Annotated in this window: 56 protein-coding genes, 1 tRNA gene, 4 pseudogenes and 1 riboswitch (2 of these 62 only partly in view); of the genes and pseudogenes, 44 read left to right on the top strand and 17 right to left on the bottom strand. The window is 40.0% G+C overall.

The genetic code is table 11. The annotated features are described in order from the left end of the window. From GNP35_RS13925 to GNP35_RS13905, 5 genes and pseudogenes are all read left to right on the top strand, one after another. Positions 1-703, top strand: the 3' portion of a protein-coding gene (locus GNP35_RS13925; protein ID WP_155696792.1) for a threonine/serine exporter family protein. It extends 530 nt beyond the left edge of the window; the window shows 703 of its 1233 coding nt (coding positions 531-1233); its start codon lies beyond the left edge, outside the window; the stop codon is at positions 701-703. Between the two features lie 339 nt (positions 704-1042). Further along, positions 1043-2119, top strand: a complete 1077-nt coding sequence (gene coxB, locus GNP35_RS13920) for a cytochrome c oxidase subunit II (RefSeq protein ID WP_462139328.1) — start codon at positions 1043-1045, stop codon at positions 2117-2119. A gap of 10 nt (positions 2120-2129) precedes the next feature. Beyond that, a complete protein-coding gene (ctaD, locus tag GNP35_RS13915; RefSeq protein ID WP_155696790.1) occupies positions 2130-3725 on the top strand; it encodes a cytochrome c oxidase subunit I in 1596 nt (531 codons plus the stop codon). Positions 3726-3743: 18 nt separating this feature from the next. Continuing rightward, a pseudogene (locus GNP35_RS13910) lies at positions 3744-4321 on the top strand (cytochrome c oxidase assembly protein). Positions 4322-4345: 24 nt separating this feature from the next. Beyond that, complete coding sequence (locus GNP35_RS13905) at positions 4346-5227, top strand: cytochrome c oxidase subunit 3 (RefSeq protein ID WP_155696788.1); 882 nt, start codon at positions 4346-4348, stop codon at positions 5225-5227. Positions 5228-5234: 7 nt separating this feature from the next. Here the strand turns inward: GNP35_RS13905 and GNP35_RS13900 are convergent, their stop codons facing one another. Further along, the gene (locus tag GNP35_RS13900) at positions 5235-5459 is read right to left on the bottom strand and encodes a DUF2909 family protein (RefSeq protein WP_155696786.1); all 225 of its coding nucleotides are present in this window, start codon (positions 5457-5459) and stop codon (positions 5235-5237) included. 56 nt (positions 5460-5515) lie between these two features. On the opposite strand from GNP35_RS13900, the gene GNP35_RS13895 reads away from it, so the two are divergent. The 13 genes and pseudogenes from GNP35_RS13895 to GNP35_RS13835 all read left to right on the top strand — a co-directional run bounded on the left by GNP35_RS13895 (position 5516) and on the right by GNP35_RS13835 (position 17874). Beyond that, on the top strand, positions 5516-6340 hold the full coding sequence (locus GNP35_RS13895) for an SURF1 family protein (protein ID WP_155696784.1): 825 nt from the start codon (positions 5516-5518) through the stop codon (positions 6338-6340). Then, positions 6330-6833: a transmembrane cytochrome oxidase associated protein gene (locus tag GNP35_RS13890; protein WP_155696782.1), complete on the top strand. Its 504-nt coding sequence runs from the start codon at positions 6330-6332 to the stop codon at positions 6831-6833. Before GNP35_RS13895 ends, GNP35_RS13890 begins: the two co-directional genes overlap by 11 nt. Before the next feature lie 40 nt (positions 6834-6873). Further along, positions 6874-7956, top strand: coding sequence for a COX15/CtaA family protein (locus GNP35_RS13885; protein ID WP_155696780.1), 1083 nt, complete (start codon positions 6874-6876; stop codon positions 7954-7956). Between the two features lie 2 nt (positions 7957-7958). Continuing rightward, positions 7959-8870 carry a heme o synthase gene (gene cyoE / locus GNP35_RS13880; protein ID WP_155696778.1) on the top strand — a complete coding sequence of 304 codons (912 nt, stop codon included), beginning with the start codon at positions 7959-7961 and terminating at the stop codon, positions 8868-8870. A 3-nt stretch (positions 8871-8873) separates the two neighbouring features. Next, the gene (locus GNP35_RS13875) at positions 8874-9503 is read left to right on the top strand and encodes an SCO family protein (RefSeq protein ID WP_155696776.1); all 630 of its coding nucleotides are present in this window, start codon (positions 8874-8876) and stop codon (positions 9501-9503) included. An 88-nt stretch (positions 9504-9591) separates the two neighbouring features. Further along, the gene (locus tag GNP35_RS13870) at positions 9592-9855 is read left to right on the top strand and encodes an STAS domain-containing protein (protein WP_155696775.1); all 264 of its coding nucleotides are present in this window, start codon (positions 9592-9594) and stop codon (positions 9853-9855) included. A 29-nt stretch (positions 9856-9884) separates the two neighbouring features. Next, the gene (locus tag GNP35_RS13865; protein ID WP_155696773.1) at positions 9885-10247 is read left to right on the top strand and encodes a response regulator; all 363 of its coding nucleotides are present in this window, start codon (positions 9885-9887) and stop codon (positions 10245-10247) included. Positions 10248-10274: 27 nt separating this feature from the next. Continuing rightward, positions 10275-12503: a chemotaxis protein CheA gene (locus GNP35_RS13860; RefSeq protein WP_155696772.1), complete on the top strand. Its 2229-nt coding sequence runs from the start codon at positions 10275-10277 to the stop codon at positions 12501-12503. Between the two features lies 1 nt (position 12504). Beyond that, positions 12505-12984, top strand: coding sequence for a chemotaxis protein CheW (locus GNP35_RS13855; RefSeq protein WP_155696770.1), 480 nt, complete (start codon positions 12505-12507; stop codon positions 12982-12984). A 16-nt stretch (positions 12985-13000) separates the two neighbouring features. After that, a complete protein-coding gene (locus tag GNP35_RS13850) occupies positions 13001-15310 on the top strand; it encodes a methyl-accepting chemotaxis protein (protein ID WP_155696768.1) in 2310 nt (769 codons plus the stop codon). A gap of 68 nt (positions 15311-15378) precedes the next feature. Further along, positions 15379-16181 (top strand): annotated as a pseudogene (locus tag GNP35_RS13845) (CheR family methyltransferase). Continuing rightward, the gene (gene cheD / locus GNP35_RS13840; protein ID WP_155696766.1) at positions 16178-16816 is read left to right on the top strand and encodes a chemoreceptor glutamine deamidase CheD; all 639 of its coding nucleotides are present in this window, start codon (positions 16178-16180) and stop codon (positions 16814-16816) included. The pseudogene GNP35_RS13845 and the gene cheD overlap by 4 nt, the downstream one beginning before the upstream one ends. An 11-nt stretch (positions 16817-16827) precedes the next feature. After that, the gene (locus GNP35_RS13835) at positions 16828-17874 is read left to right on the top strand and encodes a protein-glutamate methylesterase/protein-glutamine glutaminase (protein ID WP_155696765.1); all 1047 of its coding nucleotides are present in this window, start codon (positions 16828-16830) and stop codon (positions 17872-17874) included. 44 nt (positions 17875-17918) lie between these two features. Here GNP35_RS13835 and GNP35_RS13830 read toward each other — a convergent pair whose 3' ends face one another. Continuing rightward, complete coding sequence (locus GNP35_RS13830; protein WP_155696763.1) at positions 17919-19007, bottom strand: polysaccharide deacetylase family protein; 1089 nt, start codon at positions 19005-19007, stop codon at positions 17919-17921. Between the two features lie 75 nt (positions 19008-19082). Here GNP35_RS13830 and GNP35_RS16130 point away from each other — a divergent pair, with 75 nt between their 5' ends. The 5 genes from GNP35_RS16130 to GNP35_RS13810 are packed head-to-tail and all read left to right on the top strand — an operon-like array spanning position 19083 to position 20387. After that, positions 19083-19373, top strand: coding sequence for an MATE family efflux transporter (locus GNP35_RS16130; protein WP_196492532.1), 291 nt, complete (start codon positions 19083-19085; stop codon positions 19371-19373). Positions 19374-19399: 26 nt separating this feature from the next. Then, on the top strand, positions 19400-19651 hold the full coding sequence (locus GNP35_RS16595) for an MATE family efflux transporter (protein WP_155696760.1): 252 nt from the start codon (positions 19400-19402) through the stop codon (positions 19649-19651). Then, positions 19570-19899, top strand: coding sequence for an MATE family efflux transporter (locus GNP35_RS15330; RefSeq protein ID WP_196492550.1), 330 nt, complete (start codon positions 19570-19572; stop codon positions 19897-19899). Before GNP35_RS16595 ends, GNP35_RS15330 begins: the two co-directional genes overlap by 82 nt. Further along, positions 19857-20123: an MATE family efflux transporter gene (locus GNP35_RS13815; RefSeq protein ID WP_155696758.1), complete on the top strand. Its 267-nt coding sequence runs from the start codon at positions 19857-19859 to the stop codon at positions 20121-20123. The genes GNP35_RS15330 and GNP35_RS13815 overlap by 43 nt, the downstream gene beginning before the upstream one ends. Before the next feature lie 45 nt (positions 20124-20168). Further along, positions 20169-20387 (top strand): hypothetical protein, encoded by a 219-nt coding sequence (locus tag GNP35_RS13810; RefSeq protein WP_155696756.1) that lies wholly within the window; start codon positions 20169-20171, stop codon positions 20385-20387. A 30-nt stretch (positions 20388-20417) separates the two neighbouring features. Here GNP35_RS13810 and GNP35_RS13805 read toward each other — a convergent pair whose 3' ends face one another. Next, on the bottom strand, positions 20418-20666 hold the full coding sequence (locus tag GNP35_RS13805) for a hypothetical protein (protein WP_155696755.1): 249 nt from the start codon (positions 20664-20666) through the stop codon (positions 20418-20420). A 14-nt stretch (positions 20667-20680) separates the two neighbouring features. Beyond that, positions 20681-21211, bottom strand: coding sequence for a NifU family protein (locus tag GNP35_RS13800; RefSeq protein ID WP_414153700.1), 531 nt, complete (start codon positions 21209-21211; stop codon positions 20681-20683). Positions 21212-21475: 264 nt separating this feature from the next. Between GNP35_RS13800 and GNP35_RS16415 the strand changes: the two genes are divergently transcribed. The 3 genes from GNP35_RS16415 (at position 21476) to GNP35_RS16410 (ending at position 24086) form a co-directional block, all read left to right on the top strand. After that, positions 21476-21799 (top strand): hypothetical protein, encoded by a 324-nt coding sequence (locus GNP35_RS16415; RefSeq protein ID WP_330997825.1) that lies wholly within the window; start codon positions 21476-21478, stop codon positions 21797-21799. Continuing rightward, positions 21754-23556, top strand: a complete 1803-nt coding sequence (locus tag GNP35_RS13795; RefSeq protein WP_330997824.1) for a M14 family metallopeptidase — start codon at positions 21754-21756, stop codon at positions 23554-23556. Before GNP35_RS16415 ends, GNP35_RS13795 begins: the two co-directional genes overlap by 46 nt. A gap of 68 nt (positions 23557-23624) precedes the next feature. Further along, positions 23625-24086 (top strand): hypothetical protein, encoded by a 462-nt coding sequence (locus GNP35_RS16410; protein WP_330997823.1) that lies wholly within the window; start codon positions 23625-23627, stop codon positions 24084-24086. On the opposite strand, the gene GNP35_RS13790 is transcribed toward GNP35_RS16410, so the two are convergent. Next, positions 24083-24601, bottom strand: a complete 519-nt coding sequence (locus GNP35_RS13790) for a ComF family protein (protein WP_196492531.1) — start codon at positions 24599-24601, stop codon at positions 24083-24085. The two genes, GNP35_RS16410 and GNP35_RS13790, sit on opposite strands and share 4 nt — an antisense overlap. Positions 24602-24838: 237 nt before the next feature. On the opposite strand from GNP35_RS13790, the gene bioH reads away from it, so the two are divergent. From bioH to GNP35_RS13775, 3 genes are all read left to right on the top strand, one after another. Next, the gene (gene bioH / locus GNP35_RS13785) at positions 24839-25576 is read left to right on the top strand and encodes a pimeloyl-ACP methyl ester esterase BioH (protein ID WP_155696751.1); all 738 of its coding nucleotides are present in this window, start codon (positions 24839-24841) and stop codon (positions 25574-25576) included. Between the two features lie 107 nt (positions 25577-25683). Continuing rightward, a complete protein-coding gene (locus GNP35_RS13780; RefSeq protein ID WP_155696750.1) occupies positions 25684-25965 on the top strand; it encodes a flagellar basal body rod C-terminal domain-containing protein in 282 nt (93 codons plus the stop codon). Positions 25966-26110: 145 nt separating this feature from the next. Beyond that, complete coding sequence (locus GNP35_RS13775) at positions 26111-27100, top strand: putative metalloprotease CJM1_0395 family protein (protein WP_155696748.1); 990 nt, start codon at positions 26111-26113, stop codon at positions 27098-27100. Positions 27101-27113: 13 nt separating this feature from the next. Here GNP35_RS13775 and GNP35_RS13770 read toward each other — a convergent pair whose 3' ends face one another. The 4 genes from GNP35_RS13770 to ccoG all read right to left on the bottom strand — a co-directional run bounded on the left by GNP35_RS13770 (position 27114) and on the right by ccoG (position 31029). Further along, entirely contained in the window at positions 27114-27899 is a 786-nt protein-coding gene (locus GNP35_RS13770) for a M48 family metallopeptidase (protein WP_155696746.1), read from the bottom strand. A 9-nt stretch (positions 27900-27908) separates the two neighbouring features. Next, complete coding sequence (locus tag GNP35_RS13765) at positions 27909-28550, bottom strand: thiol:disulfide interchange protein DsbA/DsbL (RefSeq protein ID WP_155696745.1); 642 nt, start codon at positions 28548-28550, stop codon at positions 27909-27911. Positions 28551-28621: 71 nt separating this feature from the next. Further along, positions 28622-29611 (bottom strand): serine/threonine protein kinase, encoded by a 990-nt coding sequence (locus GNP35_RS13760; RefSeq protein ID WP_155696744.1) that lies wholly within the window; start codon positions 29609-29611, stop codon positions 28622-28624. Beyond that, positions 29611-31029, bottom strand: coding sequence for a cytochrome c oxidase accessory protein CcoG (ccoG, locus tag GNP35_RS13755; RefSeq protein ID WP_155696742.1), 1419 nt, complete (start codon positions 31027-31029; stop codon positions 29611-29613). The genes GNP35_RS13760 and ccoG overlap by 1 nt, the downstream gene beginning before the upstream one ends. 153 nt (positions 31030-31182) lie before the next feature. On the opposite strand from ccoG, the gene GNP35_RS13750 reads away from it, so the two are divergent. Beyond that, entirely contained in the window at positions 31183-31554 is a 372-nt protein-coding gene (locus GNP35_RS13750) for a hypothetical protein (protein WP_155696740.1), read from the top strand. Here GNP35_RS13750 and GNP35_RS13745 read toward each other — a convergent pair whose 3' ends face one another. Continuing rightward, positions 31555-32046 (bottom strand): DUF3299 domain-containing protein, encoded by a 492-nt coding sequence (locus GNP35_RS13745; RefSeq protein WP_155696739.1) that lies wholly within the window; start codon positions 32044-32046, stop codon positions 31555-31557. A gap of 133 nt (positions 32047-32179) precedes the next feature. Here GNP35_RS13745 and GNP35_RS13740 point away from each other — a divergent pair, with 133 nt between their 5' ends. The 5 genes from GNP35_RS13740 to GNP35_RS13720 all read left to right on the top strand — a co-directional run bounded on the left by GNP35_RS13740 (position 32180) and on the right by GNP35_RS13720 (position 36741). Continuing rightward, the gene (locus GNP35_RS13740) at positions 32180-32644 is read left to right on the top strand and encodes a GNAT family N-acetyltransferase (RefSeq protein ID WP_155696737.1); all 465 of its coding nucleotides are present in this window, start codon (positions 32180-32182) and stop codon (positions 32642-32644) included. Between the two features lie 41 nt (positions 32645-32685). Continuing rightward, positions 32686-32794, top strand: a riboswitch (TPP riboswitch). 52 nt (positions 32795-32846) lie between these two features. Continuing rightward, positions 32847-34976: a TonB-dependent receptor gene (locus GNP35_RS13735; protein ID WP_155696735.1), complete on the top strand. Its 2130-nt coding sequence runs from the start codon at positions 32847-32849 to the stop codon at positions 34974-34976. 11 nt (positions 34977-34987) lie between these two features. After that, positions 34988-35254, top strand: coding sequence for a YkoF family thiamine/hydroxymethylpyrimidine-binding protein (locus tag GNP35_RS13730; protein ID WP_155696733.1), 267 nt, complete (start codon positions 34988-34990; stop codon positions 35252-35254). A 19-nt stretch (positions 35255-35273) separates the two neighbouring features. Further along, positions 35274-35903, top strand: a complete 630-nt coding sequence (pnuC, locus tag GNP35_RS13725) for a nicotinamide riboside transporter PnuC (protein ID WP_155696731.1) — start codon at positions 35274-35276, stop codon at positions 35901-35903. Beyond that, the gene (locus GNP35_RS13720; RefSeq protein ID WP_196492529.1) at positions 35896-36741 is read left to right on the top strand and encodes an aminoglycoside phosphotransferase family protein; all 846 of its coding nucleotides are present in this window, start codon (positions 35896-35898) and stop codon (positions 36739-36741) included. Before pnuC ends, GNP35_RS13720 begins: the two co-directional genes overlap by 8 nt. 7 nt (positions 36742-36748) lie before the next feature. On the opposite strand, the gene GNP35_RS13715 is transcribed toward GNP35_RS13720, so the two are convergent. Beyond that, positions 36749-36931 carry a helix-turn-helix domain-containing protein gene (locus GNP35_RS13715; RefSeq protein ID WP_155696728.1) on the bottom strand — a complete coding sequence of 61 codons (183 nt, stop codon included), beginning with the start codon at positions 36929-36931 and terminating at the stop codon, positions 36749-36751. Between the two features lie 372 nt (positions 36932-37303). Between GNP35_RS13715 and GNP35_RS13710 the strand changes: the two genes are divergently transcribed. From GNP35_RS13710 to GNP35_RS16120, 4 genes are all read left to right on the top strand, one after another. Next, positions 37304-37378, top strand: a tRNA-Arg gene (locus GNP35_RS13710). A 136-nt stretch (positions 37379-37514) separates the two neighbouring features. Continuing rightward, positions 37515-40652 carry a DUF3427 domain-containing protein gene (locus GNP35_RS13705; protein WP_155696726.1) on the top strand — a complete coding sequence of 1046 codons (3138 nt, stop codon included), beginning with the start codon at positions 37515-37517 and terminating at the stop codon, positions 40650-40652. A 33-nt stretch (positions 40653-40685) separates the two neighbouring features. Next, entirely contained in the window at positions 40686-41435 is a 750-nt protein-coding gene (locus GNP35_RS16125; RefSeq protein WP_155696724.1) for a PepSY domain-containing protein, read from the top strand. Next, positions 41425-42150, top strand: coding sequence for a PepSY domain-containing protein (locus GNP35_RS16120; protein WP_155696722.1), 726 nt, complete (start codon positions 41425-41427; stop codon positions 42148-42150). The genes GNP35_RS16125 and GNP35_RS16120 overlap by 11 nt, the downstream gene beginning before the upstream one ends. A 106-nt stretch (positions 42151-42256) precedes the next feature. On the opposite strand, the gene GNP35_RS13690 is transcribed toward GNP35_RS16120, so the two are convergent. Together GNP35_RS13690 and GNP35_RS13685 are read right to left on the bottom strand one after the other, a co-directional pair. Continuing rightward, positions 42257-45178, bottom strand: a complete 2922-nt coding sequence (locus GNP35_RS13690; protein WP_155696721.1) for a TonB-dependent receptor — start codon at positions 45176-45178, stop codon at positions 42257-42259. Positions 45179-45523: 345 nt separating this feature from the next. Further along, the gene (locus GNP35_RS13685) at positions 45524-46006 is read right to left on the bottom strand and encodes a LabA-like NYN domain-containing protein (protein WP_155696719.1); all 483 of its coding nucleotides are present in this window, start codon (positions 46004-46006) and stop codon (positions 45524-45526) included. Positions 46007-46178: 172 nt separating this feature from the next. On the opposite strand from GNP35_RS13685, the gene GNP35_RS13680 reads away from it, so the two are divergent. Further along, positions 46179-48134: an alpha/beta hydrolase family protein gene (locus GNP35_RS13680; protein WP_155696717.1), complete on the top strand. Its 1956-nt coding sequence runs from the start codon at positions 46179-46181 to the stop codon at positions 48132-48134. Positions 48135-48227: 93 nt separating this feature from the next. Further along, positions 48228-49208, top strand: coding sequence for an NAD-dependent epimerase/dehydratase family protein (locus tag GNP35_RS13675; protein ID WP_155696715.1), 981 nt, complete (start codon positions 48228-48230; stop codon positions 49206-49208). 90 nt (positions 49209-49298) lie between these two features. Here the strand turns inward: GNP35_RS13675 and GNP35_RS13670 are convergent. Continuing rightward, positions 49299-50817: pseudogene (locus GNP35_RS13670) on the bottom strand (YifB family Mg chelatase-like AAA ATPase). A 306-nt stretch (positions 50818-51123) separates the two neighbouring features. Here GNP35_RS13670 and GNP35_RS13665 point away from each other — a divergent pair. Further along, positions 51124-53362 (top strand): annotated as a pseudogene (locus tag GNP35_RS13665) (acyl-CoA dehydrogenase). Positions 53363-53654: 292 nt separating this feature from the next. On the opposite strand, the gene GNP35_RS13660 reads toward GNP35_RS13665, so the two are convergent. Continuing rightward, complete coding sequence (locus GNP35_RS13660) at positions 53655-55298, bottom strand: M28 family metallopeptidase (RefSeq protein WP_155696713.1); 1644 nt, start codon at positions 55296-55298, stop codon at positions 53655-53657. Between the two features lie 141 nt (positions 55299-55439). Here GNP35_RS13660 and GNP35_RS13655 point away from each other — a divergent pair, with 141 nt between their 5' ends. Beyond that, positions 55440-55946: a TlpA family protein disulfide reductase gene (locus GNP35_RS13655; protein WP_155696711.1), complete on the top strand. Its 507-nt coding sequence runs from the start codon at positions 55440-55442 to the stop codon at positions 55944-55946. Positions 55947-56063: 117 nt separating this feature from the next. On the opposite strand, the gene hslO is transcribed toward GNP35_RS13655, so the two are convergent. Next, positions 56064-56951 (bottom strand): Hsp33 family molecular chaperone HslO, encoded by an 888-nt coding sequence (gene hslO / locus GNP35_RS13650; RefSeq protein ID WP_155696710.1) that lies wholly within the window; start codon positions 56949-56951, stop codon positions 56064-56066. A 7-nt stretch (positions 56952-56958) separates the two neighbouring features. After that, positions 56959-57354: a ribosome-associated heat shock protein Hsp15 gene (gene hslR, locus GNP35_RS13645; RefSeq protein ID WP_155696709.1), complete on the bottom strand. Its 396-nt coding sequence runs from the start codon at positions 57352-57354 to the stop codon at positions 56959-56961. A 191-nt stretch (positions 57355-57545) separates the two neighbouring features. Here hslR and gspC point away from each other — a divergent pair, with 191 nt between their 5' ends. Further along, positions 57546-57671, top strand: the 5' end (the start) of a protein-coding gene (gene gspC / locus GNP35_RS13640; RefSeq protein WP_155696707.1) for a type II secretion system protein GspC. 900 nt of this gene lie beyond the right edge of the window; 126 of the gene's 1026 nt are visible here — the first part of the coding sequence; the start codon lies at positions 57546-57548; its stop codon lies beyond the right edge, outside the window.

Raw genomic sequence — 57671 nt, 5'->3', positions numbered from 1 at the left:
GGCAATGATGTCGGCTATGGGGGCTTGTGCAATCGCAGCCTATGTTGACCCTGGAATTAACATCCATTTAGCTATTTTGTCATCCATTATCGTTTTAATACCTGGTTTAGCGTTAACGATTGGCTTGCAAGAATTGTCTGCGCGCCACTTAGTATCAGGCACGGCCAAAATAATGGACGCTGTGATGATGCTGTTCAAACTGTACTTTGGAGCATTTGTTGGCGTTGAGCTTGGACAGGAAATGTTTGGCAAAGTTGAGTTTGTAGCTCAAGAATTGTTGCCATGGTGGACGGCTTGGTTGGCGATATTTATTCTAGGCTGGGCGCTTATTATTGCTTTCAGAACTAGGCGTCGACATATGGTTTGGTCATTACTGATTGGTTTTGTTGCTTACGGCACAAGCCACTACGGTTCAATACACTACGATGTTGGTATTGGCGCCTTTATTGGTGCCTTTATGGTTGGCATTTACGGGAATCTATTTACACGTTTAGCTAATGCACCAGCTGTAATTGTTACTATGCAAGGTTTGATTGTATTAGTACCAGGCAGTAAAACCTTTATTAGCTTAAATTCATATATTGTGGGTGAAGGTTTTGCTTCAGCAGAAACCGCAGGTCAACAATCTCTAATAATACTTATGTCCTTGGTAGCAGGACTTATTTTTGCCAACTCTGCGCTCCCTCCTAAGAAAAGTTTATAACCTTTCAAACCGTCAATTGATTAATTATTGTTCAATTGACGGTCATTCACCGATTAAAATTTGCACTCCTTGGTTAAAAGATATACGTTAATTTTGTTGAATAAAAATTAAACTAAATCAACGTCAAACTGCATGAAGCAGCTTTGGACTATAAAAATAATAATTTAAAAGCATACGGGGAGCACTGTCTAAGGCCGCACATTGGTTGTGCGTTAGGTCTTGGCTGGTACTGAGGTGGGTTGTACAGAATCCCTTACTGTTTTTCATTATGGAGGATTCTGTGTGACTGCTAAGCAATTAAGTTGGTTAGTCCCAACTGCCGTATTTGCTAATTCCGCAATGGCCGATGACATGCGTCTTAACCTTACTAAAGGGGTGACAGACATAAGTTCAAGTGTTTATGACTTGCACATGATCATTTTCTACATCTGTTGTGTGATAGCTATATTAGTTTTTGGAGTGATGTTCTATTCAATGCTCCATCATCGCAAATCAAAAGGCGTAACGCCGGCTAATTTCCATGAAAGCACCAAAGTTGAAATAATTTGGACCGCGGTTCCCTTCATTATTCTTATCGGTATGGCATTTCCAGCCACAAAAACCCTGATAGAAATGGAAGACACCAGTGATGCTGACCTCACCGTTCAAGTGACGGGTTCACAATGGAAGTGGCATTATAAATACTTTGATCATGACTTAGAGTATTACAGCCTCCTTGCTACCGCCCCTCAACAAATTGCGAACGAACGCGAAAAATCAGAAAATTATCTATTAGAAGTGGATCGCCCTTTGGTTATCCCTGTGGGTAAAAAAGTGCGCTTCTTAATTACCTCAGATGATGTAATTCATTCGTGGTGGGTACCGGAGTTTGCCGTTAAGAAAGACGCAAACCCAGGCTTTATAAATGAGTCTTGGACCCGTGTAAACGAGCCAGGTATTTATCGAGGTCAATGTGCTGAGCTATGTGGTAAAGATCATGGCTTTATGCCAATCGTGGTTATTGCCAAAGAGCAAGGTGACTTTGATGCGTGGATGAAACAAGAAGTTGAAATGGCACGTATCGCCAAAGAAGAAGAGCAAAAATTACTTGCCATGAACATGTCTTATGATGAGTTAATGAAAGTAGGTGAAAAGGCATACATAGCTAATTGTGCTGCTTGCCACCAAGTATCCGGTGAAGGAATTCCTGGTGTATTCCCAGCGTTAAAAGGCAGCAAAATTGCCATTGAAGATCTAGGCGCTCATATTGATATTGTTGTTAATGGTAAACCGGGTTCTGCAATGCAAGGTTACGGCAAGCAACTTGGCTTAAAAGACCTAGCAGCAATTGTAACTTACGAGCGTAATGCTTGGGGTAACAATACCGGTGACGCAGTGCAAGCTGCTCAAATTAACGCTTACTTAACAAGTCAATAGGAGGCATGTCATGAGTTCTATAGAAAATAGTGCAACCGATCATCACGACGATCATGAACACCATGGTGCCCCTAAAGGCATTATGCGTTGGATACTAACAACAAACCACAAAGACATTGGTAGCCTTTACCTGTTGTTTTCACTACTAATGTTTTTTATTGGTGGCGCAATGGCTATGGTTATCAGAGCTGAGCTCTTTCAACCAGGCTTACAAATAGTAGAACCAAACTTCTTTAACCAAATGACCACGGTTCATGGTTTGATTATGGTTTTTGGTGCGGTAATGCCAGCCTTTGTTGGTTTGGCAAACTGGATGGTTCCAATGATGATTGGTGCGCCAGATATGGCGTTACCAAGAATGAATAACTGGAGCTTTTGGATTTTACCGTTCGCGTTCCTTATCCTTTTAATGTCATTGTTTATGGAAGGCGGTGGTCCTGCGTTTGGCTGGACGTTCTACGCTCCTTTATCAACAACCTACAGTGGCGACAGCACAGCGTTTTTTGTGTTCTCTGTTCACATTATGGGTATCTCATCCATTATGGGCGCCATTAACGTCATCGTGACCATTTTTAACCTTCGAGCACCCGGCATGACATTCATGAAAATGCCGCTGTTTGTTTGGACTTGGCTAATAACGGCCTTCCTGTTGATAGCGGTCATGCCGGTATTAGCTGGTGCGGTAACTATGGTATTGACGGATAAGTATTTCGCTACGTCATTCTTTAGTGCAGCCGGTGGTGGCGATCCCGTCCTGTTCCAGCATATATTCTGGTTCTTTGGGCACCCTGAAGTTTACATCATGATTTTGCCAGCCTTTGGCATTATCTCTCAAATCGTTCCTACATTTAGCCGTAAACCTTTGTTTGGTTATTCTTCAATGGTTTATGCAACGGCCTCAATAGCGATTCTATCGTTTATGGTTTGGGCGCATCACATGTTCACGACGGGTATGCCATTAGCTGGTGAGTTATTCTTTATGTACTTCACCATGTTGATATCGGTCCCTACCGGCGTAAAAGTCTTTAACTGGGTAGCTACAATGTGGCGAGGTGCATTGACCTTTGAAGTACCAATGATGTTCTCCATTGCCTTTATTGTCCTATTTACCATAGGTGGATTATCCGGGCTTATGCTGGCCATCACCCCTGCAGATTTCCAGTATCACGATACCTACTTTGTGGTTGCTCACTTCCATTATGTGCTGGTAACGGGTGCCATCTTCTCCATTATGGCGGGTGCTTATTATTGGTTGCCTAAGTGGACAGGGCATATGTTTGACGAAGGTCTGGCTAAGTTACATTTCTGGTTATCGCTAGTATCAGTGAACGTTTTATTCTTCCCTATGCACTTTGTTGGGCTTGCTGGTATGCCTCGTCGTATTCCAGATTACGCGACTCAATTTGCAGACTTTAACGCCATTATCAGTATTGGTGGTTTTGCATTTGGTTTATCTCAGTTGTTATTTGTAGCTGTGGTTTATAAGTGTATTAAAGGCGGAGAAAAGGCGACGGATCAAGTATGGGAAGGCGCAGAAGGCCTAGAATGGGAAGTTCCATCTCCGGCTCCTTATCATACGTTTGAAACGCCACCGACCATTAAGTAACGGTCAAAAGAGGTTTTTATGAGTGCTCAACAAAATACTAAGCCCGATCACGTAAAGCTGATCAAAAAGTTGGTTTTTACCGTGGTATTTATGTTTGGTTTCGGTTTTGCGCTCGTGCCTCTTTACGATGTCTTTTGCGACATCACGGGGTTAAATGGGAAAACAAGTAATTCGGCGGCATCACAATCACAAGTCGTAGATGTTGATAGGTTAGTTACCGTAGAGTTTATCGCCCATACCCAAGGACGTTTGCCTTGGACTTTTGAACCAGAAATTAAGCGTATAAAAGTCCATCCAGGTGAACATCATGAAGTTAATTTTTAGTTTCGAATCAATCAGCAGGTGACATGGTTGTGCAGGCAATTCCTTCGGTTAGCCCGGGGTTAGCTGCAACTTATTTTAATAAAGTTGAGTGTTTTTGCTTTAACCATCAGCCGTTGGAAAAGGGCGAACTAGCCAAGCTAGGTTTGCAGTTTTATATAGACCCAGAATTACCAGCGGAATACGGCACCGTTACATTGTCTTACACCTTGTTTGATATTAGTGACAAGATTGAAGCATCTGCTTTTGCAGAGCTTTTTGCTGATTCAGAATAATAATGCTCATAGAGAGGGCAAATAATGTCTAGTGAATATCAAAAGTATTACGTACCAGCTCAAAGCCCGTGGCCAATTGTAGGGGCTATCGGCTTATTTTGCATCGCGTTTGGGGCAGGAGGTTATGTTAATGACGTAACCAAAGGGGAATCCGGTTTTAGCGGTTACTTGCTGCTGGCAGGCATACTGACCATTATATTTATGTTGGTTGGCTGGTTTAGAAACGTTATAGATGAATCAATGAATGGCATGTATAGCGCTCAAATGGACCGTTCATTTAAACAAGGAATGAGCTGGTTTATATTCTCCGAAGTGATGTTCTTTGGGGCATTCTTTGGCGCATTATTTTATGCCCGAATGTTTTCCGTTCCGTGGTTAGGCGGAGCTAGTAATAACCTCAGTACACATGAAGTATTGTGGCCAGCTTTTGAAGCTATTTGGCCGCTTGTTAAAACACCAGATGGAACAGCAACTGAAGCAATGGGTTGGACTGGGTTACCGTTATACAACACCATCATTTTACTTATTTCGTCAGTGACACTTCATTTTGCACATGTTGGACTTGAACATAATAAACGTTCTCAACTTAAAGTGTGGTTAGGTGCGACTATATTACTTGGCTGTATATTCTTGGTTTTACAAGTTGAAGAATATATTCACGCATACAGAGAAATGGGATTAATGTTGTCCAGTGGCATTTATGGTAATACGTTTTTCTTGCTAACAGGATTCCATGGTTTACATGTAACGCTAGGGACCATAATGCTTATTATTATGTTCTTTAGAATAGTGTTGAAAGAACACTTTACACCTGAAAACCATTTTGGTTTCCAAGCAACAAGCTGGTATTGGCACTTTGTTGATGTGGTTTGGGTGTGCTTATTTATATTCGTTTATATCCTATAAACAAAAGTTAAGCTTTGGTGTAAGGGCTTGGGTTAGGTTCAATAATACCAAGCCCAAGCAATATGAGTAACAACAACATTAGTGCGCCGGTAAATAACAATCGACGTCCTATAAAATGCGACATAGGTGGTGCTTTTTCATCACCTTTTAACATAGTAAACATTGCTTTAAACAAGTTGAAAATAATACTTAAAAGTAAAATGACGATGATGGCTTTAACTATAAATTCCATTGTCTTGCCTATATTTTAGTAGTTGGTTGTTAGGTTGAATTGGTCATGAAAAACGTATGCATATTTTAAAACGCTTTAAATTCACACCATGGTCGTTAGTGATTACTGTGACGGCATTTTTGATTTTGTGCAAGTTAGGCTTTTGGCAACTTGAGCGTGCCGAACAGAAACGTATTCTCCTAGAGCAAACCAGTGGCGTTGTTTTATCTCAACAAAATCTCTTAAACAGCATCACACTTGGTGACGTCTCTGAGTTAAACAATAAAGAAGTTACGTTAGAATTAACATTAGACAACCGGTCAATTTGGTTGATAGACAACAAGATATACCAAGGTCAAGCAGGTTATGACGTAGTGGTGCCGGCACTTGTTGGTAGCTCAGTTACTCACACTAACAATGATAGCTTTGTTGGCAAGAGTGATGGCTTTGTTAGCAATAGTTCTGTTAACAATGGTAATGCTTACGTTTTTGTTAATTTAGGTTGGTGGAAAGCGCCAGCAACACGAGCCGAGTTGCCAGAAGTGTTATTACCGGAAAAGGTGAACGTTACGGGCCTACTAAAAACCACTGATCTTGAGCAATTTACATTAAGTGACAAAACAGGTGAATACTCTTTTCCACAGCGAGTTCAGTCGGTTAATGCAATTTTGGAATTTCACAAAAATAAGACGCCTTCCACGAGCCCAGTGTTTTTGTATGCAAGTTCAAACACGATAAACCAACACCCTCAACTTTATAAACCCGTTGTTATGCCGCCAGAAAAACATGTTGCCTATGCGATGCAGTGGTTTTTGCTAGCGGTAGCGGCGGTGATTGTATTTCTCTTCGCTAGTTTGCGATCAGGTAGTTCTAAAACTAAAAGGAATAATAATGAAGTCTAAATCATTCTTTGGGATATTTGTGGCGATGGCTGTAGTGCCATTGGTGCTTGCATATTTAGTATTAAAAATGGGTTGGTATACGCCAGCAGCGACTAATAAAGGTGAGTTTTTACAACAAGAAATAGTTTTACCTATAAAAACTGAAACGCCCATGTGGAGCATTGTTTATCAGCCACAAACATCAGGTTGTGATGCGTTTTGTGAAGAGCAACTTTATGGACTAAATCAAACGTATTTAGCGTTAGGTAAACTGCAAAAAAGAGTCAATGCGTGGGTACTAACAAATGAAATGCCATTGCAAGATTATCCAGCGACAAAAGCCTATTCTGCTAATAATCAAGACTTAGACAGTGATCATATTTATGTAATCGACCCAATGGGCAAAGTTATTTTGAAGTACCCGGGAAGTCAAACGCGTGAAATCACAATTAGAACTAGTAAAGACATACTTTCTGATTTGAAAAAGCTGTTAAATTATGCTCGTATAGGTTAATAATTAAACATCCCGAATAATAAAAATAAGAAGGGTTCAGATGTTAAATTTTCGTTATAGATTATCTATTTTATCTTTGTTGTTAGTTTGTGTCGTTATTATATTAGGTGCTTATACTCGGTTGACTGATGCTGGGTTGGGCTGCCCCGACTGGCCTGGTTGTTATGGGTTTCTTACCGTACCTACTGAAGTTGCGCATATTGAATTAGCAGAGTCAGCTTATCCAGAGCGTCCAGTTGAATACCACAAAGCTAGAAATGAGATGGTTCACCGCTATTTTGCTGGTGGACTTGGCATGTTGGTTTTTGTCATGTTTATACTAAATGTTATGGCTAGACAACATGTAAAGCTTTCTGGATTATTGCTTGTTACCGTTGGCTTTCAAGCAGTATTAGGGATGTGGACAGTGACCATGAATTTAATGCCACTCGTGGTAATGGGTCATTTACTTGGCGGTTTTACTACCTTCTGTTTAATTCTCCTTTTGACGCTCAAACTCCGAACACAAAGCCTAAATCAAAGCGACATACTCCATGGTGTACCTGAGTCGGTTAATGTATCGTCAAAACTAAAACTAGTTATCAAAGCCAGTTTCCTTTTGGTTGTACTTCAAATTGCTTTAGGTGGCTGGACAGCAGCTAATTATGCAGCGGTTGCTTGCACCGACCTACCTATTTGTGAACCAGGTTGGCAACAAAAGTTTGATATTGGTAGCGCACTATCAGTGCCAACGGGTTATGAAGATTACGAGTTTGGAGTATTTCCTTACGAAGCAAGAATGACGATCCATGTTTTACATAGAGTAGGAGCAATGGTTGTAACCGCTAGTATTCTTATGCTGCTCTATCTTTTGTTTAGACAAACCCAGCTAAGGCCTTTTGGCATTGTAATCATGGCAATCACCACAATACAGATTGCCTTGGGGATCTCAAATGTTGTATTCCATCTCCCGCTGTATGTTGCAGTGAGTCATAACTTTGTTGGCTTGTTGCTACTCGCCAGTTTGCTGGTTTTATGGCATTACGTTTCAAGGCAACAAAAGCTACATCAACAAATAGAATTTAATAAAGTACCAAGTGAAAATCCCAATAATAACAGCATATTAATGCAACAAGGGGCGTAACAATGGCTTATTCAAATACCCTAACTAGTTCATTCAACTCATTTTCAGGCCTGTTAAAAGACTTGTATGAAATCACTAAACCTAAAGTGGTATTCATGTTAGTGATAACGGCAATTGTCGGCATGGTTTTAGCTCAATCAGGTTGGCCTCCTCTAGATCTACTTTTAGTATCGTCCATTGGAATTGGTTTGCTTTCAGCTGCCGCCGCGGCCATGAACCACATTGTAGATCAGAAAATTGATGCAAAAATGGCACGCACATACAACAGGCCCATTGCTAAAGGACGAGTAACAAATCGCTTAGCTATCATATTCTCATTCTCTTTAGCGGCATTTGGTTTTGCATTGTTATACGCCTTCGTAAATCCACTCACAGCGTGGCTAACGTTAGCCAGTTTGTTTGGATATGCCGTAGTTTATACCTTGGTATTAAAAAGACTTACTCCCCAAAATATTGTTATTGGCGGGTTAGCCGGTGCAATGCCACCACTTTTAGGTTGGGTTAGCATGACCGGTGATTTGCATCCCAACGCCTTTTTGTTAGTGATGATTATTTTCACTTGGACACCTCCGCACTTTTGGGCATTGGCTATTCATCGTAGAGATGACTACGCAAGGGTAAATATTCCTATGTTGCCAGTGACTCATGGTTTAGCATTTACAAAAAACGCTATTGTTTTATATACGGTACTACTTACGCTGGTCTGTTTTTTACCTTATTTGGTCGCGATGTCTGGCTTAATTTATTTGATATCAAGTACAATCCTAAACCTACTGTTTCTTAAATATGCTTGGCAATTAAAAGTAAGCGAAGACAAAAAAATAGCGATGGACACCTTTAAGTTTTCCATTTGGCATTTGTTAATTCTCTTTGTTGCTTTACTCGTTGATCATTTCTATATAATTAGATTTTAAATTATGACAAAAACTCAAACTCTTATCGTTTCAATATTAGCCTGTGTAGCATTTGCTGTGGGTATTTACTCGTCGTTGGATAAAGATGAATCGGTATCGAAAAATACACACTTGTATACACAACCAAGGGAACTTAAAGAGTTTGAATTAATCGATCAGAATGGTGAGCGCTTTTCCAAAAGCAATATGATGGGGCAGTGGAGCGTACTATTTTTGGGGTATTTGTCGTGTCCAGATATTTGCCCTACAACGATGATGAAGTTGAGCCGTCTAATTCCAGACTTAACTCAGGTTCAAGAAAACACTCAAGTACTGTTTTTGTCGGTGGATCCAAAAAGAGACAAAGTTGATAATATTCAGCAATATACAAATTACTTTCACGAATCAATATTAGGCCTTCGAGCGGAACATAAATCCTTATATCCATTTGTTCGAAACCTCGGCCTTATGTACTCCATTCCTCCTGAAGAAGTTTCAGAAGGTTACTTTGTTGATCACAGTGCCTCGGTTGTTCTAATTAACCCGCAGGGACAAATTCACGCCATGTTTAAACCCCATGTAGAGCTTGGCGAAATACCTTCCATTAATCCTGAAGTTCTATTGTCAGACTTTAAAATTATAACTGTGGAATAAAAATCGGTAATAACGGTAAATATCTGGAAATATAGATTTTTCAGACTACGCTAAAGTTAAATGATTTTTATAGAACTCCACAGAGCTGATGAAACTTGCATCAAAATTACACATTAGTGAAGCTGAAGCACTCAGTAAATCTCTAATTGAACTGCTGTCTTCAGAACAAGAAGTCTGTATAGACATTAGTGAAGTTAGTGACGCTGACACCGCTTCGCTTCAAGTATTGTGTTCACTGCAAAAGTCCCTCTCGTTAACCGATAGTGCAATAACTTGGAAAGGAGAAAGTGAATCCTTATCAAACATTGCAAATCAAATCGGGATTAAAGAGTTTCTAAAATTACCTAATTAAATTCAAGTTTGAACATAAAAGGTGACTTTATGAAAAAGATTCTGGCCGTTGATGATTCTGCTTCTATGAGGCAGATGGTTGGCTTCACTCTAAAAAACGCAGGTTATGATGTAACCGAAGCTAAAGATGGTCAAGAAGCACTAGACGTAGCTAGAGACGCTGAATTTGATGTGATCATATCAGACGTAAACATGCCTAATATGGATGGCATTGAGCTCGTTAGGAACTTAAGAACACTACCGCAATTTAAATTCACACCCATATTAATGCTTACCACGGAGTCTGGTACCAACAAAAAAGGTGAAGGCAAAGCGGCGGGGGCAACAGGCTGGATAGTTAAGCCCTTTAATCCAGAGCAGTTGTTGACCGTCATTAAAAAAGTCGCTCGTTAATTCTGCACATTTTTAAATGGGGTTGCTATGAGTATTGATCTCTCACAATTTTACGAAGTCTTCATCGATGAAAGTTTTGAAGGCCTTGAAACTATGGAATCCGAGTTACTTAATTTGTCCCCGGGTGACGTAGACAGTGAAATTATCAATAACATCTTTAGAGCTGCTCATTCTATTAAAGGTGGCAGTGGTACCTTTGGTTTTAATGCGATTGCCAATTTCACTCACGTAATAGAAACGTTATTAGATGAAATTAGAAACGGTGAGCGTGAATTAGCTGCAAATCATGTAGACCTAATGCTCAAAAGTATTGATTGCCTTAGGAATATGCTTAGGTCGATTCAAAATAATGACGAACAAGAGTCACAAGAAGCGAATACGCTTCGTGTTCAATTTGAAGCTATTTTGGAACAGAAGAACACCACTGATGATAGCAATACAAGCAATAGTGACGCGGTAGCTACGCAACCTGAATCCAATGGCGTTGCGAGTAAACAAACAAAAATACAGATTACCAACTTCTTTGAAATTAAGTTTAACCCTGAGTCTCATGTATTTAAGACGGGAAATGAACCTCTATTTATTTTTGAAGATCTAGCGGAGCATGGAGAGCTATCGGTAGAAGCAAATATTAAAGGCATTCCTGAGCTTGATAACTTAGTTGCTGATGATTGTTACTTAGGCTGGACAATCAATTTAGATACCACTAGTGATGAAGAAACCGTAAAAAGTGTATTTGAGTGGGTTGAAGACGACGCTGAAATAGAAATTAAACTAGTTGCCCAGTTTGAAGATGAAATCGAAGTGGAGAGTGAACTTGACGAGATTGAAGCGTCTAAACATGAGCCCTCATTAACGGAATCGTCAACTTCTGTAGATTTGGCTTCAGCGACTCCAGCAACAACTCCAGAGTCTCTACCAACAGATAATTCAAAGCAGAACGATTCAGCAACCAGTGATCCGGTGAAAGCAGAATTTAGACCGGTACAAAAAGCGTCAACAGACAATAAAAAAGAACCAACAAAACAAGAATCAAGCTCAATACGAGTAGGCACAGATAAAGTTGACTCACTTATAAACATGGTAGGCGAACTTGTAATCACGCAAGCGATGTTGAATGAGTTAGGTGAAGATGAGCAGATTGATCACGCAAAATTACTAGCGCTTAGAGAAGGGCTTGCGCAATTGGCTCACAACACCCGTGACTTACAAGAAAATGTTATGCGCATTAGGATGTTACCTATTAGTTTTGTGTTTTCTAGATTTCCTAGACTAGTACGAGATATCTCTCAAAAATTAGACAAAAAAGTTGATTTAGTTTTGAAGGGTGAGGGCACTGAGTTAGATAAAACGGTGATGGAAAAAATATCCGACCCTATGGTGCATTTGATTAGAAACTCGTTAGACCATGGTTTAGAAACCACGCCAGAACGTTTAGCCGCAGGAAAAAGTGAAGCGGGTAAAGTGATTCTTAATGCCTACCATCAAGGCGGTAATATTATTATCGAAATAATAGACGACGGACGTGGCCTTAATACGGAAAAAATCAGGTCAAAAGCAATAGAGAACGGGCTAATTACAGAAGAGTCCGTGTTAAGTAATCAAGAAATCAACGAACTCATTTTCAAACCCGGGTTTTCTACTGCTGATGAAGTTAGTGACATATCTGGTCGCGGAGTAGGCATGGATGTGGTTAAGCGGAATATTAATGCGTTAAATGGCACAGTGGAAGTTGTCTCTGAACCCAATAAAGGGTCCACATTTACAATTAGACTACCTTTAACATTAGCCATATTAGATGGTCAGTTGGTTAAGGTTGGCAACCATATTTATATCATTCCGTTAGTTTCTATTGTTGAGTCATTACAAATAGATATGTCAAAAGTAAATTCTGTAGGCGGTGGTATGGATGTATTGCGATTACGTGATGACTACATCCCTATTTTAAGAATGCATCAGTTGTTCAACCATCCAGAAGCTTGTCAAAAACTTCAAGGTGGGCTTTTAGTTGTAGTGGAAAGTGACAACGAAAAGGTCGGCCTACTAGTTGATGAGTTGTTGGCTCAGCAGCAGTTTGTAATCAAAAGCTTGGAAGAGAACTATAAGAAGGTAGACGGCATATCGGGCGCAACTATTTTAGGTAGTGGCAGCGTATCGCTCATTATCGACATATCCAGTGTAGTTAAAATGGCAGGCTTAAAACGAGCTGGCCATGTAGGTTTAGATTTTGACAAACCTCTATCGGAAGCGGTGTAGCATGAATGAAGTTTTATCAACAAGTCAGCTTGGTAACGACGATAACGTCGATCTGGTTCAGTATTTGACGTTCATGATGGACGACGAAGAGTACGGTATTGAGATCTTATCGGTACAGGAAATTAGAGGTTGGGAATCAATGACGAGCATTCCTAACTCAGAAGAATATGTAAAAGGTGTGATTAATTTGCGAGGAACCGTGGTTCCAGTCGTGGATCTGCGTATTCGCTTTAATCTCAGTAAATTTGATTACAACGAGTTGACGGTCATCATTATTGTAAAAGTGATGATAGACAAAAAAACGAAAATAATGGGCATAGTTGTTGATGCAGTTTCTGATGTTTACAACATCGAAAAACAAAAAGCCAAAAAGGCACCAGACATTGGTGACTCTGAAACAAAAAACTATATTGAAGGCCTCATAAATGTAGGCGACAAAATGGTAGTCCTTTTAGATCTAGAAAAAGTGTTATTAATATAACAAGGCAGGTGATGGTATGGGTTTTTTAAAAAATTTATTGGGTTCTTCTGATTCCACAGATCGACTTGTTCTAGATGCACTAGACAAGTCTCAAGCTGTTATTGAGTTTTATCCAGATGGCACGATTAAAACGGCCAATAATAATTTTTTAAATGTACTTGGATATCGATTAGAAGAAATCCAAGGTCAACATCACAGCATATTTGTAGATCGACGTGACGTAGCCAGTGATGAATATCGAAAATTCTGGCAAGACTTGGCTCGAGGTGAGTTTAAATCTGACGAATTTAAACGAGTAACCAAAAACGGTGAAGACATTTGGATTAGAGCCACGTACAACCCAATAATGGACAGTGAAAATAAGGTTTTTAAGGTTGTTAAATACGCATCTGACATAACAGAGCAAAAGAAAAAAGCGTCTGAATCAAACGGTCAGTTAAACGCTATTAACAAGTCTCAAGCGGTCATTGAATTTGAAATGGACGGTACAATCATTACTGCCAACGCTAACTTTTTATCCACAATGGGCTATTCACTAGAGGAAGTTAAAGGGCGCCATCATAGTATGTTTGCGCCGGATGGAATAGCTGAGACTAGCGAATACAAAGAGTTTTGGGCGAAGTTGAATCGCGGTGAATTTGATTTTGGCGAGTACAAAAGGCTTGGCAAAGGAGGCAAAACCATATGGATTCAAGCAAGTTATAACCCTATTGAGGACTTAGACGGTAACCCAATTAAAGTGGTTAAGTTTGCAACTGATATTACCGAGCAGAAAGAGATGGAAGAAGAGGCTCGACAAGCTGGCAATTTGGCACAGGCACTAACGCTTTGTCAGGCAAATGTCATGATTGCTAATAATGAATTAGAAATTGTTTATATGAACAATGAAGTGACAAAAATGTTCCGTAAACGAGAAAGAGAAATCACAAAAACGCTACCAAACTTTAATGCCGATAAGCTTATTGGCACCTGTGTTGATGACTTCCATAAAGATGCTTCTCATCAACGTAATATGCTAAAAAAACTTTCAGAACCGTATCAAACAAATATAAGAGTTGGGAAATTAACGTTTGAATTATTTGCTTCCCCTTGGGTTGACTCAAACGGTAATCGACTTGGAACGATTGTAGAGTGGGTTGATAAAACCAATGAAATGACTATTCAAAACGAAATTGCAAAAGTTATAGATGCTGCCACTAACGGTGATCTAACGATAAGAATTGCAGAAGATGACAAAGAAGGCTTTTTCAAAGAGTTGTCTATGGGCTTAAACCAAGTCGTTGGTATAGCCGAAGGTGTTATTCAAGATACCGTTAATATTTTTGATGCCTTGGCTCACGGTAATTTAACTCGCCGTATCGATACAGAATATCAAGGCATGTTCGATAAACTGAAACGCGATGCCAACGCTACTGTAGATAAGTTAACAGAAGTGATTGGGCAAATTGATCGCTCCGCTACTACAGTGAGCTCTGGAGCTGAGGAAATTGCACAAGGTAATGCCGATTTAAGCCAAAGAACCGAAGAGCAAGCATCTTCGCTTGAGGAAACGGCATCTAGTATGGAAGAGATGACGGCAACGGTAAGGCAAAACGCTGATAATGCCCAAATGGCCAATGACTTAGCTGAAGAAGCGGCAAGCAAAGCTGAATCTGGCGGCTCGGTTGTAGGTCGAGCTGTAGAAAGTATGGCGGAAATTAATGAGGCTAGTAAGAAGATTGCTGACATCATTGGCGTCATTGATGAAATTGCGTTCCAGACAAACTTATTAGCGTTAAATGCTGCTGTTGAAGCCGCGAGAGCTGGCGAACAAGGCCGTGGTTTTGCGGTTGTTGCCGGTGAAGTAAGAAACCTCGCTCAACGTTCTGCTGCTGCAGCAAAAGAGATAAAAGATTTAATTAGAGATTCTGTTTCAAAAGTTGAAGATGGTACCTCATTGGTAAATCAATCGGGTGAGATGCTTCAAGAAATTGTTAAAGCCGTTAGAAAGGTGAACGACACTATTAGTGATATTAGTGTTGCATCTATCGAGCAAACATCTGGCATAGAGCAAGTTAATAAAGCCGTTTCCCAAATGGATGAGATGACGCAACAAAATGCGGCACTCGTTGAGCAGGCATCAGCAGCTGGCGAGTCAATGTCGGAGCAAGCTCGTTCTATGAGAGAGCTCTTAACCTTCTTCAAAATGTCTGAGTCACAATTAAACGCCGCGCCTCGATTGTCCCAAAGTAATAGCCGTAAGGCGATTGCGCAGCCAGCACGAGCGGAAATTAAGTCTCCGGTTTCGTCGCAGCCTAGTGACGATGAAGAATGGCAGGAGTTTTAGTTTAACCAAATTTGCTTGGAACACGGGTAACAGCAAGGAGTAGGTGATTGGATAACAAAGAGTTTCTAATGACAAGCAAGGACTACAGCTTCATAAGTGAAAGAGTTTATGAAGCCTGTGGCATTGTTTTATCTGAGCAAAAAAAGACATGGTATACGCGCGCATTTCAAGACGACTGAGGAAGCTAGGGTTATCTTCGTTCTCTGAGTATATCTCGTATTTAAACAATAACGAGTCAGTTGAATTTGGTGAGTTTATAAATGCAATTACCACAAACTTAACGTCGTTTTTTAGAGAAACACATCACTTCGATTTTTTGAAGAAAACGGCGGTACCTGAGATATTGAGTCGGCATAAAAGTGATCACCGCGTGCGAATATGGTCGGCAGGCTGCTCACTTGGAATGGAGCCTTACTCAATTGCAATATGCTTAGACAAGCTTATCCCTTCAAACTGGGACTTCAAAATTTTGGCAACAGACCTTGATACCAATGTTTTAGAGTCTGGCAGAGAAGCTATATATGAAGGTGGTCAAGTATCAGGATTGAGTGATGCTCAACTAAAAAAATACTTCCTTAAAGATGGCAGTGCAAAGCGCTATAAGGCCAAGCCTTATCTCAAACAAAACATCAGTTTTAAACAACTTAATCTATTAAAAGAGTGGCCAATAAAAGGGCCATTTGACGTTATATTTTGTCGCAACGTGATTATTTATTTTGATCATGAAACCAAGGTAAAGCTGTTTAACCGTTATGCAAACTTACTGGCTCCGGGCGGGTACTTAATTTTGGGACACTCTGAGTCAATGGGAAGGGAAAATCTTCAGTTTAAAGGGTTAGGGCAAAACGTTTATCAGAAGATAGCGCAATGAGTGCAACGCAGTTCAAAGCGACACTGCCGGGTTTTGAACACATAAAACGTTATGTGGACAATGGTCGGAATATCGTAGTCGCAAAAATTTTACCGGGCGAGTTTTATGTAACAAAAGAAAAAGAAGCCATCGCAACAGTATTAGGATCATGCATTTCAGCCTGTATTTGGGACGAATACGCAGGCCTAGGCGGAATGAACCACTTTATGCTGCCATTAAAGGGGAATAACCATGGTCAAGAAATGTGGAAGTTTCACGATAGTTACAGTTGTCGGTATGGGATCTGGGCGATGGAATGTTTGATAAATGAAATTATAAAACATGGTGGCCATCGCAATAGAATGAAAGTGAAACTGTTTGGTGGTGGCAATATTATTAAAGAGATGCAAACGCCGATAGGGGAACAGAATATTGCCTTTGCTAAGGAGTTTATTCTAAAAGAAGAGTTGCCGTTAGTTGCTTCTGATATGGGTGGGCCTTGGCCACGAAAGGTGCTTTTTTATCCTCAAGAAGGAAAGGGATTGGTTAAACGTTTACAAAGTATGCATAACGATACGATTAAACTTCGTGAAGTTAAATACCGCTCGAAAATAGAAAAACCAGAGCATGAAACGTCCGATATAGAATTGTTCTAAAAGGTAAATCAATGATTAAGGTTGTAATAGTAGATGACTCCAAGCTGATTAGGATGATTCTAAATGAAATAATAAGTGCCGCACCCGATATGCAGGTGGTAGGTGAAGCTGAAGATCCGCTAGAGGCCAGAGATCTCATCAAGTCTTTAAACCCAGACGTTTTAACGCTTGATATAGAAATGCCAAAAATGGATGGCATTACTTTTCTTAAAAACTTAATGCGATTAAGGCCAATGCCCGTTGTAATGTTATCAACACTTACAGCAGAAGGTGCACCAATAACGTTAGAAGCATTGTCGATAGGTGCTGTGGATTTTTTAGAAAAGCCCAAAGTTGATGTTAAAGAAAGTCTTGGTAAGTATGCCGACGTACTAGTGGAGAAAATTAGAGCGGCAGCCGGCGCTCGACTAAGTCAAATCATTCGCTCAAGAAAGAGAGCGCAACAAAGTGATGCAGCCCCAGCAGCGACTGGAGATTTTAAAAAGAACCACTTAATCGCCATTGGTGCATCTACAGGTGGAACAGAAGCTATAAAAGAGGTAGTGATTAACTTACCCGCGAATTTCTGTCCAATTGTTGTGACCCAACATATTCCTCCCGTGTTTAGTAAAACGTACGCAGAACGATTAAATAAAGTTTGTAAAATGACGGTGCATGAAGCAAGTCATGGTCAGGTCATTGAACCTGGGCATATCTATATTGCGCCAGGTGATAAGCATTTAACGGTATTAAAAAGGGGCAGTAAGTTGTTATGTCAGCTGGATGACTCTGAACCAGTAAATAGACACAAACCTGCAGTCGATGTGTTATTTGATTCCATCGCAAAGTACATGGGCAAATATAGCTCGGGAGTGATTTTAACGGGAATGGGCGCTGACGGCGCTAAGGGTTTGTTAAGGCTCAAAGAGTCAGGTGCATATACCATTACTCAAGATGAGAACTCCAGTGTGGTTTACGGCATGCCAAGAGCGGCAAAAGAGCTAGGTGCTGGAAATGAGGAGTTACCGTTGGATAAGATCGCTAAACGCCTAATGGAGTTAGCGACCCGTTCGATATAGCTTTAAACAAATATAATTTTAAGTGAATATCGCATGGTTAGAGACTATTCACTTTCCTCATTTAACTCACTTGATAAGTCATCAGGCAATGTAATCCAAAGCTTACTGGTCCAATAAAAGCGGCCACTATTTTTAATAGATGGTGCCGTACAGTTATATTTGACGCGTCCTGTTTGAAGAGATTTAGGCGCTGCAATTTCAAATTCGAGATCGGAAATCCAAGTTGGTTTTACCGGACCTGATTGACCCGTGATAAAACAGGCTAACTGACTTTGGTAAAAGTCTTTTCCTTTAAGTTTAACTCTCCATAGAGGTCCTTGCTCAGTGTCTATTTTTTCAATGTTGCGAACTAAAGTTTCTGTTGGAGACTGGTTCTCAAAATCAAACGCTAAGCTTTTAATTTTGTTTTTTAGTGTTTTTGGATTGGCGTAAATGCCATTAGCAGGAAAACGAGTCAATGCTAAAAGGTCGCTAGTTTCATTAATAGCACCCGAGTGTTGAGCAAAACCCACAAACCCATTTTTGCCCAGGATAGCTTTAATATTGTCAGAATACTCACCAAACGGATAAGCGACCATTTTGTGATTTTGTCCTAACTGCTCTTTAATCATTTCTTCTGCGACTAGTATATTCGTTTCAATTTGTTTGTTGGTCAGTCCACCTTGCACTAAGTTTTCATGCTCCAAGGTGTGATTCATTATGTCACCGCCATGTTCCGTTAAGGTTTTAAGCTGTGACCAATCCATATATAGTTTGCTTGGCTTGACCATTAGCGGATTTACAAACACAGTAAAAGGCCAGTTTTTTTCTTTGAGCATAGGGAAGGCCGTGTCATAAACATTTCTAAAGCCATCATCAAAGGTAATTGCAATCCAATTTGGGTTAACCGGCTTATTGGCCTTTATGGCATCCACAATTTGAGTTAATGGCACAACTTCTAGGCCTAGTTCTTCAATCATGGCTAAATGCACAGCAAACTGTTGCGGAGAGACACTAGTAGATTTTGGGGTAGTTTCGCTAACATGGTGGTAAAGTACTACCGTTGCGGCGGAAACAGATTGATGCCATAACAAGCTAGTCATCGTCGTTAACATCAATAAAACACTAATAGGCTTAAGTAATAATCTAATCATATGTTATCTCTATTCCAATCCTCTGCGTGGTCAGGTACCCGCATCAATTTAAAAATTTGGCATTTAGCCTGGCCTATGATTCTAGCAAACATTAGCATTCCTATGTTGGGATTTGTTGATACTGCGGTTATTGGGCATTTACCCGATAGCCAATTTCTTGCTGGTACAGCGTTAGCTGGTTTGTTTATTTCGGTAATATTTTGGTTGTTGGGCTTCCTCAGAATGTCTACAACTGGCCTAGTGGCTAAAGCTAGAGGTGAAAAATCGGCAACTTCAGCAATATTGCACTTGTATCAAGGGTTGCTTTTAAGCGTAATCTTAGCGAGCTTTATTCTGCTATTTCAATCACCACTCTTCTCTCTTTAACTTTTGTATCTAGCGATGACCTTGCCATGCAAGCGACCTATGCATCGGCAAAAACCTATTTTGATATCCGTATTTGGGCCGCCCCTTTTGTATTGGCGAATATGGCCTTGTCTGGTTTTTTGATTGGCTCGGGCAAAACCAAATGGGTGCTTAGAGCCTTAATCGTTTGTAATGTAGTGAATTATTTGCTGACATTTTGTTTGTGCCTGTTTTGTCTTTTGGCGTTGCTGGCGTTGCGTTTGCCTCAGTGCTTGCTGAAATTGTTCAGTTTGGCATGATGATTTACTTAATTCGACCAGAGTTAAATAAGGTAGCGGTGTCCTTACAGTCAGTATTAACAGGCTGGATAGCGTTACTAAGAATGAACGGCAATTTGTTTATACGAAGCGCTGTATTGCAACTTTGTTTGTCGTTCATGACTATTTACGCGACGCAGTTTGGCAGCCAAACGGTGGCTATTAATTCCTTAATTATGCAGTTTTCTTGTTTATCTCTTTTTCATTGGATGGCGTTGCCTTTGCGTTAGAGTCATTAGTGGGCAATTGTGTAGGTCAAAAAAAGCAACGTAGACTTCGATTGTACATTACTCAAGGGATCAAAATGGGGCTAGCCTTCGCACTCGGTTATGCTGCATTTTATGTATTAACAGTTGATGCCATTGTTTGGCTTTTAACGGATATTGAGTCACTGAAGAGCGGAATTACTGGTTACTATATTTGGATTTATCTACTGCCATTAAGGGTTTTTTAAAGCTATATTTGATGGGATATTTGTTGGCTTAGGTTGGGATAAAGCATGAGGAACAGTATGATTGTCGCCGCTTTGTGTTTCTTTTCTATTATTTTACTGTCAAACGCGTTAACTGATTCGTTAAGCAATGCCTTCAACTACACCTACGCCTTCAAAATCATATTTATGGGCTGCATTTACAATATTCATGTTGGCAAGGGGCTTGTCGCAGTGGTTTATTTACGAATGAAATTTAAGTCTGAGATAACAACTAAGTTAGCTTAAGCATTTTCTAAATGCTTAAATTTTCTTTGTTTAATTGTGCTGATGACGAAAGAACGCCAATCGATTAGCAACAATACCTAGGTAGCCTTTAAGTGTGACCAGAACACCAGCAACATTATCGCAACAGCGGGGATTTGCCACCAATCCAACGTTTGCACCTAAGTAAAGACCGAACCACCCAATACAAAAAGACATAGTCCAATAATAAAAAGCGAACACTGCGCTTTGGGTTTCGCCCCATCGCACTAATGTCCGCTGTAATTTATCTGGCTTTGCCATGCTCAACAATCAACTTAGTAGTAAGAGTGCTCACCAGCTTGGTGTTCAGTGACGTCTTTAACGCCAGTCACTTCGCCGTCAAACTGTTGTAGCATTTGAGTTTCAATACCATCTTTTAGTGTCACATCTACCATAGAACAGCCGTTACAACCGCCGCCAAATTGAAGAACAACGATACCGTCTTCCGTCAATTCAACTAAGTTTACGTGACCACCGTGGCTCGCTAACCCTGGATTAACTTCAGACTCAATGAAGTATTGAATTCTAGCTTTAAGCGGAGCATCTGATGACACTTTACGTGCTTTTGCATTCGGCGCTTTCAGCGTATATTGTGAACCCATTTGATCGGTAACAAAATCAATCTCAGCGTCTTCTAAATACGGCTGACTTTCTTCATCTACAGCAGCTTCAAAGCCTTCATAAGAAAGGATTTTGTCTTCTGGCTCTAGTGAATCTTCTGGGAGTAAGATACGCCACATCAGCACTGCTAGACCGGCGTTTACTACAAAAACTCTAATTCTAGTGTTTGGTGCTTGCGTGTCCAACAGCTTTACAAGTGCTGTTGCGCTGATTCTGAAATATTGATCATAATAATATCTGACTAATTACTCGGTTATTTGCAATGATACGTCTATCGCTTATTTACTGCAACCTTGACGCCTTTTAGTTATCTATATGTTTGGGCAATTTTTAACAAATAAACCCCTGTTTACAGTTATTCAACGACTAACTTTTAGTCAGACTTGTTGTTTCATATAGTTACTTGTTATCTTTAACTTAATTAATAATAAAAGATGGCTACTGATACCATGAATAAACTTATCTCAACAGTAAAAACAGCCTTTTTACTGCTTTTAGCATTGTCATTTACAGCGGCGGCAAAAACACCGCTTCATAATGAATTATCGTTTTACTTGCCTGCTGAAAATTACAATCAAGCTATCCCAACTCCAGAGTCTGTATTGGGCTACCAAGTGGGTGAATGGCACGTAAGGCATGACCAGCTGGTGGCTTATTATAAAGCGCTAGCCGCGGCCAGTGACCGAGTAGAAGTGAAAACCATTGGTTATTCACACAGCAACGAGAGTTGTTGCATGTCACTATTACTAATCCAAATCGTGTTAGTTCGTTAGAAAACCTTAAAAAGCAGCGCTCTGAGTATTTTAATGAAAATAAGAAAAACAACTCAAATAGCAAATCAGCGCCGCTCATTGTAAACCTAAATTACAGCGTGCACGGTGATGAATCATCGGGTAGCAATGCCTCAATGTTGGTGGCGTATTATTTAGCGGCCTCAAACAGCGCGATGGTTAATCAGTACTTAGATGAAATGGTGATTATTATTGACCCAAGCCTAAATCCTGATGGTTTGAGTCGTTTTGCGCTTTGGGCCAATCAGCACAAAGGCAAAAACATTAACAAAGACCCAAATAACCGTGAACATAATCAAGGTTGGATTCGTGGTCGCGTAAATCAGTATTGGTTTGACTTAAACCGTGATTGGTTATTGCTACAACATCCAGAGTCGCAAGCGCGAATTGCTGAATACCAACAATGGCGTCCGCATGTATTAACGGATCACCATGAAATGGGCACAAACAGCTCGTTCTTTTTTCAGCCAGGTATTCCTTCGCGAAAAAATCCACTAACGCCAGATAAAAACGTCGCGCTGACTAAACAGTTAGCCACGTATCATGCAAAAGCCTTTGATGAAGCAAACAAGCTTTATTTTACTGAAGAAGCTTTTGATGACTTTTATGCAGGTAAAGGTTCAACGTATCCTGATTTGCACGGCAGTATTGGTATTTTGTTTGAGCAAGCCTCTAGTCGCGGCCACATTCAAGAATCGATTAACGGTGATTTAGATTTCCCTACCACTATTAAACATCAAGTAATGTCTTCGTTTTCAACGTTAGAAGGCAGCCTGAAAAGTAGTGATGACTTAAAAAGCTTCCAAGACGAATTTAAATCGAGTGTTAAAAGCTTAGTAAAAAAAGCCGATTTTGATGGTTATTTATTAACTGAGAAAAACGACAAAACAAGACTTAACAAACTGTTAGCGCTTTTATCTAAACATAATATTAAATCTTACGCGTTAAACTCTGATACTAAAGTGAACGGTAAAAAGGTAATTGCATCAAATTCTGTTTACGTGCCTTTAAATCAACCACAAGTCAGACTAATTCAATCAATATTCTCAACTCAAACATCGTTTAACGACAATACTTTTTACGATGTATCGAGCTGGAATTTAGCGTACGCGTTTAATATTCAATTTGAAAAAGTAGAGTCTGCAAGAAAGTTAAAGCTGTCAAACACACCTTGGCAGTTACCGCAAAATACAGCCGCTAAACTTGATATGAACTCAGCATATAGCATTGCTATCGATTGGCATGACTTTAACGCGCCAGCACTTATTTATGAGCTATTAAACAACGGAATTAAAGTAAGAGCTGCGCTTAAACCATTTAATGCAAACACCATTGCTAGCATTAACTCAAATACAACAAGTGGTCAAAGCGCGAAGGCATTTGCGGCAGGCACAATGTTAATTAATGCAGGTTTGCAACAAGAAGGTTGGCAAAACAAGGTCAACAAAGCGTTGAGCAAATACCCGGTTAGCGTATCTACAATCAAGAGTGGCTTAACATCTACGGGCATTGATTTAGGTAGCCGATTGATGATGCCTGTTACCTTGCCAAAAGTTCTAATGGTGGGCGGCATAGGTGCAAATCTATATGAAGTGGGCGAAGCTTGGTACATGCTAGATAGTCATGTTGGCTTTTCTCCAACCATCATAAATAAAAGCAGCTTAGGTTATGTAAACCTATCGGATTACACGCACGTTGTATTAACGGACGGCAGCTACTCTAAAAAGATGAATCATTAGCTGATGATTTAAAAGAGTTTGCTAGGCAAGGCGGTACAGTTTGGGGACAAAAACGTGCTGCGTTATGGTTGGCCAAAGAAGGGCTGTTAAAAGTAGACACTATTGCTCAAAGCGAAATGTATAAGCGTTTTAATTCGGACGATTTAAAGTTTGGCGATAAAGAAGCACTAGGCGGTAAGCAACGTGTAGCTGGTGCTTTCTTTGAAGCAAAGCTTGATTTATCGCACCCGCTGGCCTTTGGTTTAACAAACAATACTATTGCGCTATTTAAAAACCGCACAGACTTATTGTTAACACCAAAAGTACCTTTTAGCTCAGTAGCAACTTATACCGACAAGCCTTTAATGGCTGGTTATGCCGACAATACCAATGTAGAAAAAATTGCCGGAGCGACTGGACTAGTAGCGCAAAGAATGGGCCGAGGAGTGGTCATCGGAATGACGGATAACCCTAACTTTAGAGCAATAATGTACGGCTCAAATCGTTTATTTGTTAATAGTTTATTTATGGCCCCTGCGGTTCGTTATTAAATAAACAAACGTGTTGCGCCACAGGCAATATAAACGTCGGTGGCGCCCGCGTTCTTTAAGGCAAGGGTAGCAGCTTTTATGCTCGCGCCCGTCGTCAAAACATCGTCTATCAATAATACTTTTTTATCTAAAATTGGCTCTATGGCAATAAACGCATTGGCAATATTGGTTAAGCGTTTTTCTCTATTACTAGCCGACTGTGCTCTCGTATATTTATGTCGAACTAAACCTGTATATACAGGAATTTCAATCTCCTTTAAAAAGGCAGACATGATAAGCACAGACTGATTGTACCCGCGAGAAACCCACCTTAACGGATGAAGTGGAAGGGCACATACAAGATCGATTTCAGGCCAATTTTGTTGCTCAACTTGGCGTGCTAAAAGGTATCCAATTAACCGACTAGCTTGCAGCTCCTGTGAAAATTTAAGCTGGCTAAGCCACATTGATAATGGCCAGCTATAGTCTCCAATGGTGGCAATGCCATCAACATTATCACAAACAAGCTGAGCCATTATTTCAGTTTGAGTTAAGTCCAACCCGTTGGGTAAAAAGCGCAAATCATTAAAACAAACCCTGCATAATGTTGGCACCCGATGCCTTCGGGTTTGTTTTATTTTTTCATTACATAAACAGCAGGGTGCAACACTTTGAATGAAGGGAATAATCCAAGTAAACTTCGTCAATAATTGATCAATAACGGTTCGCCTTTGGGTCGATAATTTTAAATAGAATATAGGTATAAGTGACTTATGAATGATGCGCCAATAATCCTGATCCATGGATGGGGAATGAATAAACAAATTTGGAACGGTGTATTAGACTCACTTAGCCCTGAGCTATTAGACAGAGTGACCGTCGTGGATATGCCCGGCTATGGCAACAACACCGAAACACTTGAACGTTATGATATCGACGAACTTGCGGGTTGGTTAAAATCTATAGTTAAACAGCCAAGTCATATTGTTGGTTGGTCGTTAGGCGGTTTGTTAGCAATCAAATTTGCTCAGCAATACCCAGATTTAACGGTAGGCGTTGGTTTAGTTGCAAGTACACCTAAGTTTATGGAAGAAGGCGACTGGCTTGGTATAAAGCCGAATGTATTGGCGATGTTTTCAAAGCAACTGCTGGTTGATCATAAAGACACGGTAAAGCGCTTTTTAAAGATACAGGCGTTAGGTAGCGAGTCGATGCGAGCAGATTTAAAACAAATTCAAGAGTGGGTATTTTCTGTGCCTGACCCAAAAATTGAAGCTTTAGATGCCGGTTTAACAATGCTTCAAAATGTTGACTTGAGAGAAGAGTTTTCCTCATTAACTGTACCTGTGAATGCTCTTTTAGGTCGCCTAGACTCTTTGGTGCCCAATAGTGTTGAGCACAAACTAATAGACTTGTTACCAGGCGCAAAAATAACGGTAATGCCTGGCGTATCACATGCCCCATTTATTTCGAAAAAAGAGCAATTTATTAAGTGGTTACAAATTCTGTAATGAAATAGGTCTATTAACCATATTTTATATAGCAAATAATCACTTTAAAAAATGCCTAAAGTGGTTAATAATTGTACTTCGAGTAGAAGTTTAATTCAGAGGTGTTCATGGAACTAAAATCTATTCCAAGTGCGATACAGTCGGGCTTAAATGGTTATCAAACCGCTGAACGAGGTTTAGCGCAAGCTGCAGACAATATTAGTAAACTAAATCTTGATGCTAATACCGCGGCCAAAGGGGCGACAGAGGCTGTACAGCAAGCCCCGCAGGTCAGTTTAACTACTGAAGCTGTTAATTTAGTGGTAAATGAGCATTTAGCGAAAGCAAATAGTAAAGTGATTCAAACAGCGGATGAAGTTGTTGGCACACTTATCGATACCAAGGTATAGATTCTGAGGTATATTCCAAGGTATAGGTACTAAGGCGTATTCTAAGACGTAAATACCAAGGTATCGTACAAACTTTTGCCCAGACTTAACTTTGACACGTTTTAGTCTTTTACATTAAGTAACTTTGAAAAGGTAACACTAGTTAATGTCATTAAATATTCCTCCGCATATTCCACAAGTTGTTGTGAATGCATCAGTACCTTCTACTGAAGCGTTAGTGCGTAGTAATGCCATTAAGGAAGTGGTTCCAGCCGCGGTTAAAGTGGAGGCAAATGTCCCACAAAAATCGAGAGATCAAGAAGCTCGTTCACCAATTACCGAAGATGTAACTTATGAGCGAATTTCACCTCAAAGTAATAAGGTTATTCCTGACGACCCACAAGGTGGCGAACAGGGCAATCAAAACCAAGAGTCTAATGGCACACCGTCAGATCAAGAACAGCCGGACAACGCAGCTAGTGATGACCCTTCAGACATTACAAATGCTGTTAAAGGTGAAAGCAGCGATGAATCGGCACAAAGTGACGAGTCAAAAAAGGCTGATGAACAACAACGTCAGCAAGAACTAAGCGAAATTCAGCAATTATCAGCTCGAGACATGGAAGTGCGAAATCATGAACTAGCGCACGCCGCTGTTGGTGGTAGTTATGCTGGTGCTCCAAGTTATGAATATCAAACTGGGCCAGACGGTAAAAAGTATGCTGTAGGTGGTGAAGTTTCAATTGACGTGTCTAAAGGCGCAACGCCACAAGAAACAATAGAAAAAATGCAAACGGTTAAAGCCGCAGCGTTAGCTCCAGCAGAACCTTCTTCGCAAGATAGAAAGGTAGCGGCGGAAGCAAGTCAAAACATCGCAGAAGCACGTGTAGAGCTCGTAAGGGAGTCTGAGCAGAAGAGGCAAGACGCAGCAGCGTCAGTAAAAAGTTCATTTGATCAAGCGGTAGATGATGGCGCAACTTCACCAACCGGTTCGCAAAGCGGTACAGAAAACAATTCATCAAACAGCTCACAAAGCTATTCGTCAAACGTTGAGAGCGCTCAACTTCAAAAAGCCTCAAGCGTCATAGCACAACGTTACAATACAAGTTACGTAGAAGAAACGGACCCATCTAGTCAGTTCACTGCAGTAGCATAAGTATTAGAGCATGTTACTTAGGCGTTGGTAAATACACTTCATCATGGTGTGCTTTTAACCAGTTTTTGGTTTGGCCACACTCATCACAGAACTCTGCATTTAACTGCCAAAACTGCTTACTATGATTCATGTGTTTACGGTGACACAACTCATGAATTATCACGCATTCAATAGCCGACTCAGGGGCAGCCATAAGCAGCGGATTAAGAATTATTTTACCGTTGTTATAACAACATCCCCATCGCCATTGATAAAACTTAAACTCAAGAGCAGTGCTGGAGAGACTCGTTTTTTCTTCACACAGCTTTAATAGTGTCGGCAGATATTGTTTTGCCTTGTTGAGGTAAAACTGATGAAGCTGTTGCCTAACTTGAATGTCTCGATTTTTCACACGACCAGAAAGACTGATCATTAATGTGTTTTGGTCAGGGAGATAGTGCCAGGAAGTTTGGTGTGTTTTCACGACTTTTAGTTCTAGCGGTTTTCCCATAAACCAAATAGGCTCGCCGTTTTTGTACTCACGTATGAAAGATGGTTTTGTTGCTGCAATGGTTAATCGATCTTTTAGCCAATGCTGTTGTTGGTTTAGGAAGGTTTCTACTAATTCTTGAGTGCATAGCGGAGGGGCTTTTACGACTACTTCGCCCTGGTGAATTTCAATAGCTAAACGTTTACGTCGTTGATGCACTTTAACTGTATAAGGCAAGGGCGCCTCAACGCTAGTTAAAGAGATAAAAAAAGCACCAGGCTTTACAGTATGTTTAGCTGTTCGCCATGGTGCTAGTAATTCACTAATCAATGAAAATAATTACTTTTTCTTAACTAGCTCAAGTGCGGCACTTTCTATTTGATCAAATAGCTCACCATAAGTACGTGCATTAAAGCCTTTGCTAAGGATTTTGTATTTGCCATTAACAACAAACGTTGGAACGCCCGTTAAAATGCGTTTACTTGCATATTCATCTTGTAGCTTTTTCATGTTTTTAGCTTGTGCCTTCACGCCAAAGCTATTAAACGTTTTTTCGAAGTCTTCGCCACTTACACCGTTCGCGATGAATATTTGGCGCACGTCTTTTTCACTTGTGAATACAGAGCGGTTTTTATGAATGTATTGGAATATCGCATCGCTTATTTCTGGTTTGTTTAATCTGTCTCCCGCCACCAATGCTTTAGTTAGCATAAACTGGATGTCTGGCCCCGCAGCTCTTAAAAAATCGACGTGGCTTTTTTCAAACTTGAAATTTGCGTTATCTGCTTTCGCTGACAGACGTTTTGCTAAAGGTTCATAAGTGAAACAATGCGGACAGTAATACGAAAAGAACTCTTTAATTTCTGGTGTTGACGTTGCTTTTTCACTAATAACTTCATAATGAACGCCTTCTTTTAATGTTTCCGCAGAAACAGAAAGACTTAATAGGCACACAGCCAATAGACTTAATAACTTCTTCATTCAATACTACCCTTAAAAATTTTTAATAATTATTGCGACAACGATACAAGATTACAACTTAAAAGTGGAGACTAATATCCTAACTTAAGTAATGGTTGTTCTATCGCAGAGAGCTGCTCTTTAAGCGCTAAAACTTGTTGTTCCCAGTATTTGTCTGTATTAAACCAAGAAAAGTTCCTTGGAAATGCTGGATCAGACCATCTTTTTGCTAACCAAGTCATATACATAAGCATACGCCTTGCACGAAGTGGCTCTATAATCGCAAACTCTTCGTGATTAAAAGGCCTAAACATTTCATAGCCCTCAATAATGGTATCAAGCTGCAACGTCTGTTGTTGCCTATCACCACTTAACATCATCCAAATATCTTGAATGGCAGGGCCGGTAATACAGTCATCAAAATCTACAAGTACCGCGTCATCTGATTCTGAACCCGGTTGCCACAAAATATTACCCGTATGGCAATCACCATGGAGGCGAATGTTTTTCAGGTTGTTTGGCAAATGTTGGCAGCTTAACGTTATGACTTTATCAAGGTCTTGGAAAAAGGCGTCTTGTAAATATCTTGGAACAAGTTCACTCTTTCTTAGATACTCGGCCGCTTCTGTTAAGTCTTGTTTAATATTGATTGTTAAACGATGTTCAAACGGTTTTGCGTCACTAATATTATGGATTCTTCCTAACAGTTGACCTAAACGCTCTAAATGATCTAAATCATCCAGTTCAAACATTCGACCACCTACGCTTGGAAATAAGCTAAAGCGGTGACCGCCATACTCAAGCAAGGTTTTACCGTCAAACTCAATAGGCGCAACCGCTTCAATATCGTGTTCGGCCAATTCCAAACTAAACTGGTGCTCTTCAATTATTTGTTCGTCGCTCCAGCGCTCAGGGCGATAAAACTTTACCACGTAGCGCTTTTTTTCTTCCGCTACAAACTGATAAACCCGGTTTTCATAGCTATTTAATGCAAGTAACCCTGACTCCGGATAAATACCCGTTGACTCAATTGCATCAAGAATTAAATCTGGTCCTAGCTCTGAAAAATCAAATTGTGACATTAACGTCCCTTAAAAAATCGAGTCTCTTCTGAAACTTCTAACTCACCATTGGAGCTACGTATAATAATAGTTATGCCAGTTACCGGACGCTTTAACTCAACCGGGTCAACGGCAATACTTATTGGTTGGTTGTACACTTCACCCGCCGCAACAGCAAATTCACGCTCGCCATAAAACTCATAGTCGGATAAACCGTCAACAGAAATTGAATAAGTCGCATTTGTCTGGCTCTTGTTCAATACTTGTAGGGTAAATGTGTTTTCAACTAAACCATCATTATTAACACGATAAAGCGCATTTCTATCACGTTCAATGTTTAGTTCCAATGGGATACGTGACACTACCTGCCATACAAATGCAGCAGACATTATTACGGTAACTAATCCATAGCCAATTAACTTAGTACGAAGCTTTTTAGTAGGTTTGCCTTCCAAACTGTGCTCAGTAGTATAAGAAATAAGACCTTTTGGATAGTTCATTTTGTCCATGGTCTCATCACAAGCATCAATACAGGCACCACAGTTTATGCACTCGTACTGTAAGCCATTTCGGATATCAATGCCGGTTGGGCAAACTTGTACACACAAGTTACAGTCAACACAGTCGCCCATGCCAATCTCTTTAGGATCTGCCTTTTTAGGGCGAGGACCACGTTTCTCACCACGTGCAGCGTCATAGGTAACTGTGTAGGTATCTTTATCAAACATTGATGATTGAAAACGAGCGTAAGGGCAGATATGCAAACACATAATTTCACGCATCCAGCCAGCGTTTGCATAAGTACAACCTGCAAAAAAGAGGGTCCAACCTACGACCATGGCAGAAGATTCAAAGGTGAAAAAGTCGATGAATAACTGATCAACCGGCACAAAATAACCAATGAAAGTAAGTGAGGTTAATAATGAAATAACCCACCAAGCAGTATGTTTTAAGCCTTTTTTCCAAACCTTTGTAAAGCTAAGCGGCATGGAATCAAACTTTTTACGTTTGTTAGCTGAACCTTCAATTTTTTCTTCAAACCAAATAAACATGAAGGTCCAAACGGTTTGCGGACACATATATCCGCACCAGACTCGACCATAGAAGGTAGTGACAACAAACAGGAGGAAAGCAGAAATAATTAACAATGACGAGAAAATAGTTAAATCTTGAGGCCAAAGCGTTAGCCCAAAAATATTGAATTGTTGATTCACAATATCCAATAAAATTGCTTGTTGACCATTCCAGTTTAGCCAAGGCAATAAGGCAAATAAGCCTAAAAAGAATATACCCATTTTACGACGTATAGCCTGATGTAAACCTTTAACTGCTCGCACATAAATGCGACTTCGTAGGTTATAGGTTGCATTTTCATCTACTTTAGGCTTGTATACCTTTACGTCAGCTGGGATGTTCTTTACGTCAATGCGATCGTTCATTGTTTTACCTGCTACTGTATGTCAAAACAAATTATAAGTCAGAAACTGAAATAATAATGAAACTAAATTATAAAACGTTGATCTAATTCTATAGATCATCATTTTGTTAAAATTTGATGCCAATTATTGGCTGTTGTTCAAATTGGAGTACCCATGAAGTTCTTAATTTTTATTATATTAGTGATTACTGTATTAACGGTTGATCACCCTGAAGTAAATAAAGTTAGAAGCTACCTCGTAAATCTTATTGGCCAAACTGCTGAAGGCGAATACTCAAGAGGTAAAGTTCCGCAACGTATTTATAATGAAATCAGTATGCAATTTGATTCATTTAAGCCTCGCGAAGAGGAATACGTTAAAGAAATTACCAAAAGCTCCAGAGACTTAATGACCTTTTATGGTACTTACTGTCAAAACGGTGAATTTAACCCAAAAATGTCGGCTTACAATGTTCGAGTTGTCTGTGTAAAAGTAACTGAGCAGTTTACCGACTTGGAAAACGAAATTATTCGAAAACGAGACTAATTAAAAGTCATCGTAAGGGGCAATGGATATGCCTTTCATCGTATAACCCACTTGAGCTAACTCTCCACTCCACGTTTCCGTCGCTATTTTACCCGTCACCCAAATTGGGTCGTACATTGACGAGGCTGGCGCACCTTCTTTAAACGTGACATGAATAATTTGATTCGATGGCGGTGGTGGAACGTGTACGCAAGCACCAAAATACGGAACCAATAAAAACTCCGTTACCAATTCATTTTCACCTTCAAGCGGCACAACAAATCCAGGAATTTTAACGGTTTTACCATCTAGTTCTTTTACTACGGGGGCATTGATAGATTGAGGACCGGCCATGGCATGACCAATTTCTTCAATGGTAGGAATGGCTTTCACATAATCTTTAGGTTCTAAATCAGACCACTCTAATTCCTTCACGTCATCATTAGCGAAGGCAGGCATTAAAAAAAGTGAAAATGCGAGAAGAAAACCAGAGCGAATTAAATGTGATGTCATAGTGCGTTAACCTAATTGATTAAATATGAGGCCGCAGAATACCTTACAGGTGGCTAAAAAACCAAGTCTATCTGTTATTTTTGCGATAAACGTGGTTACATTATCGACTAGTGAATAAAAAGAACTTAAATGTATGACCGATCGTAATATCCAATGGCAGATAAAAGCGTTTGCCGAACTCACAGTGACCGAGCTGTATGACATTTTGCAGGCACGTTCAGACGTATTTGTAGTGGAGCAGACCTGTATCTATTCAGATATGGATGGCGTTGATAAACTACCTGATTGTTATCAACTTTTTGCTTATGACGGTGACCAATTGGTTGGAACTTGTAGGCTTATTGCAAAAGGGATTGCGTATGATGAGTACTGTGCCATTGGCCGAGTATTAATTACCGATTCATACCGAGGAAAGAAGTTAGCAGCGCCAATGATGGAAGCAGCAATAGCGGAGGTTCAGCGTTTGTGGCCAACGACAAAATGCAAAATTTCGGCACAACAACATTTAGAAAATTTTTATGAATCTGTGGGTTTTGAAACCGTGACAGAAATGTATTTAGAAGATGATATTCCACACATTGGAATGATTTTAAATTAAACAGGGCTAGCATTTTTTATTTAAATCAATAGAATGGCGCCCGAAACACCAAGGGGTGTATGCGTGTAAAAGCGACATACTGAGACGTTAATCGGACCCTTAGAACCTGATCCGGCTTGTACCGGCGTAGGGATGGTAAATCCAGGACTACTCGCGCTTACGACCGGGTCTTTTGTTAATTTTATCTACAAGAGATCCAAATATGACACTTAATAAAACTGCAATTGCAGTATTAACCGCACTTCCGTTTTTCAGTTTGGCCGCAGAGCCAACAAGCAAAAACAACGCTATTGAAACCATTGAAGTAAAGGGTGAACTTTTACCCACTCCAGAAAGCAAAGCCGCAAATTCGTTGCAAGTTTTAACGCAAGAAAGCTTAGAGCAATCAGGCGCTAGCCATTTACAAGACGCATTACAGCAACTTGGTAATGTGAACTTTGCCGCAGGTGCTTCTCGTGCTCGTTTTATTCAAATTAGAGGCATTGGCGAACGTAGCCAGTTTGTTGACCCAATAAACCCATCTGTTGGTATGGCGATAGACGGTATTGATTACTCGGGTATTGGTACCGCCGCTGGCTTGTTTGATATTGGCCAAGTAGAAGTTTACAAAGGGCCACAAGGTAGTAGCGTTGGAGCAAACGCAATGGCCGGCTTCATTAATATGTATAGCACGCAACCTCAAGAAAACGCCGCTAACCGCTTTCGTGTAGAAGCCGGTAACTACGGCTTGTTTAATGTAGGTATTGCCGCAGGCACGGAATTCAATTCTGATGTACAAGGGCGTTTTTCGTTAAACCAGCTAACAAGTGACGGCTTTGTTGAAAACAAAACACTGAACAAAGACGATACAAATGACATTAATGAATTGTCGTTTAGAGGCTTGTTAGATGTAGAGTTTAACAACGAAGTGACTTCACAGTTTGTTTTGCATTACTTTGACATTGATAACGGTTATGACGCATTTTCACTAGACCAAGACCGTACAACACTGTCGGACGAGCCTGGTGAAGACAAACAAGAGACTTTAGCATTAGGTGTTAATACAACGTATACCGGATTTGAAAACACCGACCTTACCGTGATGTTAAGTCATAGCGATTCAGACTTAGCCTACGGTTATGACGAAGATTGGACATTTGTTGGCATTCACGAAGATGGTTATTCGTCCACTGACAACTATATGCGTGACCGAGTGGCAAACCAAGCTGACATCAGGTTTGTAAGCAAAGATAAAAGCTGGGTAGCCGGAGTTTATTTTCAATCTAAAGACGTTGATTTAACACGTGAATACACTTGGTTATCAAATAACTTTGTTAGTAACTATGAGCAAACAAACGCCGCTATTTATGGTGAAAAACGTTATGCGCTAACAAACGACATTAATATTTCTGCAGGTTTACGAATCGAAAACCACGATGGCGACTATTCAGACTCTAACTTAGTGAACGAAAGTACCTCGGACACTATGATTGGCGGCCATTTAACGGCGACCAAACAGTATGACGAAAACACTATGGTTTATACACGTTTAAGTCGTGGATTTAAGTCTGGTGGTGCTAACGGCGAAGCTTTAAGTAAATTAAACGAACCAGGCCTAGAGCGTTACTACAATTTACTTCGAGAGAATGGCAGCTTTGACCCAGAAGTATTAAACAACGTTGAATTAGGTATGCGTTATAACAATACAGACCGTGGTGTAAAAGCCAGTGCCGTGGTGTTTTACTCTAGCCGACACGACATGCAAATCAAGCAGTGGTTTACCAATGAAGCAGAAGTTCGTGAATTAGGTGAGCAACCAGAGTTTGTAGGTTATGTTTCTAATACGCCAAATGGTGCTAACTATGGTGTTGAAACAAATATTCAATATCAACTAAATCAAAACGTGTCGGTATTTGCAGGCGTTTCGTTGTTAAGTACTGAAATTGATGACATGTACCGCTTAGAGACTGATCCTGAAACATGGGAAGACGTGCGCGTAAATATCAACGGACGTGAACAGGCACACGCACCAAGCTATCAATATCAGCTAGGCTTCAATTGGCAGGTTGCGGATAGAATTACGTGGAATACGTCAATTAATGGTCGTGATGAGTACTATTACTCTTTTAGTCACGATGAAAAGTCACAAGCAATTAACCTAGTAAACATGTCAGTAACTTATCAAGGTGACAATTTTGACGTGACGCTATGGGGTCGTAACCTTGGTGATAAAGACTATGGAGTTCGCGGATTTTACTTTGGTAACGATCCACGAGATGGTTGGGTTGCAAAGTCATATGAGCAGCTAGGTGAGCCAAGTGTATTTGGCCTTAAGTTAGACGTGTTATTTTAGGAGAGACTATTATGAAACTAAGTGTAGAAATAAGTAAGTATCCACTAACTGAAGGCGACTACGTTGCGGCTATTCAAGACTTTATTGACCGTATTAATGCGTACGAAGACATCAGTGTGATCACAAATTACATGAGCACCCAACTATTTGGTGATTTTGATACAGTGACAAATGCGTTAAACAAGGAGCTTAAAACAAGCTTTGAGAAACACGGCACGAGTATCTTTGTATGCAAATTTATTCCTGGAGATTTACAGGCCAAATACGGCAATAAATAATCAAACTAGGTAGACCGTTATGATGGAACAACTGTTAACAGGTTTTAATGCAATGTCAGTGTGGGAATACATTGGCGTTGCAACAGGACTGATGTATTTGTTGCTAGCGATCAAGCAAAGTAGCTGGTGTTGGCCAGCTGCTTTTGTAAGCACGCTAATTTATATGAATCTATTTTGGCAGGGTGCTTTGTTGCTTGAAAGTGCGCTGAACTTTTATTATTTATTAATGGCTATTTATGGTTGGTGGCAATGGAACGGTGGTTTAGAGGAATCTAATACTAAGCCTGTCGTGTCTTGGTCATTGAACAAACACACAAAAATAGTGGTTGTATTAACTATTATAAGTTTAGTGGTTGGCTTTTTAGCCGATGAGTACACCACTCAAAAAATGGCCTATTTAGACTCTTTCACTACTTGCTTTGCTGTATATACAACTTATATGGTGACGCAAAAAGTATTGGAAAACTGGCTGTACTGGTTATTTATAGATGTAGCGTCTATTTACCTTTATTACCAAACTGGATACTTGCCAACTGCGGCTTTATTCGTACTTTATACTTTCTTAGCGTTAAAAGGTTATGTGGAGTGGCGAGACGAATTACAAGACAAGCCCATTGGCGATAAAAAGCAGGCAACAACGCTTGGATAAAACAAGCGTATTAGAAAAAATCACTGGGCTGCTTGGTAGCTCGGTGATTTCATTTGAGCCGCAAAAAGAAGCGCGTAACAGCGTGTTTAAAATACACCTTCAAGATGATTCCGTTTGGTTTTTAAAGCAATTACCACACTCACCGCATTTTCATGAAACATCTGTTGCTAATATTGACTCAAGATTAATCCCTCAAGCCTCAATACCAAAAGTGTTAATATTTGAATACGACAACCAAAAGTTCGCATTACTAAGTAATGTGCCTTACGTCGGCTCAATTAACTTATCTAGTAATAGTAATAGCACGAGCAACAACAATAACGAGTTAGTAGTACGGGCTTTAAGGCAAGTTCACACAATGCCGCAGTGGCCACAACTTGTGGAGCTAACACTGCCATCCGTAACACCGTTAATTGATACATACCTACCAAATAGTCCATCTCAGGTTTATGAAAAGCTACAGCAAATTGAATTAAGTATAACGGACAGTGCGTTTCAGGGCGTTTTACATGGCGATTTATCACAAGGTAATATTTACCTAACAAATGATAAAAAAGTGGGTTTAATAGACTGGGAATTTGCTGCAATTGGCGATGTTCGTTGGGACTTAGCGGCGCTTGCCGTTGAGCACGCATTACCAAGAGCGGAATTTAGCGAGTTGCTGAAACAATATTGCCAAGTAGCTAATTACAACTGCCACTTATTCTTAAGCGAAGCGGAATATTGGCTAGTTTATTATTGGCTTGTGACTATGGATTGGTCAGAACAGAATGAGTTTAAAACGTTAGATTATCGAAATCTTACTCAAGATATGAAATCGATAATCCAGCAGTTTTAATAACGACTTAGATTCCACCAAGTCGTTGTGCAATCTCTTTGTACTTCTCTACATCAGTTTGATCAAATAACGGGTTACCATCGTCATCTTTATCTGCAGCACGCAATAAATGCTCACGCTCTAATCGGATTACTCGTACGTCTTTAACACCTAAAAACTCTGCAACTTCATCCACCGTCATTAATGACATTGGCTATCTCCTGAAAGTAATTGTATAAAATTTAATAAAACTATAGCTGATATTTAGTAAACCATACTAGTTCATGACCTTTTTTTTACCATATTTTAACCAAGATTAAAAATTAACCGTCTAAAAACCAACGCGCTAGACTCATTCTTGTAAAATGCGTATGATTCACGACGCTAATTAGCAGCGTCTTAGGCGCGACCATAACTAGCAGTAAGTCATTTGGTACTTTCCTAGCGAAACCAACATGACGTATCTCTGAGGAGGTTACGCCATTTGGCAAGACCCAAATTGAGGGTTACGTCGTTTTGGTGAAAATGCAGTAAATTTGAAACAGTTCGACGCAATGTCGAAAACGCAAAAAAGTTAGTAAACGCTCCCGTGGTGAAATGGATCTCACGTGTCTCTCCGGAAGATAAGTTACAGGTTCGATTCCTGTCGGGAGCGCCATTCTTAAAATTTCCAACCGTTAAAATGTCCGCAAACCTTGTGACCAAAAACATTAAGTAGCTTTTGTTTTACTTGCACCAGAACGTACAGGCTGCAATGATATGAAAAAGCAACAAAAGGACTTAGTGCCAAAGCCATGAATCATACTGGAATATATGAACAACTCATCACGACTCTAATTTCTAAAAACCTAAATCATGATAAATTTTATGTAGGTGAGAAGGTTTTAGAAAAAGCAGACGCTGCTATTTGGCTTTCACGTTTTTTAAGCAAAATTGTCGAATTCTCTTTAAATAGTTTACCAAGTGGAGAAGAGAAGCTTGGTAATCAAATCGAATTATCCAATCAACTCATTCTATGGTTAAAGGACAAACTTCAAGATGACCAGTTTTTTGAAGACAACCTTTTAGACAACCAAGGGAAAATACTCACGGCTTTGTATGAAACTGAAAACCCCGTTGCCGCGAATTTAAAAGAGTATGTTGGTAATGTATTTCCATTAACAGGTTTAACGCAAAGTGAATTGTTTTGTGGCAGTAATGCTGGGCTGTCTGTAGAAAGTGAGCTCAAGCGTGAAATAATGTCCTCAAATACAGTGTATTGGCTAGTGTCATTTGTTAAATGGTCGGGTATACGAATTTTTAAAAAGGAACTTGAAGAATTTACAAGAAGTGGGCGACAGCTGAGGGTGATTACAACTTCTTATATGGGTGCAACGGATGCTAAAGCTGTTGAGTTCTTGGCGTCTTTACCGAATACAAAAGTTAAGCTTAGCTATAATACTCAACGCGAACGCCTGCATGCTAAAAGTTACCTATTTATTAGAGATACTGGCTTTCATACTGGTTATATAGGCTCTTCTAATTTATCTCACTCAGCACTAACCAGTGGTTTAGAGTGGAACTTAAAGATCACCTCTCAAGAGATCCCGCATATTATTGAGCGTTCAATAAACACTTTTGAGTCCTACTGGAACTCACCAGATTTTGAATTATTTGATGGTAATGTTGAAGCTAAAGAAAAATTAAACAATGCTCTGAAACAGGCAACAAACTCTTTGTCTGAACCAGGTGCTCATTACTTTGAAATCAAGCCGTTTTCTCACCAAAAAGAAATATTAGAGCAATTAGAAATTGAGAGGAGTTTGCACAAAAGGTTTAAGAACCTAGTTGTTGCGGCAACCGGAACTGGAAAAACGATAATATCGGCTTTTGACTTTGCTGATTTTTTAAAGAAAGCACCTAATGCAAAGTTTCTATTTGTTGCGCATCGTGAGGAAATATTAAAGCAGGCCAGGCTAGCCTATCAAGGAGTTTTAAAAGACTCGCAGTTTGGAGACCTTTGGGTTGGTAACTATAGACCTGAAAGTTTTAAACATTTATTTGCCTCAGTGCAGACTCTGAATAACCAATTAAATGACCCTTCAAACGACTTCCAGCTGTCGAGTGATTATTACGACTATATTGTTATTGATGAAGTTCACCATGTGAGTGCGGCTTCTTATAGAAATATTTTAAGTTACTTTAACCCCAATATTCTGCTTGGTTTAACAGCAACACCAGAAAGGCATGATGGAAGTAGTATTTTAGATGATTTTTGCGGTGTTATTGCCGCTGAAATTCGTTTGCCGGAAGCAATTAATAAGCGTCACTTGTGCCCATTTCAGTACTTCGGAGTAGATGACGACACCGACCTTTCTGGTATTAGTTGGAGTAAAGGTCGTTACGATATAGCTCAGTTAACTAATGTATATACAAACAATCAACATCGTGTAGATAAAATATACCAAACGATGCAAGAACTTATTACATCAGTTCATGACATGAAGTCTTTGGCATTTTGCGTGAGTCAGGCTCACGCTGAGTACATGTGTAAGCAATTTACATTAAAGGGTATTAAGTGTGATTATCTAACCAGTGTAAATAGCCATGAACGGTCACAAAAGCAGTTGGCCTTAAGAAGTGGACTTATAAATATCTTATTTGTTGTTGATATTTTTAATGAAGGTATTGATATACCGGAAGTAGACACCTTACTATTTTTGAGGCCAACAGAGAGTTTAACTATATTTTTACAACAGTTGGGTCGAGGTTTACGTTTAGCTGAGGGCAAGGATGCTTGTACCGTACTGGACTTTGTGGGAAATGCTAATGCAAATTATGACTTTGCTAATAAGTTCAGGGCTCTGGTAGGGAAAACTAGTACTTCTATGAGCGATGAAGTCAAACAAGGCTTTCCTCATGCACCGTTAGGGTGTCGTATAGAGTTATCAAAGTTAACACAAGAAAGAGTATTGTCGAATATTCGAAACGCTTTACTTAGCAAAAACCGCCTTATTGGATTAATAAAACATTTTGAACAGCACTCGACGTTGCCGTTATCGCTTCAAAACTTTATGAAAGTTCATCCTCAGGTGAGTTTAGATCTTGTATATAAAAAGGGCACATGGACTGAGTTATGCCAGGAAGCCGGTAAAGTTCAAGTTAATAGTGAGCTACCGCTTAAAAACTTTGCTCGAATGGTAAAGACAAGATTATTGGTGTGCGATGACTATGATTACTTAGGCGCAATACAACGGATGCTTCTTTCCAAAGAGGCAGATGTTAACGCTCTGCATGGACTAATGCTGCATTATGATTTGTGGCAAAAGCCGGGAGGTGCGGTCGGTTTTAGTAGTGTGCATGAAAGTTTAAATGTCCTTTATGATGAGCGACTAAAAAGTGAGTTGTTATCGGTTATTGAGTTACAGATAAATAAAGTGCAACACAAGCAAATGTCGATGCCGATGATGGGAAACCACCCAATCAAACTGCACGCTCGATATACGCGAGAGCAAATTTTAGTGGGCTTTGGTGCTACAACGTTTGAGACTCAACCTACATCTCGTGAAGGTGTTTACAATATTAGGTCAAAAAACATTGAGCTGTTATTTGTGACGCTGAACAAAAGTGACAAGCAGTTTTCTCCAACAACCATGTACCATGACTATGCGATAAACGAAGAGCTATTCCATTGGCAAAGTCAAAACTCTTCGCGACCAGACTCGGGTAAAGGAAAGGAATATATTGATCACGAGTATATAGGAAAGCGGGTTTTCCTTTTTGTTCGAGAGCAATCAAATGATGAGTTTGGCAAGACAATGGGGTTTGTGAATTTTGGCGAAGTACGGTACGTGTCTCATACCGGGAGTCAACCAATGAATATCACTTGGAAGCTTCGTTCGTTAATGCCTGCCTTTATGTGGAAACAAGCAGCTAAATTGTCGTTAGCCTAAAGAAAAAGAAAAAGAAAAAGAAAAAGAAAAGTAATGAAATCCCAACTACCTAGAAAAATACACAAATGGCTTATGTTGTTTGTCGGCCTGCAGGTGTTTATTTGGTCGGTGACAGGCTTATATATGGTGATGACAAATATTCACTATACCCATGGTGAGCATTTGCAAAAGCCAAGTCCTACATTGGATGTATCGTCGTTGAAATTCAATCATGCTGACGTTTTAAAAAGCTACCCAAATGCCGATAGCATTTCATTGTTTAATAGAGTCGGTGAGCCTGTTTTTATGGTTCAGGAAGGGCGAGAGTCTACGTTAGTTAATGCAACCACCAAAGAGTTAATGCCTAAAGTGACGGAACAAGAAGCGCGGGAAATCGCCTTGTTTCAGTTTCATGATTCAGCGGGTGTGATTGCAAAAATTAGTTATTTAAAGGTTAGCGCGCCAAGTGAGTTATCGGCACGACATTTACCGGTTTGGGAAGTACAGTTTGAAGGCATCGCCTCACCTACGTTTTATATTAGTGAGTCAAGTGGGCAAGTGGTTACTAAGCGACATAACCCATGGCGAATATTTGACTGGTTTTGGCGTTTTCATATTATGGATTATTTACATGGAGAAGACGTTGGAAATGTCTTTTTCTTAGCCATTTCTATCACTACGCTTTTATCTACTTTGGCAGGCTGTTGTTTAGTGTACCAACGCGTTTTAAGTAACTCTTTCCTTAACTCTTTCCGCAAGTTTGTCAATAGGTGGGCTAAAAGGCGAACAACTCATGTTAACTAAAAGAGCAAACGCAGTACTGCATAAATGGCTCGCCACTATTGTCTCGATTCAATTGGTAATTTGGCTTGGTACAGGCCTTTATTTTGGCCTAGCAGATGATCCTAAAGCAAGCGGCAATCAATTTAGGCAAAAGGTTGAGCATAAAAGTGAAGGTCTGCAGACGCCAACCTTAATTGCACCAGAAAAGTTGAGCTCTAAACTTACTGACGCAAAAAGAGTATCGCTAGTTTGGCGATTAGATAAACCTTATTACTTGGCATTTTTTCAAGAAAAACCTCACGGTTATCAAAAACAAAGCGTTAAGTGGTTTGACGCGGAAACGGGAGCGCTTTGGGTTATTAATGAGAATTATGTTACTGAGCTAGCGCAGCAGTCTTTAAAGCACACAGAAAAAGCCAAGCTGATGGAAAACGCTACTATAAATTTGATTTCAAGGGGCACAAAAGACATTCCTAGTGAGCGCAATACAATTTGGGCTGTGGCTTTAAATAATACCGACAATACAACCATCTATATTTCTGACGTTTCTCGGAAAGTAATAGCGCATGTTGATGATCATAAACGGTTAAAGAACCTTATGTTTCAGCTGCACTTTATGGATTACTTTAATACCGGCGGGTTTAACAATATCTTTTCAAAAGTGTTTGCTTTGTTAACGCTAATGCTGGCAATAACTGGCTTAAGGTGGTTGTTTATTGCAAGACTTAAAGACTAACGCGTTTGATTCCAGACAAAAAAGCCATCTTTCGATGGCCTTTTATTAGTACTTTATAGGAACCAAGGTAATAGTCACTATTACCAAGCTCCTTAATAAGTAGTGCTTAGAATAAAACTTTAGCACCTAGGTAGAAGCGACGAGGCGCAACCCAGTCTTTTGCTTCACCAAATTCAAATGAACCACTACCAGCAACAAGTTGCTCTTCTTCAGTAACCGCTTGGTCATCTAAGATGTTAAATACATCTAAGAAGAACTCAGCTTCGTAGTCACCAAAGTCTTGAACGTACTTCAAGCGAACGTCTAGTGTTCCAAATGCTGGTGTTTCTTGGCTTGCTAAGTTGCCAGGAGCAATCCAACGTCCGTCGTAACCGCCAAAGTCATATGTAGTTTCTTCACGTAGTGGTAAGTAACGACCATATACGTTTGAAGCTCGGTTATATGCTGTACCAGAGTTCCAGTTATAAACCGCACCTACTTCAAAACCATTGTCAAAGTAATATGTACCTAAGATTTTGAACTGGTGATCAACGTTACCAGGCTGTTTGCCGTACATGTTAGGAGCACGTGGATCTAGGTAGTAGAAGTCACCTTGTAAATCCGCGTTACCGTCTGAGTTAGTGTTACCTTCCGCATCGTTATATGTATAAGACGCTAATAGGTTCCAGTTGTCAGTACGAAGCTTCTTGAATGTTACTTCAACACCTTGGTAGTCACGTTTACCGCCTTCTAGCGTAGCTAGAACATAGTTTGAACCAGGGTTTTCTGTGTAACCAAAGTAAGACAGAGGCAATGCTAAAGATGAACCATCTAATTGGCCGCCTTCTGTATAAACACCTAAGTCGTAATCTTCAAGAATGTCTCGAGTTTTACGGTTTGTATACGTTACAGAGATGTTTGTATCTTCAGTAAGGTTAGTTGAGTAACCTACTAAAAATTCATCTGTGTAAGGTGTTTTAGTTGTAGGCGAGAAGAATGCATCTTGAGTAGCTACACCACCACGCGTACGGAATGTCTGCCATGAACCATCTACAAACACTTGCTCTTCACGAACTGAACCAGTTAGGTTACCAGCAAATGATGTCATGTCAGTACGAACCGGATCGTAGTAACGACCGTGGAATGCCCAAACTTTTGAATCACCGTCACCGTTGATGTCATAAACAGCACTTAAACGGTGCGCAACGTCCCAATCAAATGAGAAGATCTTTTCGCCTGTTGAAGCGTAGTGAGACCATTTTTCAGCACGTAAACCAACGTTTAATGTTAGGTCATCAATGTTGATACTGTCTTGAACATAAAAAGATTGACCTTTAGTTTCAAGTTTAGACTCAGCTTGTTGTGTTTGAATGATACGGTAAACGTTCACATCGCCTGTAGGGTTGCCAGCCGTGCTATTAAATACAATATTTGCTACATCAGCTTCTGCGATACCTGTTGCTGCTGCAATTCGAGCTGCATCATCGTCAGATAAATCTCTGTTACCAATCCAACCGTCAGCATTTGCATACTGGTCATATGTTGTTCCAGCATCTGCCGCGCCAATAGAGGTATATTGTGCAGAGTCACCTGTGTAAACAGAGTTTGTGATGTTTTCATTCGTTTCTGCTGAGTAACCAACTTCAATTGTGTGATAACCAAAGTCGTTAGTATCTAAATAGTATTCAGCATTAACATAGTAGCTTTCTTTATTACGCTCACGTAGCGTGTCTGAACCTAAACCACCAAGGTCAGTATCTGACTGTGTTGTAGTTGAAGCGTCAGCAAAGTAAGCAACGTCGTTACGAGTGCTTTTATCTTTAGCGATATCAGAAAGTTCTGATTCATGACGCATGTAACCAGCATTAAGAACTACGTCGTCCCAAGAATGCGTGTAGTCAATCTTGTAGTTGTCGCCACCTTGCTTACGTGAACGATCTCGGTTTGATAAAGTATCAAACGCGCTGCTACCAGAAACATCAGTAGGATCGTTAAAGTATGTAAATACTAAACGGTCATCGTTAGTTGCCTGCCAAGTTAATTTACCAAAACCTAATGTGCTTTCATTTTCAACAGAACGAGCAATTGCACCAGTTTCTGGATCAGCTACGTCATCTTTACGGTTTTTAAGCTGGTATGAAGCAAAGAACCATAGTTCGTCTTCAATAATTGGACCGCCAAGTGTTACAGCTGTATCAAAAGTAGAGAAACCACTCTGAGATTTAGTTGGGCTGTCATAGTCACCAACTAGGCTGTCGTTTTGGAAGTAGTAGTTAACTGAACCATGGAATTCGTTACTACCCGATTTTGTAACAACACGTGAAACAAGGCCAGAACCGCCCGCATATTTTGCAGGAATTGCACCAGTAATAACTTGTTGTTCCTGAATGATTTCAGAGTTGATGTTGCCACCAAATGTACCCGTCACGTTATCCGTTACGTTTACGCCGTCAATGTAGTAAACATTGTCTGAAGAAGTACCTACGGCACCACCAGCATCTGAGTAGTTAACACCAGATTTTGAAGACGGGTTACCACCACTACTTGGTTTTACACCAGGAGTAAGTTGTAGGTAGCTTTGGTAAGAACGACCAGTTGGCAATGACTCAGTCATATCCAATGTAATGTCCATACCTGTTGTTGCTGACGTTGTATCAATAGCAGATACCGCACGTCCAGATACAACAATTGTTTCCATGTTGCTAGACGCGTTGCTAACTGCATAGCTTAGGTTCAAACTTTTGCCCGTGATAACACGTACGTTGTTTGCTTCAAAAGCTTGAATTTGGGTACCGTTAATACTTACAGTGTATTGGTTTGAAGCGTCTAGTCCGCGAAGAGAAACAAAACCTTCTGCATCTGATACTGCATTTTTGCTAACTAGGCTATCTGGTGCTTTTACTAATACGGTTGCACCTGCGATTGGGTTACCGTTTTGGTCGGTAACTTTGATTTTCAGACCGCCGGTCTCGGCTGCCATAACAGAGCTAGAAAGACCTAGCGCTGCAGCAACTGCAAAAGCAGTTAAACTATTTTTAAAGTTCATCATTATATGTCCCTAAATTTATTTTCTTAGAATTTATTAATTCTTATTTGCTCATGTAAATAGCTAGACATAAGCGCAATGATTATGAACATAATGAAAATGTAATAGATAGCCTCGAAAACCTTACAAAGGGTATATAAGCAGGCTCATCAAGTGGGTTAGAAAATTATTCTCCAGCGAAATTTTTTATCAATAAGAGGTTTGTTGGATGTTTGTTCTTTAAACAATCGACTTCATTAGTTAAAACTATTCGATCTGATGAAAAGTGAATGCACAATACTGTTAACGTCTTGTTACAGATATATTTTAAATTAAATTTTTAGAAAAAATAACCATCGCTCAAAACCTTTATTTCAACCAAGCCGGGTTTATTGGCGTGTAAATATCAGCCGCATCAATGAGTAAATTTGCTGTTAATTTCTCAACTCCAACAACTTGAGTTTTACATTTATTTCGTTTTGTAATGGTTCTTAATAGCAGCTCAAAATCACCGTCGCCCGACATCAATACGATTGTGTCTACGTTTGGTGCATTATCTAGCACATCAATAGTAATCCCCACATCCCAATCTCCTTTAGCACTGCCGTCTGCCCTTTGAATATAAGGTTTTAGTTTTACATCAAAGCCTATGTGTCTTAGCGCATCTTGAAACTTTCGTTGGCCATCGTTATTACTATCTATTGCATAAGCAATAGCGGTAACTATGTTGCCCTGTTCAGACATCTCTTTCCAAAACAAGCGGTAGTCAAAGGAACGGTTAAAGGTTTGTTTGGTGGTGTAATAAATATTTTGTACATCTACAAATATTGCGATATTTCCAAGGTTACTCATGTTTGCAGTCCAATTAATAAATGGCTATTTGATATTGATTTAATTGTGCATTATTTTGAAATACTAACAACTAAATCTGAAATGTAAGAAAGTATGTCAAAGTGTATAAACATATTTATTTTGCTAAAAAAGCCGATAGAATCACAAAAAAACATAATGAATTAGGGATAACATGAAATTAGCTAAATTACTAAGCGTAGGTTTAGTTCTAATGTTCGCAGCGAAAGCAGCTTCGTTTGAGGGCTTAAACTATCAACACTTCGCACACATGCCTCTTGTTACTCAAGCCTCTGTATCACCAGACGGAAAGTATGTAACAGCAATCTTAAATTCTAAAGATGGCCCGTCTGTTGTTTTATCAGAATTTGGTAGCCCAGACCTTAAAACCTTAGCCATTTTAAAAGAAGGCCGAGATAGAGTAGATGGTATTACTTGGATTGGCTCAAAACGCCTGCTAATAGCAGCTAGTTATGCAATGGAATACAGCAAAAAGAGATGGCGTCAAACTAGATACTTTGCCGTTAACATCGATGGTTCAAATCTGCTAGAAATTGCGGCTCCGGAATATCGCCAAGCAGCGTCGTGGGAACGCCAACGAGCCAAAAACATTAGACTAGTAGATACAATGCCAGAAGATAACGATCATATTCTGGTTCAAGTGTATGACTATAAAGACAAAGCGGAAGCGGTATTCAAAGTAAACATCCATTCAAATGAGTTTTCTAAAGTCTTCATCAATAAATACAACGTACATACGTGGGTTGTTGATAATAAGGGTGAAGTACGATTTGGTTTTGCAACAAAAGAAAACTACCCTGACGTTTTACAACAGTGGATTAAAGATCCTAAAACTAATGACTGGAAGCTGCTAAAAGAATACAAAAATATGACGGGCGATACATTTAGCCCAGCAGGTTTTCAAGACGGAAAGCTTCTAGTAATTAGTGATCGTGAGACAAACCGAGAGTCCTTATGGGAGTTCGATATTTCAACGGGTGAATTTGGTAAAATGATTTACTCACACCCTGAATATGACATCACTGGCGTGGTGGAAAATAGCGATGAAACTAAAATTATAGGTGTTCGCTATATGGAACACTTCAACAGAATTCATTATTTTGATACTACCGATCAAGATCTCAACAAGCTTGTAGCAAACAGTTTTCCTGGTTATGAAACGGTAATAGCGAGTGGCGATTTAGATCGTAAAAAACTGTTAGTGTTGGCTTATAAAAATGATTCTCCAGCTAAATATTTTTGGTTAGATTTAAACAAAAAAGCCGGCGGCTTTTGGTATAGCCAATACCCGTATTTAGAAGGTCAAACTTTAGGTAAAACTGAGCATATTGTTTATGAAGCTCGAGACGGTTTAGAAATTAATGCTTACTTAACTATGCCTCCAAGTGTGAAGGGTAATAAAAAGCCACCACTAGTTATTTTACCTCATGGTGGTCCATTTGGTGTTCGTGACAATCAAAGCTTTGATTATATGGTTCAATTTCTAGCAAACTTAGGATATGCCGTTATTCAACCTAACTACAGAGGTTCAGGCGGTTATGGCTCTGTGTTCCAAGCGATAGGTTATAAAGAATGGGGCGCTAAGATGCAAGAAGACCTCTACGATGCAGTTAGCTGGGTAAAGAAAAACAAAGTCGCTGATACCAAAAATGCTTGTTTTGTTGGTTGGAGCTACGGTGGTTACGCCGCTTTGACTGCGGCATACCAAAAGCCTGGAGATTATAAATGTATCGTCAGTATTGCTGGTTTGAGTGATATTGCCCTTCATGCAGACGAACATTCTCGTAGAACAAGCGCATTGACTGACTTCACTCGCGAAGCAATTGGTGATGTAAGTATTGAAGAAGACTTAGCTCAACTGAAAAAAGCGTCTGCAATTAATTATCTTCAACGAATTGAAGCACCGGTATTATTAATACATGGTAAGAATGATACCCAAGTTCACTACGGGCAATCTGAGATGTTTTATGAAGCAGGCAAAAAGGCAGGCTTAGATATTGATTACATCGAATATGAAACTGGTACGCATTACCTTGACGAATACAACAACCGTTTAGATGCGTTTATGCACATTGAGAAGTTTTTGAAAAAGCACTTAAAAGCAAAGTAATTTAAGCTTTTAATATCAGATTCATTAGCTTACATTGAGTTTAGTAAAGCCGCTTTATTAGCGGCTTTTTCATATCTTAAATAAGGATTATACGTGAAGGCATTTGTTACTGGTGGAACGGGTTTTTTAGGTGTTAATTTAATTCGTCAATTAGACGATTTAGGTTGGGGTGTTACCGCTATATGTCGACCAGGTTCAGATACGAGTTTGTTGGCTGATGTGCCAGTTGATTGGCGAACTGGGTTAATGACCAATAAAGATGACATAGAAGTTTGCATGGACAATGATATTGACGTTGTTTTTCATATTGCTGGTGACACTAATTTGTGGACAAAAAATAATGAAACACAGTATGAGTTGAACGTCACTGCCACCCAATATGTTGTAGATGCTGCGCTAAAACGAAACGTTAAGCGCTTTATTCATACTTCTTCTATATCGGCTTATGGTTTTCATTCTGGTGTGATTAATGAAAGCTCTGAGTCTTTAGCCATGACTTCCAATGTTAATTACTTAAAAACGAAATACCTTGGCGAACAAGTTGTGAAGCAAGCTGCGTTAAAGCAAAACCTACCCGCTGTTATTTTAAATCCTTGTGCCATTATGGGCCGGTTTGATAAACATAATTGGTCACAGCTATTTACCATGATTAATGATGACGCATTGCCGGGCGTGCCGTCGGGAGAGGGTTCTTACTGTCATGTAGATGAAGTGGCTAAAGCCCATATTGCTGCAGTCACTAAAGGCCAAGTTGGCCATAACTACATTCTTGCGGGTGTTGATCATCGCTTTTTAGATGTGGTGAATCGAATCTCTGTGCTGCTAAATAAACCTAAACAAAGTTCAACTATCGCACCATGGTTATTAAAGCTGGTGGGTCGCTTATCTTATTGGGGTTCACTAGTAACTGGTAAGGAGCCAAGCATGACGCCAGAAAAAGCGCTTATGGTTACTAAAAGGGTAGTGGCCTCCAGTGACAAGGCGGTAAGTGAGCTTGGTTACAATAATACTGTGCAACTAGACGTTATGCTCAAGGATACTTATGAATGGCTGAAATCGGAAAACCGACTTTGACTTAAGTTGTGCTTGAGCCGTTTTGGAAGTAGTACCTTGCCAACACTCAGTCTCCAGTCGGGGTCAGGTAAGAAATTAGTAAATGAGAGATTAGAAGTTGGAAAGTTGTTTTAGCAAACGCTCCAGGGAGCGATACCCCAATGCTTCTGATAAATGCGTACGTTTAATATGTTGGTAGCCTTCTAAGTCGGCAATGGTACGCGCTACTTTTAAAATCTTGTGGTATGCCCTTATCGACATATTTAGGCGGTAGATAGTATCTTCTAAAAACTTAGCATCGGCGGTGTCTAGTTTACAATGAAGGGCAGTTTCTTTACTCGAAAGCAGCCCATTTGGTTTGTTTGCTCTTTTTATCATGAGGTCGCGAGCTACAGATATTTTCTCTTTGTAATAAGCTGAGCTTTTATCGTCTTTGTTATTTTTAGCGTTAATCGCCCCTTGAGGCAAAGCTGGCACGTCTACTTGCAGTTCAATACGATCTAAAAACGGGCCAGAAATCCGGTTTAAATATTTTAGAACTTGAGCTGAGTTAGCGCGACCATCAGTGTGATGGCCTGTTGGACTAGGGTTTAAAGCGGCCACCAGTTGAAACTGGGCTGGGAACTCAACTTGAAGAGCCGCGCGTGAAATAGAGATAACGCCGCTTTCTAGCGGCTCACGCAACGCATCAAGGGCAAACCGATTAAATTCGGGAAGTTCATCTAAAAAAAGAATCCCGTTGTGTGCCAAACTAATTTCTCCGGGTCTAGGAGGGCGACCGCCACCCGTTAAGGCTATCGCGGAAGCCGTATGATGGGAGAGAACGAAAAGGGCGCTGACGCCACTTTTTAATATCGAATGTTTTACCACTAACAGAGTTTATTGCCGCTAACTCAAGTGCTTCATCGTCGGACAGTTCAGGCATAAGGCTAGCAATTCGTTGTGCTAGCATAGATTTACCTGTGCCAGGAGGTCCAGTAAACACGATGTTGTGTTGCCCAGCAGCGGCAATCACTAAGGCTCGTTTTGCTAACGGTTGACCGATAACATCAGCGATATCAGGCTGATCTAAAGTATCAGCATCAACAGTAAATAACTCCTCTGGTTGGCAAAGGTATTTTTCATTTTTAAAGTGCTCAACTACATTTAACAATGAATTTGCCGCCAAGGTCTGCGCGCCGTTAATAATAGTTGCATTCACGGCATTTAAAGAAGGCATTATGTTAATTCGATTACGCTTCTTACAAGCAATTGCCGATGGAATTTCGCCAATGACGGTTCTGATGTCACCGTTTAATCCTAGCTCACCTAAAAATTCATATTGGTAAAGTTGTTTGTCAGATATCTGTTTACTGGCGGCTAAAATACCAATGGCGATGGCTAAATCAAAACGCCCTCCGTCTTTGGGTAAATCTGCCGGGGCTAAATTAACTGTGATTCGTCTTTGTGGAAACTCTAAGCCTGAATTGATAATGGCACTTCGTACTCTATCTTTTGCTTCACGTACGGAAGTTTCTGGCAGCCCAACAATAGTAAAAAAGGGTAATCCGTTAGATAAATGCACTTCAATTGTGACTAAAGGCGCATTTATTCCAACTCGTGCTCGACTAAATATGATCGCAAGTGACATTTTTTACCCATCTGGTCATTAATTAAACAGGTATAACAAGAAAACTAAATTTATCGAGAAATCCTAGACTTAAATGGTAAACAACTAGACCTACTGATCCGACCTGTAGGCACTTCCGTAGTACCTAACTGAGATATATATGCAAAATTAACTTTATTTTTGTTAAAAATGAATAAACTGGTAAGACATCGTACCAGTTGTGCGTGAGTTGTCTCAAAGATGGTCTATACTAATTAGAGTTACGACCGAGGGATAAGTAGCGTATATTGGGAAACACTTTATTTAATTATAATTGAGGGGCGAAACATGAGCCTAAGAACAAAATTCAAGAAAATACTTCCTGAAATCTCTCGAAACAGAGCAAGAAGCGTTAGACGCAGGTGACACATGGATTGAAGCCTCTATTTATCAAGGTGCGCCAGATTTCGAAACGCTACTTAATACTGCCCCGTCTAAATTAACAGACGAAGAGCAAGCGTTTATCGACGGTCCTTTAGAAGAATTGTTAGAAATGCTTAATGATATGGAAGTGCATAACAGCAACCATATCCCTGCAAATGTAATGCAGCACTTAAAAGACAATAAATTCTTCTCGTTCATCATTCCAAAAGCATTTGGTGGTTTAGAGTTCAGTGCATACGCAAGTTCAACAATCGTTGCGCGTATCTCAACTAAGAGCAACCCAATCGCTACTACCGTAATGGTACCTAACTCGTTAGGCCCAGGTGAGTTATTGGCTCACTACGGTACTGAAGAACAACAAAATCATTACCTACCTCGTTTAGTAGATGGTCGTGACATCCCATGTTTTGCACTAACTAGCCCTGAAGCTGGTTCTGACGCTGGTGGTATTCCAGACCGTGCAATCGTAACTAAAGGCATGTACAACGGCGAAGAAGTTGTTGGTTTACGTGTTACTTGGGAAAAACGTTATATTACACTAGCGCCTATCGCTACTTTAGTTGGTCTAGCGGTTAAAGTATTTGATCCAGAAGGATTAATTGGTGCTGAGAAAGATTTAGGTATCACTTGTTTACTACTTCCAGCTGACTATGAAGGCGTAGAAACGGGTAATCGTCATAATCCATTAGGCGTTAACTTCTACAACGGTACTACTCGTGGTACTGACGTATTTGTACCAATGGAATTTGTAATCGGTGGTCAAAACAATGTTGGTCGCGGTTGGCAAATGCTTGTTGCATGTTTAGGTGCAGGTCGTGGTATTTCATTACCAGCAAACGGTTGTGCAACTGGACACGCATGTTTAAAGTCTACCTCTGAGTACGCGGCAATCCGTGAACAGTTTGGTATGCCAATTGGTAAATTCGAAGGTATCCAAGAGCAGTTAGCGCTTATCGGTGGTTTAACTTATAACCTTGAAGCGATGCGTCATTTAGTTCTTAACTCTCTAGACTTAGGTTTCAAACCTTCAGTTATCACTGCAATGGCTAAGTACCACATGACTGAACTTGGTCGTGATACGCTAGAAGCGGCGATGGACGTTCAAGCTGGTAAAGCAATTCAAATGGGTCCTGGTAACGTATTGGCTACGGCTTATTTTGCAACGCCAATCGGTATTACCGTTGAAGGTGCGAACATTCTAACTCGTAACCTTATGATCTTTGGTCAAGGTGCGACTCGTTGTCACCCATACGTACAAGACTTAATTACAGCAATTCACTCTGAAGATTCAGACGCAGACGCTAAATTTAACTCATTGTTCCGTAAAACAATTGGTTACAGTGTTAAGAACTTCTTCCGTGGTTTAACAACTGCCTATGTACCAGGTGTTGGCGGTTCAAACAATCCTGACAAACTAGTTAACCAGTTTGAAAAGCGTATTAAGCGTTTATCAAGCGTATTAGCAGTTCAATCAGACTTTGCATTGTTAGTATTAGGCGGCGACCTTAAGCGTAAAGAAATGTTATCTGCTCGTTTAGGCGACATTCTTAGCTTCTTATTCATGGCGATGGGTAACATTAAGTTCTACCTACAAAGTGAAAACCGTAAAGATCTAACTCCTTACTTTGAGTACGGAACACGTTGGGCATTACAACAAGCTGAAGAAGCACTAGAAGCTTATGTTGATAACTTCCCTAATCGTGTTGTTGCTGGATTCTTAAAAGTATCTACTGGTAATGCGTTCTTAGGTAAAACTAAAATCTCTGACAAGTTAATCACTGACTTAGCAGAAGCAACGTTACGTAATGACGGCGCTAAAGAAGAGTTAACTAGCTTAGTAAGCATGAAAGGCCGTGATGGTTTCACTGTTCTTTCTGACGCATACAAAGCGAAGTTAGACGTTCTTCCTTTACTAGACAAGATTAAGAAAGCACAACGTGCTGGTAAAGTAACTAAGCAGTTAACGTTTGAAGAGTTAGTAGAAGTATCACTACAAGCAAACGTAGTAACAGCTGAAGAAAGTGACAAGTTAATGGCATACAACGAAAAGCGTAAGCTTGCGATTGCTGTTGATGAGTATACTTTTGATATGGAATTGTTATCAAACATTGATGAGCCTAAGCCAATCCTAAAAACGGCTTAATCCATATACTTAGTTAAATCTAAATAATAAAAGCCAGCTTTCGAGCTGGTTTTTTTGTGCCTAAAATTCACCAAGGGAAAGTGACTCAGCTTAAGTAGTTGGAAAGTAGCTAGAGAGTAGCACAGTAGAAAACAACACAGCACAACAGGAAACACAGCATTTCAACGGAATGTAATTTTATTCAGTATGCGTTGAATAGTATTTGAATAGTTTATGAGGTGCTTGCAGGCATAAAAAAAGCAGCGGATAAGCCGCTGCTTTCATAGTTAAACATTGTTAAATCTAACGGTGCTTACTTATCTTTTTGGCCGTATGTTTTGCCAAAGAAGCTATCGTCGTTCCATGTTGGACGTTGATCCGCTTCTGCAACTTCTCTTGCGATACCAATATTAATCTCAGTGAATAGTTTTGCTGAGTTATAGTTGATAGGTAAGTCTAAAGAGTCACTTGGCTGATGGTAATGATTTGCAAAGAAGTCACCCCATACTTTACCGCCATCTTCGCCTTCAGTTTTTGAAGTGAAGCCTGTCATTAAGAAAACAGAAGGAACGCCTTGTTTTACAAAGTTGTAATGATCAGAGCGAGTGAAAATAGCTTGCTCAGGCATTGGATCTGGACTTAAAGCGATATCAAATTTAGCCGCTGCTTTTTCTACGCTAGGACCCATTGAACTGTGGTTAGCACCAAAGGCAATGATATCGGCAAAATCGTAAAGTAAAACAGGCATGTCTAAGTTGATGTTAGCAACCATGTCGTTAATTGGAACTGTTGGGTTGTTCGCGTAATAGCTTGAACCTAGTAGTCCTTTTTCTTCACCCGTTACAACAGTAAACAATACTGAGCGACGAAGAGAACCAGACTCCTTTAATACACGAGCTGTTTCTAATAAAATAGAAACACCAGACGCATTATCCATTGCACCATTGTTGATACGGTCTTCTTTACTAACATCTTGTGTAAAGCCAACGTGATCTAAATGCGCAGTAAATACGACATATTCGTCTTTCAGTTTAGGATCCGTACCAGGAAGAATCGCAACAATGTTAGGCGATGATACTTCTTCGTGTTTTGCTTTAGACGCAAGTGATAGTGATGCGTTTAATGGGAAACCTTTTACTGGCTTATCGTCATTGTCTGCAGCAAATACATCTTCTAAAGATGTTTCTGCATTCGCAAATAACTTCTCAGCAGCACCAATATTTAAGTACGCACCCATTTTGATGTTTTCATATCCACCAAAAGGATTACCATTTTCGTCTATCCAACGCATTGAAGGAGCGCGTAAATAGTTTAAAGAGCTCGTATAAGGACGAACTTTTTCACGCTTAGGTGAGTGAAGTGAAACAACACCTACGGCACCGCGCTCTGCAGCAAAACGTGTTTTCTCACGGTTTAAGTGAGCGCCTTCTTCAGATGGCCATTCTGCTGGACGACCACGTAAAGTAACAACAATCTTTCCTTCAACATCAAGACCTTCGTAGTCGTTGTAGTCAAAGTCTTCCGCCACAATACCGTAACCAACGAATACCGCTTCTGCTTCTAAAGCAGACTCTGTAGCCGACATGTTAGGGCCCATGATGTAGTCTTGTGGGAATTTTAATTCAACTTCGCCATCAGCGGTTTTGATAGTAGCTTTAGGACTTTGCTGATTTAAATAACCTTTACGAAAAGTTACCGGTTGCATGTAAGAACCGTCGATACCAGCAGGCTGTAGGCCCATTTTCTTGAATTCAGTGGCTACATAAAGAGCCGCTCGGTCATAACCTTTGCTGCCTGTGTCACGACCTTCTAAAAGATCATCAGCTAAAAATTCTAGGTGAGCTTGGATACGTGATTTTTCTACCTCAACGTTAGTTTGCTCTGTTTTCTTTTCAGAACAGGCGGTAGTTACCGCCAACACTAACATCAGGCCAACGCTTGAAATTATTGTTTTCATATTATTTTGCTTACTTTTTGGATGGAAATCAGTATTCTAGTTTACACACTTGGTTTCATAAAAACGGTCGTGAAAACTTCCTTTTCTTATGCATAGTTAGCCTAAAATGGCACTTACACACTCTCATCATAAAGGATAACCATGAAATTACCTACTAAGCTCATCGTTTTAACGGCACTGTTCATCGGGTTTGGTTCTTTTAACGCAATCGCTAAAGTAAAAGTAGGCGAGCCGTTGCCAAATTTCGAGTTAAAAACAATGGATGGCACTCAGGTTGTTAAAATGGATTCCTTAAAAGGGAAGGTGGTTTACGTCGATTTCTGGGCAAGCTGGTGTAAACCCTGTTTAAAGTCATTTCCGCTATTAAACGACATTTACAACAGAAAAAAAGAACAGGGTTTTGAAATCGTTGCGGTGAATCTAGATCAGAAAAAACGCAATGCCGAAGACTTCTTAAATAAAAAGCCCGTTGATTACACCAACCTTTATGACGCTAATGGCGATGTGAGTAATACTTTTAATGTGAGTGTAATGCCGGTGGGGTATTTGGTTGACCGAAAGGGCATCGTACGTGCAATTCATCACGGCTTTTTGCCTGGCGACGAAAAAAAACTAGAGAAAGGAATTTCTATTTTACTAAAACGCTAACTAAGACGTTTGTATCGTCATAGCTGTGAATAGTTAGGCACTGGCAAATTGAAAGTTTATTTAAATCGTAGCTGCCCAAGCACGTTTAACCGGCTTAGACAGCTAAAATACTAAATTCTAGTTTACCGTTGAATTATCTGAGTCGGCATTTGCATTAAAAAGTGCTTCAACATCAATAGAGTCAAACAAATATTGTTTAAGACAGAATTGGCAAATTATTTCAATATTACCTCTCTCTTCAACTAACGAAAGCGCGTCGTCTTTTGATAATCTTAAAATAGCATCACCTGTTTTTTCACGGCTACATCCGCAGGCATATTTAACTTCTTGAGGTTCAAATAATTGCGGGTTGTCTTCATGATATAAGCGAATCAATACTTGAGTTGGATCAAGGTGCAATAACTCTTCGTCTTTAATCGTATTTGTTAAAGCTTCTAAATGCGTGAAGTCTTCTTTAGCGCGTTCTTCAACCGGTAGTACTTGTAATAACATGCCAGCGGTTTTGCATTGCTCTTGCTGAACGTCAGTCGCTAACCAAACTCGGGTGCGCAATTGTTCTGAGGTTTCAAAGTAATGTTCAATACACTCTGCAAGCGTATCTTTGTCTAATGCAGCAACACCTTGGTAACGTTCGCCGCCTTTAGGTGCGATAGTAATAACCATAAAGCCAGAACCAATTAGGTCTAATAATGTGCCTTCTTTGATGTTTTCATCAAACTTAGCAGACGCTCGCATAGACTGTTTATTGTTGCCATTTACCACAGCATAGTTAAGCGGCCCATCACCCTGAAGCTGAACACTAATTTCACCTTCAAACTTTAGCGTTGCTGTAAGCAAGCACGTTGCAGACAGCAATTCACCAAGAATTCGTTTTACGACATTTGGGTAGTCGTGATTTTCAAGCATTGCCGTAAATGAGTCTGAAATTTGTACTAGTTCTCCACGAACATGGTACTTATCAAAAAGGTAACGGTGTAGTAGGTCTGGTTGTTTAATGTCAGTCATGGATAAGTTACTCAAATAAATCTGAATTTTTAAAGTTTAATAACGTTCGGCGCTGTTTTTTATCTGGTTTTGTATCTGGGCGCGGCGACATCGCTGCACTAGATTGCCTTGCCAACGCTTGTTTCTCTCTGTTAGCAATGCTCTGTTCTGTTTCTTCATAGAGTGTTTGTGCAATAGTAAAATTGCGTCGTTTGTCACTGACTTCTTTTATTACCACAATCTTTTCATCAAATCCCTGACGTATTTTAACTTCCGCGCCCACATCTATTGCTTTAGACGCTTTGCATCGTTGACCATTATAGTGAACTTTTCCACCATTGATCATGTCAGTAGCTATAGAACGAGTTTTAAAAAATCGTGCGGCCCAAAGCCATTTATCTAATCGAATTTTTGATTCTGTCATGTTATGTTTCAGTAATGTTAAATGTGCCGTGAAAACGTCGTGAATTTATCATAATTAGTGATTTTAAACTACTTGAAAGGTTATACTCGACTTTTCAACATCGAGCACAAGCATTTTTACTTTTAGTTTGATAATGTATGGCGCCGCAATCTGTCATCGTTGATTATAAATTGCTTGGATAATAATAAGAAATGGAGTCGCCTCGCTTGTTAGAGCAGTTCAGCCAATTGGCTCAAAAAATTCCGCAAAATAAAATTGCCAAAATTATCACCGTGCTATTGGTGCTTTATAGCGCTTACCTTGCCGCGCTTACTATT

This window comes from Psychrosphaera haliotis, assembly GCF_009728465.1.
Lineage (GTDB): Bacteria > Pseudomonadota > Gammaproteobacteria > Enterobacterales > Alteromonadaceae > Psychrosphaera > Psychrosphaera haliotis.
The sequence above is the reverse complement of the archived record's forward strand: the minus strand, read 5'-3'. Positions and strand labels throughout refer to the sequence as shown.

Bases quoted from the DNA above. Each gene is read 5' to 3' on its own strand.
- GNP35_RS13860 (WP_155696772.1), top strand. From the start codon at position 10,275: ATGAGTATTGATCTCTCACAATTTTACGAAGTCTTCATCGATGAAAGT.
- GNP35_RS13685 (WP_155696719.1), bottom strand. From the start codon at position 46,006: ATGAGTAACCTTGGAAATATCGCAATATTTGTAGATGTACAAAATATT.
- GNP35_RS13865 (WP_155696773.1), top strand. From the start codon at position 9,885: ATGAAAAAGATTCTGGCCGTTGATGATTCTGCTTCTATGAGGCAGATG.
- GNP35_RS16595 (WP_155696760.1), top strand. From the start codon at position 19,400: ATGCAAGCGACCTATGCATCGGCAAAAACCTATTTTGATATCCGTATT.
- GNP35_RS13830 (WP_155696763.1), bottom strand. From the start codon at position 19,007: ATGATTAGATTATTACTTAAGCCTATTAGTGTTTTATTGATGTTAACG.
- GNP35_RS13765 (WP_155696745.1), bottom strand. From the start codon at position 28,550: ATGAAGAAGTTATTAAGTCTATTGGCTGTGTGCCTATTAAGTCTTTCT.
- GNP35_RS16125 (WP_155696724.1), top strand. From the start codon at position 40,686: ATGAAATCCCAACTACCTAGAAAAATACACAAATGGCTTATGTTGTTT.
- GNP35_RS13690 (WP_155696721.1), bottom strand. From the start codon at position 45,178: ATGATGAACTTTAAAAATAGTTTAACTGCTTTTGCAGTTGCTGCAGCG.
- GNP35_RS13890 (WP_155696782.1), top strand. From the start codon at position 6,330: ATGAAGTCTAAATCATTCTTTGGGATATTTGTGGCGATGGCTGTAGTG.
- GNP35_RS13680 (WP_155696717.1), top strand. From the start codon at position 46,179: ATGAAATTAGCTAAATTACTAAGCGTAGGTTTAGTTCTAATGTTCGCA.
- coxB (WP_462139328.1), top strand. From the start codon at position 1,043: ATGGCCGATGACATGCGTCTTAACCTTACTAAAGGGGTGACAGACATA.
- GNP35_RS13655 (WP_155696711.1), top strand. From the start codon at position 55,440: ATGAAATTACCTACTAAGCTCATCGTTTTAACGGCACTGTTCATCGGG.
- GNP35_RS13900 (WP_155696786.1), bottom strand. From the start codon at position 5,459: ATGGAATTTATAGTTAAAGCCATCATCGTCATTTTACTTTTAAGTATT.
- GNP35_RS13895 (WP_155696784.1), top strand. From the start codon at position 5,516: ATGCATATTTTAAAACGCTTTAAATTCACACCATGGTCGTTAGTGATT.
- GNP35_RS13760 (WP_155696744.1), bottom strand. From the start codon at position 29,611: ATGTCACAATTTGATTTTTCAGAGCTAGGACCAGATTTAATTCTTGAT.
- GNP35_RS13805 (WP_155696755.1), bottom strand. From the start codon at position 20,666: ATGGCAAAGCCAGATAAATTACAGCGGACATTAGTGCGATGGGGCGAA.
- GNP35_RS13855 (WP_155696770.1), top strand. From the start codon at position 12,505: ATGAATGAAGTTTTATCAACAAGTCAGCTTGGTAACGACGATAACGTC.
- cheD (WP_155696766.1), top strand. From the start codon at position 16,178: ATGAGTGCAACGCAGTTCAAAGCGACACTGCCGGGTTTTGAACACATA.
- pnuC (WP_155696731.1), top strand. From the start codon at position 35,274: ATGATGGAACAACTGTTAACAGGTTTTAATGCAATGTCAGTGTGGGAA.
- GNP35_RS13780 (WP_155696750.1), top strand. From the start codon at position 25,684: ATGGAACTAAAATCTATTCCAAGTGCGATACAGTCGGGCTTAAATGGT.
- GNP35_RS13850 (WP_155696768.1), top strand. From the start codon at position 13,001: ATGGGTTTTTTAAAAAATTTATTGGGTTCTTCTGATTCCACAGATCGA.
- GNP35_RS13730 (WP_155696733.1), top strand. From the start codon at position 34,988: ATGAAACTAAGTGTAGAAATAAGTAAGTATCCACTAACTGAAGGCGAC.
- GNP35_RS13905 (WP_155696788.1), top strand. From the start codon at position 4,346: ATGTCTAGTGAATATCAAAAGTATTACGTACCAGCTCAAAGCCCGTGG.
- hslR (WP_155696709.1), bottom strand. From the start codon at position 57,354: ATGACAGAATCAAAAATTCGATTAGATAAATGGCTTTGGGCCGCACGA.
- GNP35_RS13835 (WP_155696765.1), top strand. From the start codon at position 16,828: ATGATTAAGGTTGTAATAGTAGATGACTCCAAGCTGATTAGGATGATT.
- GNP35_RS13790 (WP_196492531.1), bottom strand. From the start codon at position 24,601: ATGGCTCAGCTTGTTTGTGATAATGTTGATGGCATTGCCACCATTGGA.
- GNP35_RS13660 (WP_155696713.1), bottom strand. From the start codon at position 55,298: ATGAAAACAATAATTTCAAGCGTTGGCCTGATGTTAGTGTTGGCGGTA.
- ccoG (WP_155696742.1), bottom strand. From the start codon at position 31,029: ATGAACGATCGCATTGACGTAAAGAACATCCCAGCTGACGTAAAGGTA.
- GNP35_RS13750 (WP_155696740.1), top strand. From the start codon at position 31,183: ATGAAGTTCTTAATTTTTATTATATTAGTGATTACTGTATTAACGGTT.
- bioH (WP_155696751.1), top strand. From the start codon at position 24,839: ATGAATGATGCGCCAATAATCCTGATCCATGGATGGGGAATGAATAAA.
- cyoE (WP_155696778.1), top strand. From the start codon at position 7,959: ATGGCTTATTCAAATACCCTAACTAGTTCATTCAACTCATTTTCAGGC.
- GNP35_RS16120 (WP_155696722.1), top strand. From the start codon at position 41,425: ATGTTAACTAAAAGAGCAAACGCAGTACTGCATAAATGGCTCGCCACT.
- GNP35_RS16415 (WP_330997825.1), top strand. From the start codon at position 21,476: ATGAATAAACTTATCTCAACAGTAAAAACAGCCTTTTTACTGCTTTTA.
- GNP35_RS16130 (WP_196492532.1), top strand. From the start codon at position 19,083: ATGATTCTAGCAAACATTAGCATTCCTATGTTGGGATTTGTTGATACT.
- GNP35_RS13875 (WP_155696776.1), top strand. From the start codon at position 8,874: ATGACAAAAACTCAAACTCTTATCGTTTCAATATTAGCCTGTGTAGCA.
- GNP35_RS13745 (WP_155696739.1), bottom strand. From the start codon at position 32,046: ATGACATCACATTTAATTCGCTCTGGTTTTCTTCTCGCATTTTCACTT.
- GNP35_RS13775 (WP_155696748.1), top strand. From the start codon at position 26,111: ATGTCATTAAATATTCCTCCGCATATTCCACAAGTTGTTGTGAATGCA.
- hslO (WP_155696710.1), bottom strand. From the start codon at position 56,951: ATGACTGACATTAAACAACCAGACCTACTACACCGTTACCTTTTTGAT.
- ctaD (WP_155696790.1), top strand. From the start codon at position 2,130: ATGAGTTCTATAGAAAATAGTGCAACCGATCATCACGACGATCATGAA.
- GNP35_RS13715 (WP_155696728.1), bottom strand. From the start codon at position 36,931: ATGTCATTAATGACGGTGGATGAAGTTGCAGAGTTTTTAGGTGTTAAA.
- GNP35_RS13705 (WP_155696726.1), top strand. From the start codon at position 37,515: ATGAATCATACTGGAATATATGAACAACTCATCACGACTCTAATTTCT.
- GNP35_RS13740 (WP_155696737.1), top strand. From the start codon at position 32,180: ATGACCGATCGTAATATCCAATGGCAGATAAAAGCGTTTGCCGAACTC.
- GNP35_RS13885 (WP_155696780.1), top strand. From the start codon at position 6,874: ATGTTAAATTTTCGTTATAGATTATCTATTTTATCTTTGTTGTTAGTT.
- GNP35_RS13735 (WP_155696735.1), top strand. From the start codon at position 32,847: ATGACACTTAATAAAACTGCAATTGCAGTATTAACCGCACTTCCGTTT.
- GNP35_RS13870 (WP_155696775.1), top strand. From the start codon at position 9,592: ATGAAACTTGCATCAAAATTACACATTAGTGAAGCTGAAGCACTCAGT.
- GNP35_RS13810 (WP_155696756.1), top strand. From the start codon at position 20,169: ATGAGGAACAGTATGATTGTCGCCGCTTTGTGTTTCTTTTCTATTATT.